Here is a 54,775-nt window from a genome sequence, read left to right as displayed (position 1 = left end):
TCTAGACTTGCTTTAGCTTATCAGGCTGAAGAACTTTCGAACTCTAAACGTTAGGGGGGAATTGCAGCTCACCTGGATTCGAATTTAATCGACCTTCGATAATCACCAGGAGATCAGTGATCACTCAAGCTGCATCGTGAAGTTGCGGGGACAATAACTAATCGAATTCAATTCGGCAAGTGCTTATTGCCCACTAATTCTCCTAATTTTTCAATATTAGTTTCCGAAAGTTCGGATCACCTAGGGTTTAAATATCACCAGGAACACAATTGCAACCATTAATAGTGTCGGTATTTCATTAATAATTCTAAAGTAGCGTTCACTATTCTTATTTTGATCCTGCGCAAACTTGGTGACATGACGCGAAAGCATCACGTGATATATCGTCATCAGTATTACGAGCGAAAACTTCAGCATAAACCAAAGATCAAAATACGCATCGAGCAGATAAACCAGCCACAATCCGAAAATCCATGTGGCCATCATGGAAGGAGCCATGATCGCTTTAAGCAACCGGCGCTCCATGATTTTGAAGGTCTCGCTCTTATCAGAACCGATCTCAGCGGTCGTGTGATAAACAAAAAGGCGCGGCAGGTAGAACAAACCCGCCATCCAGGCGATCACAGAAATAATGTGTAGGGACTTCGCCCAGGAATATGCATCTTCCATAATCCGCGCCTCTAATTCTTCAGTGCTGCTTACAGGCCTTTAACCCGCTTAACCATCTCAGCAACATGTTCTGGCGGAGTTTGCGGAACAACGCCATGACCAAGGTTAAAGATGTGCGGACCATTACCAAGAACTTCGAGAGCGTGATCTATTCCAGTTTCAAGCGCACGTCCACCGGCAACAAGACGCATTGGATCCATATTTCCCTGAACAGGCACAATTTTCTGGATCTCTTGAGCAACTTCAGCCGGAACAGTCCAGTCCAGACCAACAGCATCAACGCCAGTGCCTTCAACATAACGCTTCAAACGAGCAGCTGATGCTTTCGGGAAACCAATGATCTTTGCGTTCGGACGCTGAGCCTTCACGCCATCAACGATCTTGCGGGTCGGGCCAACAGACCACTGCTCAAATCCGATGTCATCCAGAACACCTGCCCAGGTGTCAAAGATCTGCAGCGCATCAGCACCGCCATCCAACTGAGCCACCAGATAAGTGATGGAAGCTTCAACGAGCTGATCAATGAAAGCAGTCAGCAGCGCAGGATCCTTATAGGAGCCGATACGAGCGGCAACCTGGTCCTGGGTGGTATGACCTGCCACTGAGTAGCAAGCAACCGTCCACGGGGCTCCGCAGAAGCCCAGAAGGGTGGTTTCAGTCGGTAGCTCTGCTCTCAGGCGCTCGACTGTGGCGATAACAGGAGCCAAATGCTCCATCGTCCTAGCTTGATCAAGCTTTTCAACCTGTCCGATAGAAAGTGGTTCAAGAACTGGTCCTCGACCCTCCTCAAAATTTACAGGGTAGCCAAGCGCATCTGGAACAACGAAGATGTCAGAAAATAGGATGGCAGCATCAAAGCCATACCGGCGAATTGGTTGGAGAGTAACCTCTGTTGCAAGATCGGTGTTGTAACAGAAGTCCAGAAAGTTCGGAGCCTTTGCGCGCTCGGCTCTGTACTCAGGCAAATAGCGGCCTGCTTGACGCATCATCCAGATTGGTGGGCGTTCAAGTTTCTCGCCTGCCAAAACGCGCATTACCGCTCTTTCATGAGATTCCATAAATCGCCTCTTTTTCCCAAGCCTGCTTAAAAAGAATCCTCTTTAGAGGAAGTTTCTATTTCTATTAGTGAGTGAATAGCAGGGATCAATTTCGTTCCACAATTCCTAACTGAGAAAACCCAAATAGGAAAAGTCAAAGATCAAATTCAACCAAGACTCTCAACAGGAGTCGAAAACAAATTGTTTTTTCTAAAGATTCAATGGGTTACAATCTGGAAAATAACCACAGATCACAGTTTATCCCGTAAGCTGTGCTGTGAATCTTTTGCGTGGGCAATGTGCAATCCCGTTTATCCAAGTCGTTTCGAAATCAGTATTCTCAAAATATGGAATTGTTGACGGATTAGGGTCAACGGGCATTAATTTGGAAGCACAGTGAGATTTGGGTAGTTATCCCTGATCTCTCAGGAATGTTGAGGATGATACCTTGGGTAACCACTCTAACTATTTCCATTTACACATGGTTTCGGATTCAACGGGCGAAACTTTGATGACAATTGTGCGGGCTGCGACCGCGCAATATGAGAATATTCAGCCTATTGAGCACGTTTATCCGCTGATCCGTCATGACAAACAGTTGAGTAGAGTCCTCGAAGAGATTGAATCTGCTCCCGGAATCGTACTCTACACACTTGTGGAACAATCCTATGCCCGCCGCTTGGAGCGTAAATGTCAGGATCTTGGCCTGCCATGTGTGAATGTTCTCAAACCCGTCTATCAAGTCTTCCATAGCTATCTGAACGTCACAGAAACGTGGCGCGTTGGCGGACAGCACGTGATGGATGAGGAATACTTCCAGCGTATGGAAGCCATGAACTACACCATGTTGCACGATGACGGCCAAATCGCTGGGGTTTTGGAAGAAGCAGATGTCATTCTCGTCGGTATCAGCCGAACCTCAAAGACGCCAACGTCCATCTATCTGGCCAACAGGGGCATCAAAGCGGCCAATATTCCGCTTATTCCCAACATGCGCCCTCCCCGCCAGCTTCTGAAAGCCAGGAAACCCCTTGTGGTGGGCCTGATGGCCACCGCAGAACGAATTCGGGATATCCGCCAAAACCGTATTCTTTCGCTCGATGCCAAAACAGATAACGACACCTACGTTGATCGCAAATCAATCGCCAAGGAGATTGCTATGTCGAAACGGTTGTGCGCTGAAAATGGCTGGCCTCTGATCGATGTAACCCGCCGTTCTATTGAAGAAACGGCCGCAGAGATCATGGATTTGCTCCGAAAGCATAAAAATGAGCAAAAAGAGACAGAAGAATATTGAGAAGCATCGCGCTTTATCCCAATAAACAGCACAAGAAATCCTCAGATTGAGAAAGCAGAGTATGACTCGACTGGTATTAGCGAGCGGAAGTAAAATTCGCGCGACTCTCTTGGAAAATGCAGGCCTGATCTTTGATCGTATCCCGGCTAACGTTGATGAGCGTCAGATTGAAGAGCCATTGCTTTCCACTGGTGTGGATCCAGAAACCATTGCAGCCAAATTGTCCGTTGCGAAAGCGAAAGAAGTTTCTGCACGAAATCACGGTGCTTACGTAGTCGGAGCAGATCAGATCCTGGCTTTTGAAGGAAAACGCCTTGTTAAGCCGGAAGACCTGAAAGTGGCTCGCAAACAATTGGAAAGCTTTTCAGGCAAAAGCCACGCCCTCCACTCTGCAGCCTGTGTGGTGAAAGACGGCGAAGTTGTTTGGGAAGGCATTTCAACAGCGATCCTACATGTACGTGAGCTCTCCGCAGATTTTCTGGATTGGTACATCGAGCAGACCGGAACCGAAATCCTCTCCAGCGTTGGCGCTTATCAGCTGGAAGCAGAAGGCGTTCAGCTCTTTGAAAAGATTGAAGGTGACTACTTCACAGTGCTCGGCCTCCCTCTCCTCAGCCTCCTGTCCTTCCTTCGTGACATCGAGGTGCTGAAGAAATGAGGAACGCGGCAGTCACAGGTCACCCAATCGGCCACTCCAAATCTCCTTTGATCCACGGCTACTGGCTTAAACAGCATGGTATTGAAGGCAGCTACATCGCACAGGACGTTCCTCCTGAGACTGCCGAAGGCTTCTACGGCTCATTGGCTGAGCACGGCTTTGTCGGCTGCAACGTGACTATTCCCAACAAGGAACATGCCTACAACTCCGCTGAAAAACTTGATGATGCAGCCAAAATGATTGGTGCGGTCAACACACTTTGGCTGGATGAAGCGGGCGTTCTCAACGGTTCAAATACCGATGGGCTTGGGTTCCTGGGCAATCTCGATCAGATGTTGCCAAACTGGGATAACTATGGGAACAAGGCCATTGTTCTGGGGGCTGGCGGTGCCTCTCGGGCGATTATCTGGGCGCTGCTCTCCAGAGGATACACAGAAGTGTATATTGCCAATAGAACTTTGGAAAAAGCTCAGAAACTAGCCGATCATTTTGGTCCAAATACCATCGCAATCACGTGGGATACTCTGGGGGAAAAGCTTGGAGAAGCAGATCTTCTGGTGAACACGACCTCACTTGGTATGACTGGACAGCCAGAATTAAATGTTGATCTTGATAACCTGTCGAAATCAGCAGTTGTGACGGATATAGTTTACTCTCCGTTACAAACAAAACTGCTTCGGGACTCTGCGGAACGTGGAAACCCGACTGTCGATGGTCTGGGTATGTTGCTTCATCAGGCAGTACCGGGATTTGAAAAATGGTTCGGAGTTCGCCCGGAAGTCACCGATGAACTTCGTGAGATCATACTGAAAGAAATGGGACTTGCCTGAATGGTTATTCTCGGTCTGACCGGCTCAATTGGAATGGGGAAATCAACCACCTCAAAGCTCTTCGCAGAGGCAGGAGCAGCTGTTTACGATGCAGACGCCGCTGTCCATGCACTTTACGCCGGTAAAGCTGTAGAGCCTGTCGGCAAGGCTTTTCCAGGTACCGTGAAAGACGGTCGGATCGACCGGGAAGCCCTCGGCAAGATCGTTCTGAATGACAAAGCCAAAATGATGCTTCTCGAAAGCCTCATCCACCCGCTCGTTCAGGAAGTTGAAACCGCGTTTTTGGAGCAAGCGAAAAAAGATCGACGCAAGGTCGTCGTTCTCGATGTCCCTCTCCTCTTCGAAGTCGGCAAGCACAAGACTGTTGATGCCGTTGTCGTGGTTTCTGCACCACATGATGTGCAGCGCAAGCGTGTTCTTGAAAGAGCAGGCATGACAGAAGAGAAATTTGAGGCTATCAACGCGAAACAACTTAACGACGCAGAAAAACGCAAAAGAGCGCACTTTATTGTCGACACTGGCCGGGGTATCGAACCAGCCCGTCGCGCAGTGGGTGCCATCATGCGGGCTGTGTCCTCCATCGCTTCTAGAACGGTGTAATTATGCGCGAAATCTCCTTCGATACGGAAACCACAGGCCTGAATCCGCTTGATGGTGACAGGCTGGTTGAAATCGGTGGAGTGGAGCTCATCAACTTTATCCCGACAGGCCGCACCTGCCACCTCTACGTCAATCCGCAGCGCGATATGCCGGAAGAAGCCTTCCGCATTCACGGTCTTTCCGCTGAGTTCCTCTCAGACAAGCCTGTTTTTGCTGATGTTGCGGATGAATTTCTTGATTTTGTTGGTGATGCTCGCCTCGTCATTCACAACGCACCGTTCGATATGGGCTTCATCAACATGGAGCTCGCCCGCTGTAATAAGCCAAAGATTTCAAACACTCAGGTGTTGGATACGCTCAAACTGGCACGGCGCAAGTTCCCAACCGGTTCCGTATCCCTTGATGCGCTCTGTTCCCGATACGGCATAGATAACTCCAAGCGTGTCTACCACGGCGCGCTTCTCGATGCCGAACTGCTGGCTGAAGTTTATCTGGAGATGAACGGCGGTAAGCAGAAAAATCTCGGCCTGATGCCTGATGACGAGGCGATCGACCTCGACAACATCGGCGATGACCAGCCAAAACAGCGCATTGCCGCCAAACAGCGCCCGGTTCCCCTCTCCCCTGCCCTGTCAGAGGAAGAGATCGAAGCCCACGCCAAGTTCATCGCAGGCATGAAAACCGACCCTGCATGGAATAAGTATCTGAAGTAAGGCACAAACAAAAAGCGCTCCAGAAATCTGAAGCGCTTCAATCTCTTATCAGAGCATAGATGGCAGAACGCGATCTGGTGGACGGTGCCCGTCCATGAAGGCTTTGATATTGATGATAACCTTCTCACCCATATCAATACGCCCCTCAATGGTCGCAGATCCCATGTGAGGCAGTACGACGACCTTGTCGGAAGCAACCAGCTTCGGATTGATCGCAGGTTCATGCTCAAACACATCCAGCGCCGCCCCTGCAAGCTCACCCGCTTCGATCTGGCGGATCAACGCATTCTCATCAACAATCTCACCGCGAGCAGTGTTCACGATATACGCATCCGGCTTCATCAGCTTCAGACGACGTGCAGAAAGCAGGTGGTAAGTGCCCGGTGTGTGCGGACAATGGATGGAAACAACATCCATACGCGCAAGCATCTGGTCGAGGCTCTCCCAGAAAGTGGCCTCCAGCTGCTCTTCAAGCTCCAGTGGCTCGCGAATTCGGTTGTGGTAATGGATAGACATACCAAACGCTTTTGCGCGTCTGGCGACCGCCTGACCGATCCTGCCCATGCCGATAATTCCAAGGCGCTTACCCCAGATACGGCGGCCAAGCATCCAGGTCGGAGACCAACCATCCCATTCCTTGTTCTCAATCTTCTTCATGCCTTCAGAAAGGCGACGAGGAACAGCAAGAATAAGCGCCATGGTCATGTCTGCGGTGTCTTCAGTCATCACACCAGCAGTGTTGGTCACAGCAATGCCGCGGTTATTTGCGGAGATCACGTCGATATTGTCGACGCCATTGCCGAAGTTGGCGATCATTTTCAGATTAGGGCCAGCCTGAGCCAAAACCGAAGCGTCAATGCGATCTGTAACGGTGGGGACGAGTACATCAGCAATTTTGACGGCTTCTACGAGCTCAGCTTGGGTAAATGGCTTGTCATGCTCATTCAGGCGTGTGTCGAAAAGCTCGCGCATGCGGGTTTCAACAACATCCGGCAGCTTCCGCGTCACAACCACAATAGGCTTCTTTTTTGGCATCGTCCCCGCCTTCTGTCAAAAATTTGAAGTTTTTTAACCCTGCCTTATTCACCATATGAGTCAATGACTCAAAGGTCTTAGAGGCTGTCAAAGTTTCATTACCAAATGTTCCGGTGAAAACAAGACTTGTCAAACACGTCTACATCTAATAGCAGCCACTATCGGAAATCGCGAGATCTAAGGTATGATACTTGTGTCTCGATTTTAGTGAAAATTACGGATTAGCCTACGGGAAGTTTTGGTATCGCTATGAAAAATAAAAGTTTTCGTGCTCTTGGTGCCCTTGCAGCTGCTTTTCTATTATTCCTCTTTGTTTCCCCATCCGTAATTACTGCTCAGGCGCAGTCTGCGGGTTCTGGCGTGTCTGGTCTTCCAGTTCCACGTTTCGTGAGCCTCAAATCAGACCGTGTAAACGTCCGCAACGGCCCAAGCAGAAAACACGACATTGGTTGGACTTTTGTTCGCAGCAGGCTGCCGGTTGAAGTCGTTCAGGAATACGACGACTGGCGCCGCATTCGCGATTGGGAAGGCAAAGAAGGCTGGGTGTTCAAAACCCTCCTCACCGGCTACCGCTCTGCGCTGGTAACACCATGGCTGGTAAATACCGTGGAAACCACCCCTCTTCGCAAGCGCCCTGGCCCAAATGAAGAGATCGTTGCGTTCCTTGAACCACTTGTGCTGGCAGGTGTTGTTGAATGCACAGACGGCTACTGCCGCATCTCCGGTAAGGAATTTGAAGGCTGGGTTGATCAAAGCAGATTGTTCGGTGTCTACAAAAACGAAACGATCAATAATTGATCTCACCAGCTAAGCTAATCAAAGAAAAAGCCTCTGAGGAAACTCAGAGGCTTTTTTGATATCTATTTGACTAATCAGGAGATGCTTAGACCGTTTCTTTTTCCCGGTTCATCTTTTCAGCTGTTTTCAGCTCTTCCAGACGTGGCATGGAAACGATGTTGTAACCGGAATCCACAAAGTGAACTTCACCAGTCACCCCACCAGACATTTCTGAAAGCAGATAAAGCGCGGAACCACCAAGCTGCTTGCTCGTGACTGTTTGCTTCAGCGGAGAGTTATTCTGCTGGAAGTTAAACATCAAACGAGCATCCGAAACGCCGGCACCAGCAAGCGTACGAACCGGCCCTGCAGAAATCGCGTTCACGCGAATGCCCTGATCACCAAAGTCCATCGCCAGATAGCGTACAGAAGCTTCCAGAGCTGCCTTGGCAACGCCCATGACGTTGTAATTTGGCATAACACTGGTCGCGCCGCCATAGGTCAGCGTCAGCATGGAGCCACCGTTTGGCATCAACTCCGCTGCACGCTTTGCAATCTCCGTAAATGAGAAACAGGAGATCTGCATGGTGCGGGCAAAGTTATCGCGAGAAGTATCAGCATAACGTCCTCGCAGCTCAGATTTGTCTGAGAACGCGATTGCGTGCACAAGGAAATCAATGGTCCCCCATTTTTCCTTGAGCTGAGCGAAGACGTTATCCACGCTATCAATGTCTTCCACATCACATGGAACAAGCAGATCGCAGCCAATACTGTCGGCCAGCGGTTTTACGCGTCGGGCAAAGGCATCACCTTGATAGGTGAAAGCCATTTCAGCACCTTGTTCTGCAAGAGCTTTGGCAATGCTCCAGGCAATGCTGTGGTCATTGGCAACGCCCATAATCAGACCACGCTTGCCTTGCATAAGCTTGCTCATAGAAAACTCCTGTAATCGAAATCAAAGGAGCTGAGCAAGCCCAGCACCTCAAACTTAGTCTTTGTAGCGCTTAAACACGACAGTTGCGTTGGTACCGCCAAAGCCAAAGCCGTTAGACAGAACGCAGTTTAGCTCTGCATTATCTACGCGCTCTCTTACGATTGGCATATCCTCAAAATCCGGATCCAATTCTTCAATATGCGCAGAAGCAGCAATGAAATTGCCTTCCATCATAAGTAGAGAATAGATCGCTTCATGAACGCCAGCAGCACCCAGTGAGTGACCAGAAAGCGCTTTAGTCGCAGAAATTGGCGGAACCTTGTCACCGAATACGGCGCGGATTGCTTCGATTTCTTTGATGTCACCAACAGGTGTGGAAGTTGCGTGTGGGTTGATGTAGTCAACGTCACAATCAACGTCCTTCAACGCAATCTTCATGCAGCGCGCTGCGCCTTCACCGCTTGGTGCAACCATGTCGTGACCATCAGAGGTCTGGCCGTAACCTACGATTTCTGCATAGATTTTCGCGCCGCGAGCTTTTGCATGCTCAAGTTCTTCAAGAACCAGAACACCGCCGCCACCAGCAATAACAAAGCCATCACGGTTCTTGTCGTATGGACGAGAAGCCGTAGAAGGAGTGTCGTTGTACTTGGAAGACATTGCGCCCATCGCGTCGAACAGGTTGGAGAGTGTCCAATCCAGTTCTTCACCACCGCCAGCAAAAACCACGTCCTGTTTACCCCATTGGATCAGCTCGAAAGCATTACCAATACAGATATTGGTTGTCGCACAAGCTGCGGAAATGGAGTAGTTGACGCCGTGAATCTTGAACGGAGTTGCAAGTGTCGCGGAGTTCGTGGAGCTCATAGCTTTCGGAACTGCGGTTGGCCCGATACGACGTGGACCTTTTTCACGAGTGATATCCGCAGCTTCAACGATCGCTTTGGTAGAAGGACCACCAGAGCCCATGATCAGGCCAGTGCGTTCATTGGTGACCAGATCTTCGGAAAGACCCGCATCCTCAATCGCCTGCTCCATGGCCATGTAGTTCCATGCAGCGCCTGCGCCCATAAAACGAGCAGTACGGCGACCAAGTGCTTCTAAAGGATCCAGGTTAGGGGCACCGTGAACCTGACAGCGGAAGCCGAGCTTCTTATAGTCTTCAGCAGCAACAATGCCGGATTTACCTTCGTAAAGGCTTTGCTTGACCTCTTCAGCATTGTTGCCAAGAGGAGAAACAATACCCATACCAGTAACAACCACACGCCTCATCTAAGGTCTCCCGTGGGCTAAGCGGTCCAAACGGACCAAATTCCAAAAAAGGGTTCGTCATTCCGCATGACAAACCCTCGCATAATTTGATTACTTATTTTGCTTCGTCTTGAAACAGACCAACGCGCAGGTCTTTCGCAACAAAGATAGTCTCACCGTCAGCTTTCACCCAGCCATCAGCGATTGCTAGTTTCAGGCGGGAGCGCATAACGCGCTTCATATCAACGCCAAATTCCAGCATTTTTACGTCAGGAGTAACCTGACCTGTGAACTTTACTTCACCGGTAGAAAGCGCACGACCACGACCAGGCTCGCCCAACCAGCCAAGGTAGAAGCCAGTCATCTGCCACAGAGCATCCAAGCCGAGACAGCCAGGCATTACAGGATCACCCTGGAAGTGACATTCAAAGAACCAGAGGTCTGGATTAATGTCGAATTCTGAGCGGATTACACCCTTGCCGTGCTCTCCACCTTCCTCGGAAATTTCAGTGATGCGATCAAACATCAGCATAGGAGGAAGTGGCAGCTGTGCATTGCCTTGGCCAAACAGCTCACCGCGACCACAGGCCAGCAGAGCTTCTTTATCGTAGCTTGAACGCTTCTCGTGCATTCTATTCCCGCATAATTTGTCGTTTGTGTTAGGCCAGAAAACGTAGGGTTCACCTTACCTAAACGTAACGATGGTTCTAAGTATTAACTGTTCGGGCCTTCCTAACACACGAACCCGAAGATCGAAAGAGCGATGTATGTGAGTTTGCGTGTGCTCAATGTACGCAGTTGTGTTAAACTTATACTATTCTTATTATTGTTATAAGCAGTCCGGTTATTCCTGCTTGTTTTTAGCTTGATGTATCAAGGGTTATGTTCCCTTATATTGAGAGTGCTTGGGTGCAGGTCAATAGGTTGCTTTTAATCTAATGCTGGTAGAATTGGTGCGTAGGTGTTAAAACATCAGCACCCTAAAGAACTAAAGTAGGAAAAAATGAGCTCGCAGATTGCTAACGATCATCAAGATGTAACAGGGATGCTAAGAGACGCAGGTCTGCGCCCTACACGTCAGCGCGTTGCTCTGGCTGAGCTTCTTTATTCTCAGGGTAATCGCCACATTTCGGCGGAAGTCCTTCACGAAGAAGCTATCCTCGCAAACGTGCCTGTTTCCCTGGCAACAGTTTACAACACGCTTCATCAGTTCACCGAAGTTGGTCTGCTGCGCGAAGTTGCTGTTGAAGGAACAAAGACTTACTTCGACACCAACACTTCTGAGCATCATCACTTCTTCCTGGAAGATGAAAACCGTGTGATTGATATTCCGGACAGTGGCCTGACATTGGACAACTTGCCAGTACCACCAGAAGGAATGGAAATTTCCCGCGTGGAAGTTGTTGTTCGCCTCCGTAAAAAGCAGACGCACTAAGCGCTTCTGCTTTTAATCAGGCAGCATTTTTCAAAATTTTCTCTTTGCTCTTGCAAAGATCATAGATGATGCAGCGGTCACAAGCCGGTTTGCGCGCCTTACAGATGTAGCGGCCGTGCAAAATGAGCCAGTGATGCGCATGCTGCATGAAGTCCTGTGGTATCACCTTCTCGAGTTTTTTCTCGACATCCAGCGGCGTCTTGCCGGGGGCAAGGCCGAGCCTGTTCGCAATTCTGAAAAGATGTGTATCAACCGCGATTGTTGGCTGCCCAAAAGCAATGTTCAGCACAACATTTGCGGTTTTCCGGCCAACGCCCGGTAATGCTTCCAGCTCTTCACGTGTCTGAGGAACCTGCCCACCATGCTGCTCAATCAGCATTTGTGAGAGCAGGAACGTGTTCTTCGCCTTGTTCTTGTAAAGCCCGATAGTCCGGATTTCTTCGCGGATCTTGTCCTCACCAAGCGCAACCATCTTCTCAGGCGTATCTGCAATCTGGAACAGATGCTTCGTCGCCTTGTTCACACCAGCATCAGTCGCCTGAGCCGACAATACGACGGCCACCAACAGTGTGAACTCATTGGAATGGTTGAGCTCTCCTTCCGGTTCCGGGTTGTCTTTTTCGAATGTCGCAAAGATCTCGTAAATCTCGGCTTTAGAATACCTTGATCGGGAAACCGGCTTTTTGCGTGTACTGGAAGAAGATGCAACCTTCTTTGTTTTGGTGGCGTCAACCATAGGACTCTCGAAGGAAATAAGTGACTTTGCGTAGGCTCTGAAAGCTCTATACTCTGAAGAGATAAAGAGTAGCAATGAAACAGAGTGCGAAATAGCACCAATGCCCCATGATCTTCAAAAGCGGGAGCCTTATCCCCCTTTCTTTCAGGCTGTTCTAACCCCGCACCGCTCACTATCCCGCCGAGGCGTGAACATCGTTCTCTGGTGCGCAGGCCTGATTGTGGCCTTTTACTCGATTGTTCTGGTCCTCATGGGCCTCTGGCCCGCACCAATTCTGCTTTCTCTACCCATTCTGTTCCTCTGGTTGGCCTTCCGGCACAACTTCACAACCGCTGAAACTTATGAAGAAATCAGCGTTTCTCCGCTGGAGGTCAGGCTTAAGCACGTCACCTACAAAGGCGAAGTGCAAGAGTACGTGCTCAACCCGTTTCACATGAAACTCCATATCGAGCGGGACGATGATGTTGGAGTGACACGCATTTTAGTTCGCTCCGACCAGCTGTTCCTCATCGTTGGCTCATTCCTGAATCCAGATGACAGAACCAGTTTCGCCGCAGCCTTCTCACAGGCTCTCCATTCCGCACGACACCGGGGCTTCGATAACGCTTAAAGCAAAGGCATACTCGCGTTTCGGGTGGCTCTTCCGCTAAGGATCATCTAGATTTCACGCAATCAGAATGAAATCTTTTGCGTATTGCCGAAAAGCGGACACCGGTTTTCGGATAAGATGCGCGAAGAAAGCTTAAGAGCCGAGACCTAAGATGTTTAAAGCAGCAAATCTCGCAGATGGTGCGTTTGTAGAAGACAGTTCTGCTCTTGAGGACTACCGCGTCGTTCAAAAAACCCTTCAAGGCATCTCGGAAAACTGGAGAGAGCAGCCATCTTTGGAAGAACTCGCGCATAGTGTTGGTCTGCAACCAATCCAGCTTCAACGTGTGTTCTCAAGATGGGCCGGCATCACTCCAAAACAGTTTCTGCAGGCAATCACCATCGATCACGCCCGCGGTCTCCTGCAAGATTCAGCAAGCATTCTCGAAGCCTCTCTTGAAGTTGGCCTTTCTGGTCCAGCACGCCTCCACGATCTATTCGTGACCCATGAAGCCATGACACCCGGCGATTATAAACGCCGTGGAGCCGGGGTGAAGATCAATTGGGGCTTCCACCCCTGCCCGTTTGGCCTCGTACTCCTGATGGTCACTGAGCGTGGTCTGGCAGGCCTTGCTTTCGCGGATGCTGGTGAAGAGGCAAAAGCTCTCTCTGATATGTGTGAGCGTTGGCCTGCAGCTGAGTTTGAGGAAAACCAGCAGCTCACCGCACCCTATGTCTCTCGTATCTTCGAGCCGAACAAATGGAAGGAAGATCAACCACTTCGCGTTGTCTTCATCGGAACGGACTTTGAAATCCGCGTCTGGCAAACACTCCTGAAGATCCCGATGGGTAAAGCCACCACCTACTCGGAGATCGCCAGCAACCTCGGCAACCCAAAGGCCTCTCGTGCAGTGGGGACCGCAGTTGGTAAGAACCCACTGTCCTTCGTTGTCCCATGCCACCGTGTGCTGGGCGCAAAGGGGAATATGTGCGGCTACCACTGGGGCATCACCCGCAAGCGCGCCATTCTTGGCTGGGAAGCCGGTGTCTCCGGCGTTCTTGATGGACTAGCCGCAACAGGCTGATCGTTTCACATCCGATTTAAACGGTGTAAATGAAAAAGGCGAGCACTTGGCTCGCCTTTTCTTATGATATCATAAGAGCTTACAGGTCAAAGCCGAGGAGCTTACCGACGGTGAAGACGTCCTTATCACCGCGACCACAAAGGTTCATAACGATGATCTGGTCTTTGTCCATCTGCGGCGCCATCTTGATAACCTGAGCCAGCGCATGGCTTGGCTCCAGAGCCGGAATGATACCTTCAACACGGGTCAGCATCTGGAATGCATCCAGAGCTTCTGTATCAGTCGCTGGAACATAGTTCACGCGACCAGTATCTTTCAGCCAGGAGTGCTCAGGGCCAATGCCTGGGTAGTCCAAACCAGCAGAAACAGAGTGCCCTTCAAGGATCTGACCGTCATCATCTTGCAGCAGGTAAGTACGATTGCCATGCAGAACGCCCGGCTTACCCGCATTCAAAGAAGCGCAGTGCTCCTCACCTTCCAGACCTTTACCGCCAGCTTCAACGCCGTAAATCTCAACGGAAGGGTCATCAAGGAATGGATGGAACAGGCCAATCGCGTTGGAACCACCACCAACAGCAGCGACAAGCGCATCAGGAAGTCTGCCTTCTACTTCCATAAGCTGCTTTTTGGTCTCTTCACCAATCACTGACTGGAAGTCACGAACCATTTCTGGATAAGGATGCGGACCAGCAGCTGTACCGATCAGGTAATACGTGTCTTCCACGTTGGTCACCCAATCACGCAGCGCTTCGTTCATCGCATCTTTCAGTGTACCTGCACCAGCAGTAACGGGAACAATTTCAGCGCCCAGAAGCTTCATGCGGAATACGTTTGGCTTCTGACGCTCAACGTCAGTTGCGCCCATGTAAACCACGCAAGGCAAACCAAAACGTGCGCAAACTGTTGCAGTTGCCACACCATGCTGACCGGCACCGGTCTCAGCAATAATGCGGGTTTTGCCCATGCGCTTAGCCAGCAGGATCTGACCGATACAGTTGTTGATCTTGTGCGACCCGGTGTGGTTCAGTTCATCGCGCTTAAAGTAGATCTTCGCGCCGCCCAGCTCTTCAGTCAGGCGTTCAGCAAAATACAGCGCAGATGGGCGACCGGTATAATGGGTGTTCAGGTTCTTCAGCTCTGCCGCATATGCCGGATCAGCCTTAGCGTCGTTGTAAGCCTTCTCCAGATCCAGGATCAAAGGCATGAGCGTTTCAGCGACGAAACGACCCCCAAAATCACCAAAGTGGCCGCGATCATCCGGACCGGAACGCAATGTGTTGGCTTGCTGGTTCATTAACTCTTCCCAAATTCACTCGGCAACGCTGCGCACTTCACGCACAAAAGCCTCAATCAACTCGATGTCTTTAACGCCCTTCTCGCGTTCTACGCCGGAAGACACATCGACATCACTCACACCAGAGATAGCCAAGGCTTCACGGACGTTTTCAGGGCTTAGGCCACCAGAAAGCATGATAGGCTTTCCAAGTTCTAGGCCTTGTAGCAGTTTCCAATCAAAGCTGACACCATTTCCTCCCGGAATTTCGGAATTTTTTGGTGGCTTCGCATCAAGCAGAAATCTGTCTACCTGCGGAATATAGGGCTTAAGTGCCTCAACGTCTTCTGCGGTGGAGATGCCGAAGGCCTTCATGACGGGAACACCAAAGGTTTCACGCACTTCCGCGCAGCGCTCAGGGCTCTCACTGCCATGCAGTTGCAGAACATCCGGCGCTATGTTGTCGACGATTTCCTTCAGTCCCGCATTATCCATATTCACGGTAAGCGCGACAATCTTCGTTTTGCCACGCACATGGTCTGCCAGCTCTTTCGCCTGCGCGATGGAAACATAACGCGGACTTTTCGGAAAAAAGACAAATCCGATCATATCGACTTGTTCTTTCGTAACCGCGTCCGCAGTTTCCTTTGTAGAGATGCCGCAGATTTTTATCGTAGCGGAAGAGACCATATTTGCACCGTGTTCAAGCAATACCAGAATGACCGTTAGACCAAAATAATCAGGGTTTGTCACCCTGTTCTGGTCATTATATGGAACCTGAAACGGACAGGGCCAATGAGAAAATCTGGAGTTTATCGCGGTAGTCTAATGACTCTTGGTATATGTGGCGCGCTCGTTGCCTTTGCAAGCAGCCCCTCCGCGCAAACAGTTTACCAGCACCAACCGCAAGTGCCCATTGGATTTAATCAGGGATGTGCAGGTACCTATGCAGTTAAGCCTCTGAAATCAGGCGTGCTTAACCTTCGTACCGGTCCCGGAACCAACTACAATGTCGTTGGCCGCCTCATTTCCAACCAGGCAATCAACATCGTCGACTGCAAAGGCAACTGGCTTGGCATCCGTGACCCACAAACCTCCGAACAAATAGGCTGGGTCTACAAAGGCTACATGCGCCGCGTTTAAATGATAGAGTGAACAGTAGAATGCAATTCATTGAACTGTTCACTCTTTAAGAATCCCGAGTTATAGCGCTACCTGTTTCTCAAAATGGATAACTGGCAAGCGTGTTCCCGAAGACTTTATATGGTTGAGGCAGTATTCAACCGGGTCCATCTTCGTTGCTGCAGAACTGGTGCTGTTCACTAAATACCAGTCCCCCTCTTCCACTTGACGGAAAGCTACATAATGGCCGCCGATATTAATCACGAACCGGTCTTCACCAGAGTTGACAACATGACTGAGTAACTCACGGGCAATATCTTCTTCTGCGGGTGTTTTTGTGTGTTCAATGTAAGTAATTTGCGGGTCTGGCAGGCCAAGTTTTTGCTGCTGTGCCTTCAATAACTCTAGCCCCACATCTGCGATGCTGCCTTTGTTGCTGATATCCTGAAGAGGGTCAGTCTTGTAGAGTTTCTTATATTCTTCTGTCGCAACCTCGCGAGCGAGCTTTTTGGGGTCCTTCTGATGCTCTTGTCGCAGAGTTTTTACTTTGCGTTTAAGAACACCTGATGCGTACCGCAAGAACTCTTCATCGGTCTTGCTTTCATAAGCTTTCAGGTGATTGACGAGGCTTGCATCCAGCAAATCATTTTTGTCCGTTGCTTGGAAGCCGAGGCAGGCATTAATGGCGTGTTTCAAGCAAAACTGCCCTTCCTGCACCTCACAGAAAAACTGCGGATTTTCACCACTCGGCTTTTTGCGTGCATCTACATTATTGCGGATGCCCGGTGCACGATTGGAATATTTGACCTGAATCTGGCGGTTTTCATCCGCAAGCATTTGCAGCTCTGCCTTTGCTCGGCCCAGAGCTTTGAGGATCTCATCAATCTGGCTAGTCTGGCCCGTTTTTGCCATTTCTTTTAACTGTGCAATCGACAACCTGACAAAGTTTGCTTGCTCATCGAAGATTTTCAACTTAGCTGAGTCTTTCACGTATTTGCGCATTGCTGAAAGCTTCGAGGCGAGCTTCTCTGCATCCTTAAAGGAAACAGCGGGGGCAGCATCAAGTCGGGCCTGCTTAGCTGCTTCTTGCTCCTGTTTGCGTTTCGCAAGTGCTTCTGCGTTTTGTACTCGCGCACGATTGAGAATGGTATTTAACTGATCTCTGTGTTCTTCAAGAGATGCCATTACAATTGATAGCCCATCCAACTGGTCTGCATTGATGCATCTTTTTGCTTCTGGCATTGCGAATTCAAACAGAACTTTAATAGTTTGAAACTCAGCCAGCAGTTCTGGGTCTTTAATCAATAATTCTTGTCGCAAGAACACGCTCTTGCTAGCGTCCAAAGACTCATACTGCTTCAGATAGTCTTCACGCGTTTTGCTGACTTGGGCAATCTCAGGAGGTTGGCTTTGCTCATTTGGCTGTGCTCCCTGTTTCGCAAAATCCTCGATGTTTGCGACTACACTTTCGAGCTCAGATAGCCTGTTTTCAGCATCTTTAAGACGATTTTCTTGTATCAAATGCTCTGCTTGGCTACTGAGCTGCTCCCACACCATTTGGTAAGTCAAAAATGTATTTTGAAGAGACTGATCAGGTAATTGAGGGTTTCCTACCATGGCTTTGTTGTAGCGCCCGATCAACTTTTGCAGTTGGGCCTGGCAAGTATTCAACGAAGCTTCCAGAACCGGATCAAGTTCGGGTTGTCTGCCTTGTTTTCCTTCGGGCTGAGTAGCAGATGAGAAGGCATTCTGAGCACTGTCTTCCAAACTTTGGACGACATTCTCAAAGTCTTGTAATCTTGATTTCGCATCCGCTGCATTACCGCTGGCAATCAGTGCATCAATCTGACTCTCAAACTCCTCGGAAATGACTTTGAATGTCAGAAATTCATCGTGTTGAAATTCCTGCTGAAATTGAGGATTTTTTGCGACAGCACTGGCTCGACGGGCTGCGAGTTGATCCAGTAGCCTTTTACAATCTGCCAAGGCAGCTTTCTGTTCATCGTCACCAGCCTGAAAAGTGTCTGGCTCAATTTCAGAGACCTTGGATTCTTGCTGATGATCAGTAGAAACTTCATCTTGGTTTTCAGATGTCGAGTGCGCAGATTCCAAGAATGCAATCATCGAGTTGATTGCATCCTCACAGGTAGCAAGTTTGCCCCGTGCTTCTTGCAGCTTTCTATCCGCAACGTATTGCAACCCTTCGGTAATGTAGGCTTGAGCTGCGCTACTATACTGGGCAAAGCTGCTGGCAAGAGCTGGATCTTTAATCTCTGCTCCGGCCTTCAAAACTTCATTGAGGTTTGCTTGAGCCTCATCCAAAGATCCCATGCAGTTCGCAAGAGCTTTGTTCAAAGCATTCTGAGCTGCATTTTTTGTGGCTGAATCAGGCCTCGACCGCTTTCCTTGAGTTGGATTAGTTGCTTGTTTCTCTGCCGTTTCTTTTGCGTTGACCACGCAATCTATCAGCGTTTCGGTTAAGTTCTTGAGCGTAGCTAAGTTGGCTGTAATGGCCTCTTCAGAAGAACGTCCATGCCCTTCAATCAGATCCTCTGTTTCTGCAAGTAGGTTGATTGCAACTTGATAGTTCTTTTCAAAATCCCGTTTGAGGGCTTTGTCAGGAACTTCATTTACCTGCTGATAGCAAGACTGGATTTCGATCCGTGTCGTTTTCAGTTCCCTGCTAAGGCTCGGATCAACGGAAACAAATTTGACGTAACTTTCTGTTTTTTCAACTAGATTACCGAGGGTCTTTAACTCGTCCTTACAGGCTTCAAGTTCATGTCGTTTGAGCAAGCCCTCAATCTGCTTAACTTGCCCCTTTGCTTGCTTTGAAGAATCCGCGAATGCTTTTTGCTCTTGAGGGGATTTAATGGTCTTGCGAAGTCCATTGGCTTCTGAAAGACGGGTATTAGCTTCTTTAATCGCCGTTTTGATACTCTCAGTTTCGCGAACAGTCTGCTTCTGCATTTCAAGCACTTGCTGCACGCCTTGTAACTGTGCTTCTGCATCAAACAGCCGCTGGTCAGCACCTGCCGCATCGCCGTTTTTTACCAGACTGGTGACGTATGTCATTGTCGATGCAGCTTGCTTGAAGAGTTGATCAAACAGGGTCTTCTGGTCTTTTGAAACGAGTATCTTCCGCTCAGCCTTGTAACCTTTCAGCTTTGCAGAAAATTCCGTTGCTCGTTGTTGCAGAGCTTGAAGAGGATCAACATGCGGTACTGCGCTTTCAACGTTTTGCTGACCATCAACACCGTTTTTCTGCTGCTCTGTAGCTCTACTCTTTCCTACCAAAATTCCAACACCATCAACGAGTGCTGCGATGTCATCGAGAGTGCTGTCCGCATCAAGAAAGTTGCCTACCTGCAAAAGATCATCTGCGTTTTTCATGCGACTTTGAGTTTGATCACAAAGACTATCAAACGTCTGAATTTGAGCATCTGACTCTAGGGTATGTTTTAGTGCTTTATAGCTTGCAAGTTCCGCTTTGTATTGAGCAGAACGATTTTTGCAGTGAGCCTCAATCGAAGCAGGTGTCGGGTCGCCGTCATACTCATCAAATGGCCATGAGTTGTGTTTGTAAAACTTCTGTGCCCATTGGTATTCAGCAACTTCGAGCGTACCCTTAGCCATAGATCGACTCCCAACTTCAGCCTTTTCCTGAGGCTATTCTTGTTGGGCCAACAATATCCATAAATATGGAGCCAGCTCGCATGCATTTGGGGGCACGGTGAAGAGAGATTTGAAGTCTTCTGGCTAATTTTTAAAGAGATGTAACTTCTAAAATTGTGATCTACAGGAAGTGTAGAGCATTCAGTTGCTTAGGGAATAAAAAAGCGCCGCAGGAGCGACGCTTTTCTTGATCTCACAATTCCGTCAGACCTAGGTGATATTGTAGGCTGCAATAGCTGCCATGTTGAAGATCTCACTGTCCTTTGCACCCATAGGCACAATTTGAACCGGCTTATCCATACCCACCAGCAGCGGTCCAATAAGCGTTGAGCCTCCAAGCTCTTCCAACAGCTTTGTTGCGATGGAAGCAGAGTGGAACGCTGGCATGATCAACACGTTGGCAGGCCCATTCAGACGGCAGAACGGATAAGCCGCCATCTTCTCCATGTTGAGCGCGATATCTGCGCCCATTTCACCGTCATACTCAAAGTCTACCCGGCGACGGTCAAGGATCTTCACCGCTTCCTGAAGGCGCTCAGTCCGCTCCCCCTTAGGGTGGCCGAATGTGGAGTACGCCAGCATAGCCACACGTGGTTCAGAACCCAGACGGCGAGCAACGTGCGCTGCCTCTTCCGCTATATCCGCAAGTTCCTCAGAAGTCGGCATATCATGAACAGCGGTATCAGCCACTAGAACCGTTTTACCCGGTGTCACAACAAGCGAAACACCAATCACGCGGTGCCCAGGCTTGGTGTCGATACAGCGGCTGATGGTTTCCAGCGCAACGGAATAGTTTCGCGTCGTACCCGTTACGACACCATCTGCATCCCCTCGTGCAACCATAATGGCTGCCCAATAGTTACGGTCATTGTTGACGAGGCGCTGGCAGTCGCGCTGCAGATAGCCTTTACGCTGCAGACGAGAGTACAGGTACTCGGCATAATCTGCGTTGCGGGTGGAGGAACGTGCACTGTCCAGACGAATACCCGGACGGTTCACATCAATACCGGCAGATGTCGCGTTTGCACGGATCTCATCTTCACGGCCAACAAGGATTGCTTCACCCAACCCTTGAGCAACAAAGGCAGAGGCCGCACGAATAACCGCTGGCTCTTCACCTTCCGCGAAAACAATCCGTTTCGGGTTCTGGCGAACCTTGGAGATAATTCGCTGCAACGTACCAGCGATCGGATCACGACGACCCTGAAGCTGCGCACCATAAGCATCCATGTCCACGATCGGACGACGAGCCACACCGCTATCCATTGCTGCTTGCGCAACAGCCTGCGGAATGCGGGAGATCAGACGCGGATCAAACGGCACCGGAATGATGTATTCGGGACCGAAACGAGGGCGACTGCCGCGGTAAGCTGCTGCAACTTCATCAGGAACATCTTCACGAGCCAGCTCTGCAAGCGCCTGCGCACATGCGATCTTCATTTCATCATTGATCGTTGTCGCATGAACGTCCAACGCACCACGGAAGATGTAAGGGAAGCCGAGAACGTTGTTTACCTGGTTCGGATAATCAGAGCGCCCGGTCGCAACAATCGCATCAGGACGCACTTCCTTAGCTTCTTCCGGAGTGATCTCCGGATCAGGGTTCGCCATCGCAAAGATGATTGGGTTCGGTGCCATGGACTTGACCATGTCAGGCGTCAGGGCACCCTTAACGGACACTCCAAAGAACACATCTGCTCCATCCAATGCGTCTTCAAGCGTGCGCTTTTCGGTCTTAACGGCATGAGCGCTCTTCCACTGGTTCATACCAGCTTCACGGCCCTGATAAATCACGCCTTTTGTATCGCAAAGCAGCACGTTCTCATGTGGAACGCCCATCGCCTTCACTAGCTCAATACACGCAATACCCGCCGCGCCCGCGCCATTACAGACCACTTTAACGTCTTTAATGTCGCGATCCGTCATATGAACCGCGTTGATCAGGCCAGCTGCCGCAATAATAGCGGTGCCGTGCTGATCATCGTGGAACACTGGAATATCCATGATCTCACGAAGACGCTGCTCGATGATAAAACAGTCCGGTGCCTTGATGTCTTCAAGGTTGATGCCGCCGAAGGAAGGGCCGAGGTGCTTTACGGAGTCGATGAACTCCTCAACGTCGGAAGTGTCCACTTCAAGGTCGATGGAATCCACATCTGCAAAGCGCTTGAAGAGGACAGACTTACCTTCCATCACGGGCTTGGAGGCCAATGCGCCAAGGTTACCAAGGCCAAGAATTGCGGTACCGTTGGAGATAACGGCAACCATGTTGCCTTTGGTGGTGTAATCGTAAGCCCGGCTTGCGTCTTCTGCGATTGCCAGCACAGGAACAGCAACGCCGGGGGAGTAGGCCAGGCTCAGGTCGCGCTGAGTAGCCATTGGCTTGGTTGGCGAAATTTCAAGCTTGCCCGGTTTTCCTTCGTTATGGAAGGCTAACGCGTCTTGGTCAGTAAAGCTGACCTGCGAGCTTGCTGTTTTATCAGTGGTTGGCATGCGAAAAATTCCTCACCCTCAAGCGCAGTGTTCTTTTCAAATATCACTGGACGACATTATCCCCGTAAATTCGCGTTCTCAAGCTGTGAACTAAACGGACACGGGTGAAACACATAGAACCATTTGCTAGTGTCTGCGCCATGACTACAGCAGATATTGAAAAGCCTTCCCCAGCAAAAGGCCGCGTCACACCCATGATGGCGCAATATATTGAGATCAAGACAGCCAATCCGGACAGCCTCCTGTTCTACAGAATGGGCGACTTTTACGAGCTGTTCTTTGAGGATGCAGAGATAGCATCCCAGTCTCTCGGAATTACGCTCACCAAGCGCGGTAAGCACAATGGTGACGATATTCCGATGTGTGGCGTTCCTGTGCATGCTGCTGACGACTATCTGCAAAAGCTGATTGGCCTAGGCCACCGTGTTTCTGTCTGCGAACAGACGGAAGACCCGGCAGAAGCCAAGAAACGTGGTTCCAAATCTGTTGTTCGCCGCGATGTGGTGCGTCTTGTAACCCCGGGTACGATCACCGAAGATCGCCTGCTGGATGCAAAGCGCAACAACTTCCTCGCTTCCCTTGCCCGCGTCAAAGGAGGCAGTGCGGCAGACGGCAATCTTTACGGCCTTGCCTGGATCGACATGTCCACCGGCATGTTCCGCGTGGCCGAGAGTGATGATGTGCGCCTTGCTGCTGATCTGGCGCGTATTGATCCTTCCGAACTGGTGCTGGCAGATGCGCTGCTGCAGGAAACTGAGTTGCGAGCAACAGTCGAAGGACTTGGCGCTGCCCTTTCTCCTGTTCCGCGCACCTTCTTTGATGGCGCAAACGCTCAGGATCGTCTCTCCACCTACTTCTCCGTGGGTACGCTGGACGGTTTCGCCAACTACACTCGTGCAGAGCTAATCGCCGCCAGTGGTATTCTGGCCTACATCGACAAGACACAGCTGGGAGAGCGCCCTCCTCTGGATCCGCCAGTGAAGGAAGCTGCGGCTGGCCAGTTGCTGATCGATCCGGCAACCCGTGCTAATCTGGAGCTGACCCGTACCCTTTCCGGCGAGCGTCGTGGCAGCCTGCTGTCCGCTATCGACAAAACCGTGACTGGTGCTGGCTCTCGTCTGTTGGCAAGTCGTCTGGCAGGTCCCCTTACGGATCCGGAACAAATCCGTCATCGTCAGGATACCATTGCGTTTTTCGCATCGGACACCATGCAGCGTGAAGATATCCGTGGTCTGCTGAAGTCCGCGCCGGATATGTCCCGCGCCCTGTCCCGTCTTGCTGTGGACCGTGGTGGCCCGCGGGATCTGCAGTCCATCGCGTTTGCGATGAAGTCAGCACGTGAAATCGCAGGATTGCTCGCATCCGGTGGTGCTTATCCGCAGGAAGTCGGCTTTGCCGTGCAAAAGCTGGAACAGGCGCCGCATGCACTCGGCGAAAAGCTTGGTATAGCTATCGCTGAAGAGCCGCCGCTCCTCAAGCGGGATGGTGGCTTCGTCGCGCCGGGTTACAATCCGGACCTTGATGAGCTCAAAGCTCTGCGTGATCAAAGCCGTAAGGTCATCGCTCAGATGCAGGCTGATTTGGCGGAAGAGTTGGGCATTCGTTCCCTGAAGATCAAACACAACAACGTGCTTGGCTGGTTTATGGAAGCGCCAACAGCGCAGTGTGATCCGATGAAGGATGACCCTGCCCGCTTCATCCATCGTCAGACTATGGCCGGCGCTATGCGTTTCACCACCACCGAGCTGGCGGATCTGGAAAGCAAGATCGCCAGTGCTGGTGAGCGCGCTCTGGCAATCGAGCTGGAAATCTTCAATGAACTGACCAAAGCCGTCGTTGCTGCAGGTGGTCTCATCAAAGCCGCCGCAGAAGCGCTGGCTATTCTCGATGTGTCCACCTCGCTTGCCGTTCTGGCAGAGGCGGAAAACTACTCCCGCCCAGCTGTTGATGGCTCACTCGCCTTCACCATCGAAGGTGGTCGCCACCCTGTTGTTGAGCAAGCTCTACGCAAATCTGGCGAACCGTTTGTGGCAAACAATGCCAATCTCGGCCCGCAGGAAAGCTATGAAAACGGCCAGATCTGGCTGATTACCGGTCCTAACATGGCCGGTAAATCCACCTTCCTGCGCCAGAACGCTCTGATTGCTGTACTGGCGCAGATGGGTAGTTTCGTTCCTGCAACGAATGCCCACATTGGCGTCGTGGACCGCCTGTTCTCCCGTGTTGGTGCTGCAGATGACCTTGCAAGAGGCCGCTCAACCTTCATGGTCGAGATGGTAGAAACCGCTGCGATCCTCAATCAGGCAACCGACCGTTCGCTTGTTATTCTTGATGAAATTGGCCGCGGAACGGCAACGTTTGATGGCCTCTCCATCGCTTGGGCGGCCATTGAGCATCTGCACGAAACCAACCGGTCCCGCTCACTCTTCGCGACCCACTATCATGAAATCACAGCGCTTTCGCAGCGCTTGGAGCGTCTCAACAACGCAACTGTTCGTGTAAAAGAGTGGAAGGGTGACGTTGTCTTCCTTCATGAGATCGTCGAGGGTGCTGCAGACCGGTCCTACGGTATTCAGGTTGCAAAGCTTGCTGGCCTGCCGAAAACCGTTGTCAGCCGTGCGCAAAAGATCCTGAAACAGCTGGAAGAGCAAGACACCAACAAGCCTTCTGAGAAGCTGCTAGATGACCTGCCGCTCTTTGCCTCTTTCTCCCAGCCGCTGGAAACCATTCCGGAGCCGGAAGAAGAAGAGAGCTTTGTGTCCAATGAGCTGGTGGAACTGCTGGATAGCTTTGATCCGGATGATATGACACCACGTCAGGCGCAGGAGGCGCTCTACGCGCTTAAGCAAAAGCAGAAAGAGCTGAGCGCAAGCTAAGCCCTTTTGAGGTGAAACTGCCTGCTATCGTCATCCCGGCCACCGAGTCGGGATCCATAAATGTTAGCACAAAGAGCACCGCTGGAAATTTCCGGCGGTGTTTTCATGTGAAACCCGATAATCGGGATGAGCAAGGCGGCAGGCAATACCTGCGCTGTTTGTTAAGTTAGTTTCTTCGGCATTGGCTACACGCCTTGCCCGGGCTTTCTTGGGATGAACAACGTCGCCTCTTTTGCCTATAAGGCATGAATGACGGGTCTCCCGTCAGCCGGTTTCCCGGAAAGACAGTGGCTTATCCAGTCAGGTTTCCCTGCCCAAACAGTTCCTCTGTCTCTGACAGACTCCTCAGTAAAAGCAGGTTGCCCTGCCGGTACATCCGCGTCCACCACCGCGTGATACCCTATATTCCTGGGCCCTTCCCCTCAAACCATGCGGCCACGTTTGAAGTTCGGTTCACCGGACCACCGAAAGCTGCGTTACCTCTCCCGATAGCCCCGCCCAGCCTACGACACACTGACGGTCGCTCCGCCAGCAGCCCGTTACGTAGGCATGGGTTTAGTATGGGCATGGTTTCAAACGGGGGGGATAAGTTTTTGAGGCAAGGAGCCATCCACTCGGTGTCATCCCGGCCCCCGAGCCGGGATCCATACCCCCCCCAACCTTGCTGATTAACTCAGGCCTCAGCAAATCACTGATACTAGGGTTATGGGTCCCGGGTCTTCGCTGTGCTTCGCCCGGGATGACGGCGGGAGGCTCCTCCTCCGCAACCTCTGCGCAACTACCTGTTACGAAACCGAAATGCACTCATGCTGATGGAGCGGTAGGTGAAACTCTCATGCAGCTTTTCACCATAGGCATGCTCACCCGCAGCTCCATAGGCCACCAGAAGCGGAAGGAAGTGCTCATCGGTTGGCAAGGCCTTCTGATAGTACTTGTGAATGCCGGAGGAAAGCAGAGCGCAGGTCTCCCCTTGTTCGACAAGCTCTGTGATCCAGTGGTCAAATTCCAGAGCCCAGTTCGGCGCGTCACCGCTGCCGCTAACCTCAGAGAAGTTATGCGTCAGCGCACCACTACCGATGACAAGGATGCCCTCTTCCGCCAACGGAGCCAAAGCCCGCCCCAGATTGAAACTTTCTTCACTGCCATAGGAATACGGCAAGGATACCTGAACTACGGGCACATCCACGTCAGGAAACGCCAGAGACAGAGGTACCCAGGCGCCGTGATCCAGTCCCCACGTGTCATCCTCCCGCACATTCAGGCCATAGCGCGTGATGGCCTCATACACGCGGGAAACAAGCCAACTTTCGGCGGTTGCTTCGTACTGCATTTCATAGAGTTGGCGTGAGAAACCTCGGAAATCGTGAATGGTCTTCAATGGTCCGGCAGCATTGATGCTCAGCCGTTCTGTTTGCCAATGAGGTGAAATGACCAGCAAAGCCCTTGGCTTACCCTCTGATTTCGCGAGGTTTTTGAGAAACTGATGAGCTTCCAGCTCAGGTCTTATAGCGAGATCTGGTGCTCCATGAGGTAAAAAGAGAGGCGATTGTTTCATGTGAAACGCTTTTTTGTTTCGGTTTGTTGATGAATTTCCTATCTCTTGCAGTGTATTACATCAACTAAACCTAACCAATCTCAGTAAAGCTGATAGGACTGTTCACTAAAACAAGTATTATCCATTCACTCAGCCCAACGGAATTTCACGCGACCTCTGGAAGAAGCGTGAAACACCTGCTAGATAGAGGAGCTTTTTATCAATGGGCCTCTTCATGACACGAACACTGAAAATTACGCGCCTTCCCCATAGCGAAGGATTGGAGCTTCCTGCTTACCAAAGCGCAGAAGCTGCCGGGCTGGATCTGCAGGCTGCCAATGAAGAGGCAATCACGCTGCAACCGGGCCAGCGCGCCATGGTGCCAACAGGCCTTTCCATCGCGCTGCCATCTGGCCACGAAGGTCAGGTCCGCCCTCGTTCCGGCCTTGCTGCCAAGCATGGCGTGACCGTTCTGAACACGCCAGGCACCGTTGATGCAGACTATCGGGGCGAAGTGAAGGTCATTCTCATCAATCTGGGTGAGAAAGCTTTTGTGATTGAGCGCGGCATGCGTATCGCGCAGATGGTTGTTGCGCCAGTGACTCAGGTGCAGATCGAAGAAGTGAAAGAGCTGGAAACAACCGAGCGTGGTGCTGGCGGATTTGGCTCCTCAGGTCTCTAAAGGAATACAGGGAAGTAATATGAAGCCGGAATTGGTGATTTTCGATTGTGATGGCGTTCTCGTCGACACCGAAACCATAGCGAATGAGGTCCTCTCCGGCTTCATGAAGGAAATCGGTCTCGATTTCTCGCCTTTGGACTGTCACCACCGCTTCACCGGCACCGCGATGGACACCATCAAGGAAGAAGCTGAGCGTTTGAGCGGTAAAAAACTTCCCGATGATTGGGCCGCACAGGTGCGCAAAGCCGATCTGGTTGCGTTCGAAGCTGGTATTGAGCCAATTCCGGGTATTCTGGATGTGGTCGCATACCTGAAGGCAGAAGGTATTCCGTTTTGTGTCGGCTCCTCCGGTCGCTATGAGAAAATGCAGATGACTCTTGGCTCCTCCGGTCTTTGGGAAACCTTTAAGGATGTCCTCTACTCCGCGCAGGACTGTAAGATGGGCAAGCCAGCGCCAGATATCTTCCTCTATGCCGCCAAAGGCATGGGCTACAAGCCGGAGCAGTGCGTGGTGATTGAAGACAGTATTGCGGGCATCAAGGCCGCAAAAGCCGCAGGAATGCGCGTCTTCAACTACACCGGCGATGCAAATGCAGACATCGAACAAGCCAAAGCGCTTGGCGCGATCACCTTCGGCCACATGTCTGAACTGCCAGCTCTTCTCGGCCTCAAGTCTCTGGATGAAACCGCAGTTTAAAGGCTGCGTGTTTCAAGCCACGTTCGATCCCTGCAAAAGACGATACTAATTCCGCAATCAAGTAGAAACGAATTCTAAGAAATGCGGAATATTTATCTCTTGTTTCTACATCTGGCAGTTTTCAGGGTTTTTGAAACCTCGAAAACCCTCGATACACTTCCTACATTTCAGTGAGGATTTTGATGAGCCCGCCTTCGGGATTCTGACGTGGGGACAGGGCTCAATCTCACTGGATAATTGTATAAAGGGGATTTCGATGAGCACTTCCAAGCCGGGTCGTGGAAAAATTTACTCTTCCATCACTGAGACTATCGGAAACACACCAATCGTACGTCTGGATCGCTTGGCGAAAGCTCACGGCGTAAAAGGCAACCTGCTGGCCAAACTTGAGTTCTTCAACCCAATCTCCAGCGTGAAAGACCGCATCGGCGTTGCAATGGTTGAGGCGATGGAAGCGGCAGGTAAGATCATTCCTGGCAAAACCACTCTGATCGAGCCAACATCAGGCAACACCGGCATTGCGCTGGCATTCGTCGCAGCTGCGAAAGGCTACCGCCTGATCCTCGTGATGCCAGAGACCATGTCCATCGAACGCCGCAAGATGCTGAAGCTTCTCGGCGCTGAGATTGATCTGACTGAAGGTCCAAAGGGTATGAAGGGTGCTGTTGCACGTGCTGAAGAGCTCCGGCAGGAGATCCCGGATGCTGTGATCCCGCAGCAGTTTGAAAACCCGGCCAACCCTGAGATCCACCGCAGCACCACTGCGGAAGAAATCTGGAATGACACCGACGGCAACGTTGATGTGTTCGTATCCGGCATCGGTACTGGTGGTACCATCACAGGCACCTCTCAGGTCCTGAAAGAGCGTAACCCAGCGCTTCACGTGGTTGCTGTTGAGCCTGCTGACAGCCCGCTCTTGTCTGGTGGTCAGCCAGGACCGCACAAAATTCAGGGCATCGGCGCTGGCTTTGTACCAGGCGTACTCGACACGGCTGTTTATGATGAAGTGGTCACCGTTTCCAACGAAGACTCCTTCGCGCTCTCCCGTGAAGTTGCAAAGACGGAAGGTGTTCCAGTCGGCATCTCTTCCGGTGCAGCGCTGAAAGCAGCAATCGAAGTTGGCAAGCGTGATGAGATGGCTGGCAAAAACATCGTCATCATCATCCCAAGCTTCGCAGAACGCTACCTCTCCACGGCCCTGTTCGAAGGTCTGGAAGCATAAGTTCTGGCAACAGCCCGAAACAAATGAAGGGAGGCATTGGCCTCCCTTTTTCATGCGTAATACCATTTCGAATGCGAATCCAAACTCATTTCGAGTCTGAATCGAATAAGCGTTACTCTGGCGGCGTGCCGTTTTTATCCAGCACTTCACCTGCAAGATACAGCGAGCCACCAAACAGAATGCGTGGTGCCTCTTCCTCATCCAATGACCGCCCGACAACCTCAGAGATAGCATCTTCCAGCGTCTCATGAGACGAGGCAGACAGGCCCGCTGCCTGTGCAATTTCGGCAAGCTCCTCTGGAAAACGTCCTGCAGCCGTGGTCGTCAGCGGCACGCACATCACGTGCTTTGCCAGCCCCTCAAACTGCTGGAAGAAACCTTCTGGATCCTTCGTGTTCATCATGCCCATCACCAGAAAGGTCGGACGCGAGGCCTTGTCAGTCAGGTCCGCAAGGAAAGCTGAGATCACCTTCGCTGCACCGGGGTTGTGTCCCCCATCCACCCAGATCTCTGTGTTCTCTGGCAGTCTCTCAAACAGCTTGCCTTCATAAAGCGGCTGCATCCGCGCTGGCCAGTTGATCGACCGCAGCGCCTTATCACAGGCCGCTCGCGCCTCTTCGCTCTCCAGCAGGCCCGCAGCGCGTAGTGCAGCTAAAGCCAGGCCTGAGTTGGAAAGCTGATGGAAACCGGCAAGCTTTGGTGGAGAAAGGTCCATAAGGCCGAATTCATCCTGATAAACAAGCCGTCCGCCCTCTTCCCAGGCAGAAAACTCCTGTCCCTGGAACCAGATCGGCGCCCGTACCCTGCCCGCCTTGTTCTCAATCACATCCCGAATAGTATCCGCCTGAGGCCCAACCACAACAGGACAGCCCGACTTGATAATACCAGCCTTCTCCATCGCAATGCCTTCAAGGCTGTCACCCAGGAAGTTCTCGTGATCCTTGGACACCGGTGTGATGATGCTCACCAGCGGCTTTTCAATAACGTTGGTGGCATCCAGAACACCGCCAAGACCAACCTCCAGCACCAGATAATCAGCTGGATTGTCAGCAAACAGGCAGAACGCAACGGCGGTCGTTGCTTCAAAGAATGTCAGCTCATGGCCATCATTGGCCTTCTCAACGCGCTTGATTGCCTCCAGCAACGGTTCATCATCAACAAACCGCCCTGTCGCTCCCAGCCGAACCCGCTCGTTAAAGCGAACCAGATGCGGGGAAGAGTAAACATGAACCGTCTTGCCCTGCGCTTCTAAAAGCGCACGAATGGACGCACCAGTAGAGCCTTTGCCGTTGGTGCCTGCTACATGGAAAGTCGGCGGAATGCGCTTCTCTGGGTTTCCCAGCGCCTTGAGAACCCGATGCATGCGATCAAGGGATAAATCAATCTCGTCCGGATGAAGTTTCATCAAGCGATTAAGGGCAATATCGATCTTGTTCATAGGCTCTGCACCTGCTGGGAATTCAATAAAGAAAAAGCCCGGCACAGTATGCCGGACTTTTAAAAACAAGTCGTAAGTCCATAACCCGTGAGGATTTAGGAAGTCGCTGCAACCTCAGTGCCTGCTTCTGGTTCCGCCGGCTTTTCTTCAAGCACTGGCAGTTGAGCGTCACGCTTCATCAGCAGGTTACACAGGTTTGAAATGGTTTCTTTCAGGTCATGACGGTGCACAACCATGTCGACCATGCCGTGATCACGCAGATACTCAGAGCGCTGGAAGCCTTCAGGAAGCTTCTCGCGAATGGTCTGTTCAATCACACGCTGGCCAGCAAAGCCGATCAGAGCATTTGGCTCAGCAATGTGCACGTCACCCAGCATCGCGTAGGAAGCTGTCACACCACCGGTCGTCGGGTTGGTCAGCACCACGATGTAAGGCAGGCCTGCTTCACGAAGCATCTGCACGGTCACAGTTGTGCGTGGCAGCTGCATCAGGGAGAGGATGCCTTCCTGCATGCGTGCACCACCAGATGCAGCAAACATGACGAAAGGTGTTTTGTGCTCAACAGCATATTCCATGCCGCGGATGATAGCTTCACCAGCTGCCATACCCAGAGAACCACCCATGAAGGCGAAGTCCTGAACAGCAGTGGTCATGTCGTAGCCGTTCACCTTACCATTTGCGACCACAACAGAGTCGGTCATGTCGGTCTTGGCTTTAGCGTCCTTCAGGCGGTCAACATACTTGCGCTGATCGCGGAACTTGAGAGGATCGACAGTAACTTCCGGAGTTTCGATCTTGGTGTACTCACCTTTATCGAAGAAATACTCTAGGCGCTTCTTGCTGGAGATGCGCATGTGGAAGTTGGAGTTCGGCACGACCCACTGGTTTGCCTCAAGGTCGCGATGGAACACCATCTCGCCTGTTTCAGGGCACTTGATCCAAAGGTTTTCCGGTACTTCGCGCTTTTCGAGAAAGCTGCGGATTTTCGGCCGTACGACGTTGTTAATCCAGTTCACGGGCAGCCGCCTGTCTTTAATTTCGTTTTCGATTTTTAATGGCCATTAAACGGGCCATACGTAAAGCAATACTTATTTCCGAGCTTTTTCTACACCCACACGTAGTGAGCTCACAAGGTCGGTAACAGCAGCTTGTGTCTGATTTGTGGCTTTACCATTCTCATCAAGGCTCTTGCGAATTGCCTCAACAAGGATGGAGCCAACCACCACACCATCAGCGTGTTTGCCAATTTCCTCAGCCTGCTCAGCAGTTTTAATGCCAAAGCCAACAGCAACAGGAAGGTCTGTGTGGGATTTAATTCGTGTAACCGCCTGTGCAACGGCGGTTGTGTCTGCAGCAGCAGATCCGGTAACACCGGTAACGGACACGTAATAAACGAATCCAGAGGTGTTCGCCAGAACGGTTGGCAGGCGTTTATCGTCAGTTGTTGGTGTGGTCAGGCGAATGAAGTTTACACCGCCCTCAATTGCCGGAATGCAGAGTTCATCATCTGCCTCAGCAGGCACATCAACAACAATCAGGCCATCAACGCCAGCTTCGCGCGCTTCTTTCACAAACGCTGCGCTGCCGCGTACATAGATTGGGTTGTAATAACCCATCAGAACGATTGGGGTGTCATTGTCCTTTTTACGGAACTCACGCACCATCTGAAGGGTCTTGTCCATGGTGTGGCCATGCGCCAAAGAGCGCTGAGTCGCCAGCTGGATTGGAACACCTTCAGCCATCGGATCGGAAAACGGCATGCCAAGCTCAATAACATCACTGCCAGCTTCCGGAAGAGCATCCAGAATAGCTTGTGAGGTGGCGAGGTCCGGGTCTCCAGCCGTAATAAAAGTTACGAGTGCAGGACGTCCTTCAGCCTTGAGCTTTGCGAAGCGTCGATCAATACGAGTTTCAATCATTCATCCGACCATCTGATGTATTGGGGCAAGCCCCACCAATCAATCAGCAAGGATGTAGGGGTGCAACTAGCCCCATGTCAATAAACACAGCGCAAATAGAATGCGTTTCTGGCGAATTTTATAAGAAATAGACAACAGCTCCAGAGAATATCCAGCGATATAGACTCACAAGGTCTCAGATTGACCATTACGTCAAATATAATATTGCCTGCTCTGATCGTGAGCGAATGGAGAATTCGACCCGCCAAACGTCAATAAGCACTGAATTTTTAGAGCTGTGGTAGAACCAGTTTTAAGCATCGAAACGCGGTAAACAGCCATATCAATAATCAACTCAGTCCCCCTTAGACCATAGTTGTGTGGCTCATATGACAACCCTCTGCTTTGGTTCTGGCGTATTTTTTTATGAGATTAGTTTTGGGGTAAGAGATGCCGGGATGGAAAGCGATAGTTTTTATGTGTTTGGCAGTGGTTCTTTCCGCCTGCGTAGATGTTGAATTACACTATGATTTTGCTGAGGATGGTTCTGTCACACAGCGCATGACCTACAAGATGACAGAGGCTACCTATGCCCGTATGCAGGAAAAAAAGAAGCAAAACTCAGGTCCGGTTCCTGTGGTGGCCTTCTGTGATAACGGCGAGGTAAAGCGGGAAAACGGGTTTGTGTTCTGCAGCAATACCGTTGAACAGAGTTTATCTGATTTGCTCTTACCAGAGCAGGAAACCCCTTCGCCCCCTACATCCATGGGGCCCTCTGTTCTCCAGTTAACTCGGGTGGATGACACGAGCTTACAAGTGGCTTTGAAGGTCTCGGATTTCAATAATGCCGACTCTGGAGCGACAGTTCTGACCACAGCCACCTTTCTTGAGAAAGCTGTGATGGCCCAAGCTCTTGCTGAGCGCAACCTGACCGTAATCCTTAGCGGCCCTGCGCTTATCAATGCTTCTAGAAACACGATTGCAGACGCAACGCAATCAGTAACATCGATTCCACTCACTGATCTCATCACCGGCCAACTTGATGCAAAAGATCCCTCCGCCACTTTCCGATTTGCTCAGCCTTTGCCTCCTGATAGAGAGAAGCAGACACAAATGATGTCTGAACTTTTCGAAGGCTATCAGTTCGACAATTGGGAAGATATGCACGGTCCAATATCGGATTACCTTCAACAGCAACCGCGTATGATGACTTGTGGAGCCCGCATGACAGAGCAGGCCTGTAAAGTTACGCGGGCAGAACTGGCTCAGCGCATCACGGCCGATTACGTTGGCTTCAAAGAGCAGTTTATAAAGGTTCTTCACGCGCGCTATAGTATTCAGGATCTTCAGGACATGCTGGGGTTGGCTCAACAGCGCCCCACTCTGTTCAGGGTACCTGTGTGCGATGACTTCCCACAAATGGACCGACGCTGTGTTGTCATGGCACACACGGTGGATGCTCTGTCATTCAAGCACATCATTGCGGCCAACGAGGCAGCGCAAACACGTGTATCGCCCTTCTTTAAGGATGAGTGAGCACACCAGAAGAGGCTGGCACAACACTTCGGAAAACAAAAAAGCCGCAGATGGTCTGCGGCTTTCTCAGTCTTGAAACTAAACGCAAATTAGTTGCGGCGGCTTTCCAGGAAGCCAACAATGCGGCGTACATCATGTAGCACTGGCTCAGCGATTTCCGCAGCGCGTTCAGCACCATCACGAAGAACAGCATCAACGCTTGCAGGATCGTCCATGATCCGGCGCATTTCATTGTTCATTGGCGCCAATTTCTCAACCGCCAGCTCAGAAAGAGCAGGCTTGAATGCTGAGAACTGCTGACCGCCGAATTCGCCCAGAACCTCTGCTTTGGACTTGCCAGCAAGAGCCGCGTAAATGCCAACGAGGTTGTCAGCTTCCGCACGACCTTCCAGACCATCCACTTCACTTGGAAGAGCCTCAGGGTCTGTCTTCGCTTTTCTGATCTTCTTCGCAATGGTGTCCTGATCATCGGTCAGGTTGATGCGGGAAAGATCGGAAGGATCAGACTTGGACATCTTCTTGTTGCCGTCACGCAGGCTCATGATACGGGTCGCAGGACCGGTGATCATCGGCTCGGTGATCGGGAAGTACAGCTCATCTGGTGCTTCATGAGAAGGCTCAGGGTTTGGAACACCCAGGCCCAGCTCTTTGATGCGCTCAGCAAAGTCGTTGTTGAACTTCTGCGCGATATCGCGGGTCAACTCAAGGTGCTGCTTCTGGTCATCGCCAACCGGAACGTGGGTTGCGCGGTAAGCCAGAATGTCTGCTGCCATCAGGTTCGGATAAGCAAACAGACCAACGGAAGCGTTTTCCGCGTTCTTCCCTGCTTTGTCCTTGAACTGAGTCATACGCTTCAGCCAGCCCATGCGAGCGATACAGTTGAAGATCCATGCCAGTTCAGCATGTTCTTTCACCTGGCTCTGGTTGAAGATGATCGACTTCTTCGGATCAACACCGGCTGCGAGGTAAGCAGCTGTCACTTCGCGGGTCTGCTGCGTCAGCTCGGCAGGATCCTGCCAGACTGTGATCGCGTGCATGTCAACGATGGAGAAGATAGTCGGCATCTGGTCCTGAAGCGGAACAAAGCGGACAATCGCACCAAGGTAGTTACCGAGGTGGAGGTTTCCGGTTGGTTGTACACCGGAGAAAACGCGAGGCTGAAACGCCGTCATAACAAATATCCCTAGGCTTGGGCCTGTTGGAAGGGCCAGTGGGTTGCGCGAGCATAGATTGAATGGGTGACAAACAAACTAGGACAGCCCGCGCAGAGTAAGCCCGGTGGTTATGACTGCGCTTTTGCGTATGCGCAAGTGCTTTACAAAGCCGGAAAGCCGTTATCGCCGCAATTTCTGCAGTTGTGCGCGAAAATCTACAGTGCCGGTCAGCTGCACCAGAATTCCAAAGGAAACCAGTCCAATAGCGACCAGAATGACAAGCTCACTGGCGCGTACCACAAACAGGTTGGAGGCTGAAAGCGGTTCAAGAACAAGCGTGCCGCCATAAACCACAACGCCCATCAGCGCGCTTGCAAAGCCCAATAGCGGAATTCTCTTCATCAATGCGCTGTCGATGACGAAATGACCACGTCGCCAAAGCACAAACGCCAGCAAACTGGTGTTGACCCACCCTGCAGCTGTTGTGCCGATTGCGATGCCAACGTGCTTGAAGGCTGGGAACAGCAGGATCGACAGAGCAACGTTCACCACCATACCCACGGCAGCAAAGTACATCGGTGTCTTGGTATCTTCCCGCGCAAAGAAGCCCGGAGACAGCACCTTGTTCAGCACAAATGCTGGCAAACCAACGGCAAATGCCATCAATGCCAACGCCGTTTGCTCAACCGCCGCATCAGTAAACTGACCACGCTGGAACAGCACCGCAATCACAGTGTCTGGAATAATCACGAGCGCAACAGCCGCCGGAAGCGTCAGCGCAAGCGCAAACTCCATGGACCGGTTCTGCGTATGATAAACCAGCTCTTCCTGACCAGAGCGCAATTGACGCGTCAGGCTTGGCAACAGCACCACACCAATCGCAATGCCCACTACGCCAAGAGGCAGCTGATAGATCCGGTCCGCGTAGTAAAGGTATGAATTTGCACTGCTTTCCAGCGATGCGATGATCGTTCCGACCGTGATGTTAATCTGGGTAATCCCCCCGGCAATCACACCGGGAACACCCAGTACCAACAGGCGTTTAACACCGGGCGTCCAGCGTGGCCGCATAATAGGAACGCTGAACCCAAGTCGCTTCATGCCAATGGCAACAACAGCCAGCTGAACAACGCCAGCAACAGCAACGCCAACCACCAGCAGCACACCAGTGGTCTGGTTCGGCTCCATGCCGTAAAACCCGATGCCAACCAGAACCGCCATCATCACCACATTGAGCATGACAGGCGCCATCGCAGCAGCCAGAAACCGCTGAAATGTATTGAGAATTCCGCTGATAAAAGCGAGCAGCGACATAAACAGCAAATACGGAAAAGCAATCCGCGACATCAAGACGGTGAGGTCAAACTTTGCCGGATCAGAATAGTAGCCCGGAGCCAGCAGATGCACGAGCAATGGCATAAACACCTCGGCCAGTGCGAGGATAACAACCAGCGTCCAGAACAGAGCTGCCGCGATCTCACCCGCAAACTGCCGTGCCCCATGCTCGCCATCCTCTTCAACAGAGCGGGCGAAAAGCGGGACGAAGGCTGAATTGAATGCACCCTCTGCGAACAATCGGCGGAACAGGTTCGGCAACCGAAAAGCCACTACAAAAGCATCCGCAACGGGGCCGGTGCCTACAAAAGCAGCCAACATCACGTCTCGCCCGAAGCCGCAAAGGCGGCTTAGCATCGTCGCGCCACCAACCGTGGCGAAGCTCTTGAAAAGGCTCATATAAAATTACTTACCTGTAAGTTTTTGAGGTCTACGGCGTGAGCTCATAGGTGCTTTTTGTGGCTTTTTACCGTCAAATGCATTTTTAAGTCTATCGCGAATGGATTCCTGTCGGCCCACATTGTGAACTTTCTGGCCGGTCAGATCCGTCACATAAAATACGTCCACCGCCTTCTCTCCAAACGTTCCAACATGCGCGCTGGCAATGTTCAGGTTCAACGCGGAAATCTCAGTGGTCAGATCAGAGAGCAAACCAGGTCGATCAAGGCCGGTCACTTCAAGAACCGTATAGTTTTCAGACCATGAATTGCTAACTAAAACAGTCGTTTGCAGCGAAAACGCCTTACTCCGCGCATTCGGTTTTTTCGCCAGTCCTTTCACTTCTGGCACCGGTGCAGTCCCACGCAATGCCTCTTTGATCAGACAACAAATCCGCTCACCACGACGATACTCATCATCATCTTCCGGCAGCTCACGACTGATATAGATCGTATCTAGCGCGAGGCCGTCCTTCGTGGTGTCGATGTGTGCATCCACGATGTTGGCACCAGCCGCGAAACAGGCCTGCGCGATCGTGGAAAGAAGCCGTGGGTGATCAGGTGCCAGAACGGTAATTTCTGTAACACCCTCAAAGGCATGCGGCTTTACAGCAGTCGCCAGATGCTCTTCTTCCGCATCTGTCATGCGGATCAGGTTGGCATGGTTGATCTTACTCTTCAGATCAACGCGCAGCCAATAAGCCGGATAGTGACGGTTGAGGTAGTTATCAAGCTCCTCATCGGACCAACCTTCCAGCTTCTCAGCCAGCTCTTGCTTTGCAAAATCAACACGTTGCTGCTGACTCATACGACCATGACCACCGCTGAGAATAGTCTCGCTCTCATAATAGAGCGTGCGCAGCAGCTGCCCTTTCCAGCCATTGAAAACATTGGGACCGACAGCCCGGATGTCCGCAACGGTCAAAATCAGCAGCAACTGTAAGCGTTCCAGACTTTGCACTTTACGGCAGAAGTCCTTGATGGTCTTCGGGTCACTCAAGTCGCGAGATTGCGCGACGGTGCTCATCTCCAGATGTTGCTCGATGAGCCAGGCGACCGTATCGGTCTCTGCGGGAGAAAGCCCAAGGCGTGGGCAAATCTTGCGTGCTATCTTTGCCCCAGCAATAGAATGATCCTCAGGCCGTCCCTTCGCCACATCATGCAAAAGCATTGCAACATAAAGAACTTTTCGGCTGTGAACCGACTTGATGAGGTCCGTCGCCAACGGATGGCTATCCCCACCCATCCCGCGCTCGATTTCAGAAAGCACACCGATGGACCGGATGAGATGCTCATCAACGGTGTAGTGGTGATACATGTTGAACTGCATCATCGCCACGACCTTTCGGAACTCCGGTAGGAACTGCCCGAGAATGGAAGACTCGTTCATCGCGCGCAGAACGGTTTCCGGATCGCTGCGACTGGTCAGGATCTTCAGGAATAACCTGTTCGCCTGTTCATTCTTGCGGAAGTCAGCATTGATCAAGCGGCGGGATCGACGAACCAATTTCAGCAATTCAGGATGCATATCCAGATTGGTTTTGTCGATCAGATAGAAAACACGGATCAGATTGACCGGGTCTTTTTCAAAGATATCCTCTTTCGCCGCAACTATACGTCCATTCTCAACGAGGAAGTCTCTGGTACCCTTGATAGATCGACGCTTATGCTTGCTGCCCGGAACAAAACTCCCCAAAAATCGCGAGATACTCGGAGCAGACTTCACATGCTGCTCTTCCAGCGCTGCTGCAAAAATACGGGTCAGATCACCAACGTCCTTTGCCACAAGGAAGTAGTGCTTCATAAACCGCTCAACAGCGCGCATGCCGGGGTGGTCCATGTAGCCAAGCCGGTCAGCGATTTCTCGTTGCACATCAAAGCTTAAGCGCTCTTCTGGGCGGTTCGTCAGAAAATGCAGATGGCAGCGCACAGCCCAGAGAAAGTCCTGACTCTTTCGGAACCGATTCAATACCCGACGGGAGAAGACACCTTTTTCAACTAACCCTAAGCCATTGGGAACACGATAGAAATACTTGGCGATCCAGAACAGTGTGTTCAGATCTCGCATCCCGCCCTTGCCTTCTTTGACATTCGGCTCCACCAGATAGCGCGAGGCACCGTGCCGCTCATGCCGATCATCCCTTTCAGCAAGCTTGGCCGCGATGAACTCCGGCCCGGAACCTGAAACGATCTCCTTGTCAAAGCGCTTGGTAAGCTCTTGAAACAACTCAAGATCGCCCCACACATACCGCGCTTCCAGAATAGCAGTCCGCACGGTCATATCTTCCCGGCACTGCTTGATGGTCTCATCGAGGTTACGGGTAGAGTGTCCGACTTTCAGGCCCATGTCCCAGAGCATGTAAAGGATGAACTCAACGACCTGATCACCCCAGGGCGTTTGCTTGTATGGCCAGAGGAAAAGCAGATCTACATCTGAGTGCGGCGCCAGCGTTCCGCGACCATAACCACCAACGGCAATCACACTGATGCGTTCGGACTTCGTTGGATTTTCAACGGGATAGACGTGTGTAACCGCAAAATCATAGATCACCTGAATAATCATATCCTGCACGCAGGACAGGCGCTCAGAACAACGGCGTCCCTGCCCGTCATCCATCAGGAGTTTTTCGATTTCCCTGCGGGCTTCTTTGTGAGTGGATTTCAGCTTGGTCAGAACTTCACTGCGCAGCTTAAAGCTGCTGCCATCGCCATCATACTTCTCAACCAGCTTATTCAGTTCGTTGAGAAGCGATTTGGGATCAACCAGTTGATCCACTTTAAGTTCTTCAGGCGTCATATCAGCAGTCCACTTCAAAAGTCAGCACACTGACTTTACAGAGCTTTGTTGCCTTAGACTAGATATTGTCGCGAGAGCTAACCACTCTTAATTGGTGAATGAGGTGCTCAAGGGATTCCTCGGAAAGACCGTTGATCTTGGAAGCCAGCATGTTGGTCAGCTCGGTCGCCCGCGGTGTCAGACCGCCTGTATCGATGGTGATCTTCGGGTTGGAAAGTTCCGCAAGTCTTTGAAGTTCCTCAGCTTCATCCCAGATCACGTTGAAGTAAGTGATGATGCGCTGAACCATGTACCAGGTTGGAGTACCACGCTTGCCGTGTTCAAGCGCGCTCAGGTAGGCTGAGGAAACCGAAAGGGCCTCCGCCATCTCCTTCAGGGTAATGTTCTGCTTTGCCCGCAGCTCCCTAACCTTGGCTCCAAAAGGTGTCATCCTACTGAAATTCCTAAGCTATTTCTTGCGCTTGCGGATGCGAACGTAAAGCGCACCGCTGCCCCCATGCGAAACGTGAGCTTGGTCGAAGCCTACCACACAGCTGCGCATATCAGGAAGAGAAAGCCACTGCGGCACCATTCTGCGCAGAACACCACGATCATCACCGTATGGGCTATGTGAGTTATCCAGCCCCTTACCGGTGATCACTAGCACTAGCGAATAGCCCATTGCCTGCGATTGATAGATGAATGAAGTTAAGCGTTGGTGCGCCTGATACTGCGTCAGACCATGAAGGTCGATCCGTGCATCAATATAGCCCTTCCCTCCGCGAACAACTTTCTTGCGCTCTTTCTTGTTCAGCGGCGAAAGTGGCGGAATTGGTGGCACAACCGGCGTCGGCGGAGTGTAGTCTGGAGCCGTCTTCCCTTTGTAACCACGCGACTTTTTCGCTTGTGGCTTCGGCGGAGAAACAAGTTGCGGCTTCAGCTCCGGCTGAGGTGCTTCAGTGGTCTGTGCGTTGATAAGTGGTTGATCTGGTTCGGAAAGCTGCGTTGTTTCTTCCAGCAGGTCGGAAAGGCGCTCTTGATGCCATGGTGTCAGAGTGGCTTTCACCCTGTTCCACAAGCGCTTATCTGCTTCCGTCAGCTGCTTTGTCTTGGCTCGCTTTGTGCGATCACCATTCGTCATCTATCCGATCCGTCCACGATCATTTATTCTTTTGGAACAAGGAGATAGAATTCCGCACGGTGACGGATATTCCCGGCAATTGCACCTGCCTCTGCACCACTTCCAACATAGATATCGCCACGCGCCGGGCCTTTGATGGCTGACCCAGTATCCTGGGCAACCATAAGCTTGGCGAAGCGATCACCTGATTTGTCGTAGGTCCTTAACTCACTAGAGACAAAAATTAAACTGCCATATGTGTGCAGATCATCATCAATTGCCAGTGATCTCAGGTCCGTAAGCGCTGTTCCTGCACCTCCAATGGCGGCAACCTCAGCGTTTTCCGGAGATTGTAACTCAAAGAAGATGTAGGATTTATTGTGCCGGAACACGTCTTTTTGCTGAGATGGATTCGCGGATAACCATGCCCGAAGCGCATCCATGCCCATGTTTTCGCGGGTGATTTCGCCCCGCTCAATGAGGACACGGCCAATCGCGGTGTAATCATGGCCGGACTTGCCGGCAAACGCCAAGCGGCGCAGCTCGCCATTGGTCAGGCGAACCCGCGCAGAACCCTGAACAGCTGTAAAAAATGCATCTATCGGGTCTTTCACCCAAAGCACTTCAAGGCCCATTCCATCCAGCGCGCCGTCCATAACATCCCCGCGGGTCGGCATCACTTTCAGGTTTTTCGGATAACCGTGAAGGGGGACAACATATTCGCCAGTGCGAACAAGCGAGCCTTCCAGCTCCGGCATGTAATAGCCGGTCACAAACCCGTCCTCTTCAACGCGGCGAAACGTAAAGTGCTGTTCCAGAAAGGCTTTTGCTTCCCGCCCGTCGTTTGCGTTGATTTTGCGCGATTTTGCGCAGATAGCGCGTAATTTTGCGTCGCTAATGCCAAACGCTTTGGTCGGCAGCGTTCGGCCCTCGCTTCCCTCACAGTGCGCTACAAATGCGGAAAGGGCCGCAGAGTGATCATCTGCAGCCCATCCGTCGATTTCGTTGGGATCAAGTGGCCCGGAGAGCTTCGCGCTTCGCATGGTCCTATGGTCATTTCCTAGGGTAGCTGTAGCAGCAGAACTTATCCCCGCCGCGACGGTGAGAGTCATAATGAACCTCACTACGCCGCGAGAGAAAGAAAACGTCATGCAGATTCAGTTGCAACCAGTTTCCAGTTTGGATCGTTCACGCCAGTCACACGAGCGAAGGTCCAGATGTCGGTCAACTCGCTCACCGCGGTTGGGTCACCATCCACGATACGGTTTTCAGAATCCCGTGTCGCGGTGATCAGCTGGCTCTTGAAGCGAACGGTCACTTCAGCAAGGCTGTCTTTCTGGTTGAACACGGCTTCCACTATGTCGGCCTTGTCGATGCCCACGAAGGTGGACTCAACGCGTTCATTGCGGCTTTCACGGTCATCAATCGCTGCGGAGAAACCGGTGAATACCTCTGGAGAAAGCAGGTCTTTGAGCGTACGGCGATCACCCTGAGCAAACGACATCAGAATGATCTCGTAAGCGCCACGGGCACCTTCTACGAACTCTTTAGGATTGAAAGACGGCTCAGCTTTCCAGATTTCGCGCAGGCCATGGTTCAGATCAGTGCCCTTCTTGGCAACTTTGTCGATCTCGGCCTCAATCTGTTCGCGAGCTTCACGCTCAGCGCGCTCAGGATCGTGGTGAACATGTTCACTGCCTGGAAGAGGAATAACATTGTCCTCATTCTCAGGTGCCTGAGTCTTTTGAGAGTCTTGTTTTTGCTGGGCAGAATACGGGTCAAAAGGTTGACGCTCGTTACCGGTGCGATTGCCCAAAACGGAGCGTAACCGCAGGAAAATAACAACTGCCGCAATAAGGAAGATGATGTTGTAGACGTCGAATATTTCGTTCATTCCGAGTACCGACCGGTCCTTTACTCGTTGGCTGCCAGGCGCCGATGATCAAATGCTTTAGATATCTAGATAAGGTGCTCTAACTCATTTTTACAGGCTCTGTCACTAATTTAAGGTTTCTATCAGCAACATCCAGCTATTTCGTGTTCATCCCAACGCCTTTTTAAGGTCTTAACACGCAAGTATAAGCTTAAATCAGTCATTGCAATTCTGCAGAAACAACCCACTATATGAAAGATCACTTCAAATTGAGGTGATCAACAAACATAATAGACCTGAACTAACGCGGACGCTATGCCACTCGGACTTATCATTCTTGCCTGTTTCATTCTGCTGCCAACTATTGAGATCTATCTCTTTATTGAAGTCGGAAGTGTCATCGGCGCAATCCCAACAATCCTGCTGACTGTAGCTTCCGCAGCTGCCGGCACGTATATGCTGCGCCAGCAAGGCCTGTCATTGCTCATGCGCATGCGCGCTGAAATGGATGCTGGCCGGGTTCCAAGTCACGAGATGATGCATGGCGCCATGATCGTCTTTGCAGGCCTCATGTTGTTGATCCCTGGCTTCTTTACGGATGCGATCGGTCTTCTGCTGTTTATCCCGCCGTTGCGCGAAGTAATCGGCAACTATCTGGCCCGTCACGTGAAGGTGCAGAACATTCATGTAAATCCGGGTTACCGTCGTCAGGATGGAACCGTGGATCTGGATGAAGATGAGTGGAGCTCCTCCCGCCACGGCGAGCAGGACAGCCCTTCCCGTCCACGCTCCAATAATCCGGACCAGATCAGCCCATGGTCTGACGACGACGACAAGCGTCGCTAATCAGCAAAGCTTACTGGAGAGCCGCCTGAACAGAGGCCGGGCTCTCCAACAGTGTCGCGACCAATGCCAGCAGATAAGTAATGTTCAGCTCCTGCTCATCATTCCATGTGGTTGAAAAACACCAGCTGTTGCCATCGTCATCTTCCAGCGCATACGTCATGTTGAGCACGCCGATCTCGCTTCCACCCTTATAAGCGTAGGCCACCCAGTTATCCGGCTCCGCCACACCTGGGTTCACGAAAATCCCTTTAATATCCTTCACTTTCCTCACGATCTTGCACAACTCGCGATTGGAAATGTACCACTCGATACCTTCCGTCAAAGGCACGGATACCTTGTCGATTGGGGGCAACTGAGCAGGCAATGCCGCAAGAATGCGCGCCCGTTCCTCAGGACCCGCCTGACGATAAGCCTCTGCTGTTTTCTCATCGGCTTTTAAGTGAAACAGCTGCTGTGTGGTCAGTGCTGGCGAGGTTTCTCCCGGCAACATCACATTTTCCTGTCCCACCAGATCCATCAGCAAATCTGTGGCGGTGTTGTCGGAGATCTCGATCATATTGCGGGCCACATCCAGCAAAACGAACTTCTTGCCGACCGGCTCGTTCTGCATCGTTCCGCCCGGATACGAAATATGCCGTTGTTCCAGCGTGATTTTCTCCTGCCAGCTCAGGTCTCCATCTCTCACCCGCTGTGCCAGTTGATCCAGCACATAAAGCTTGAAGGCAGATCCGACGGCAAGCCGGTCATCACTGTTATGCTCCGCATGCACCTCGTCGTTCTGCATCAGCAAAAAGCTCTGTTTAGGCGCTTGCTGCTTCATGTGGTCCAGCAAGTCTTCATGCTTCACGTCCTTCACCAGCGCAAAACGAAACAGCAGACCCGTCAGCTGGCCATCCTTGTTCTGCTTCAAAAGCGTTGGGATTGTGTAGGATTTCGTCTCAACGAGAAACTTATGCGGATCCTGTGTTGGCACCACATCAACCGCCGGACCATAAATCGAGCGCTGTTCTGAAAGGATGGAAACCAGCAGCTCTTTTGGGATCTTCTTGTAGACCTCTGGCGCAAAATCATCAGCGTCAAACTCAGGCCCATTCCAGACTTTTTTGAGCACTTCCACCGGGCTCTTCGCCTCTTGCGCACCAGCAGAACCCGAGGCCACTACGAACACTAGTAGAACGCATAACGCCTTAAAATAACTAAGCAATTGCATCTCCAGAATATCTACTCGAAGTATATGCATCCTAGGCACATAAAAACTAACATTACCTTAGGTGAAGGAGTGGCCAACCATGCCAAAGCAGCTCGTCGTACCCCCTCAGAGCCCCTGCCGGTAACCAACAAATAAAGTTGAAGAGAACCACGCTAGTATTCACGACCCTTAAAACTTATAATTGCACGAATTAATTAGTGTATTTGTGGGCGGGATTACATGGCGGCGCATCAAACCTCCAGTCGAGTGGATTGGGTCGACTACGCGAAAGGCTTCTGCATCTTTCTCGTGGTTATGATGCATTCAACCCTTGGGGTTGGCAGCGCCATCGGCGAAATGGGCTTCATGGGCGACATCGTTGCCTTCGCTAAACCCTTCCGTATGCCGGACTTTTTCATGATCTCCGGTCTCTTCCTCGCCCTGACGCTAGACCGGGACTGGCGCCTGTATCTGGACCGCAAAGTGGTTCACTTCTTCTACTTCTACATTCTCTGGCTCACCATCCAGTTTGGAATGAAGGCGCCCTCCTTCGCCGCCGAGTTCGGTTGGGATGGCGTGTTGATGCATTACGCACTCGCTTTTGTGCAGCCCTTTGGAACTCTCTGGTTCATCTACGCTCTGCCGGTCTTCTTCGTCATCACCAAGCTGCTGCACTCGCTGAAAGTGCCATGGCAGGTGACCATGCTGGTCGCTGCAGGTCTTCAGATAAGCCAGGTGCACACCGGTTCCGTGCTGATTGACGAAACCGCCTCCCGCTTCGTGTTCTTCTTCGCAGGCTATGTGTTTGCACAAAAGATCTTCGTGATTGCCGATTGGGTGCGTGAGAACACCATGAAAGGCTTGGCCTTTGTCTTCGTCTGGGCCGTGGTCAATGGCCTCTTCGTCGGCTACGGCTACGCAGACCTGCCCTTCGCCTCACTGGCACTTGGTGGACTGGGGGCACTGGCGGTGATCACTGTCTCTGCGCTGCTGTCCAAGGTCAAAGCGTTGGATCTGCTCCGCTACATGGGCAAGAACTCTATCGTGATCTATCTTTCCTTCTTCTTCCCGATGGCCGTGTCGCGCACCATCCTGCTGAAACTGGGCATCATTGAAGATGCTGGCCTGATCTCGCTGATCGTCACTTGCACAGCGACCATTGCACCTATGATCCTGTTTTGGCTGATCAATAAACTCGGTTACGGCCAGTTCCTGTTCAAACGACCAGCATGGGCCTACATCGCAGAAATGCCACGCGCCAAAAGCCCTGCACCCTCACCAACCTGAGCGCAGTGCTAAATGTTGATTTTGTGAGCCCTCGAAGCATCCGCTGTCGGGGGCTTTTTCTATCAAGCCACAGCACGGCCAATTTTAGTGGTTGGGTTCAGAAGGTCTTTCCGGTCTTTGCTTAGTGTTTCCCGTGAAACAGCTATTCGCGTGACAAGATCAGGGAAGACATACCCATGAAACTCGGGGCTCTCAGGGTTCTGCCGCTACTTCTCATTTTGATCGCCATCGGCTGGCTGGAGCTGCGCCCGTTCCCGGCTGTTGCGCAAAAAGAGGACAAAGCCCGGCAAATCCTCCACGAGACCATCGAAAAGTTCCAGGACATCAAGCAGATGACGTTCACGGTCTATGCCAGTGAAGAACGCATCTTCAAAGACATGGTGCCACTCAACTTCGTCTTTGAGTACACGGTCAACATCCTCGGTCAGGGTGATCTTAAGATCGATCTCCCGCGCCCGAACGGCGTCAGCGAAATCTATCTCGACGACGGCATCATCACATACTTCGACAAAACGCGGAATATCTATACGCAGGGTGATTTCAACGGCACCGCCTCAGAGTTGATCGAAGTCCTGCGCAATGATTTCCAGCTCACCCTGCCCGGTATCGATCTGGTCAACCCGGAGCTGGACAAGATGGTCGATGAGCTGACAACTCGCTCCGTCTATGTAGGCCGCGAAGTCCTGCCCGAAGGCGTCGCCCATCATCTCGCCTTCTTTAACGACGAAGTAGATTGGCAGTTATGGGTCTACGAAGACACCGGCCTGCCCGGCTATCTCATTATCACCTATAAGGAAATCGGCGGGCTGCCTCAAACGCACCTGTCATATCGGGGATGGAATCTTGATCCCCAGTTGCAGCCAGAAGACTTCAGGTTCCAGGCACCAGAAGGTGCAGAACGCTTCAGCCTGCCCGCCCTTTCAGCAGTAGAAAACGGAGGGAACTCAAGATGAGTTGCTCCACCACCCACCTCCTCGGCCACACCGTCAGAACGCTGGCAACACTGGCCCTCCTCTCCGGCTTCAGCTTCTCTGCAGCTCAGGCACAGGAAACCCCACCACCACCCAAACAGGCCACTCCTGCTGAGGTCGTTGAGTGTGAGGAAGATTTCATGAAACGCGAGGGCAAGACGGATCTGGGGACCTCTCAATACCGCGAAAAGATCCGCGATCTTTGCAACAAATCCGTCCTAGGCGCGCAAAAATCTGAGAACGGAAAAGAACCGGCGACCAACGACTACTACTTCAGCGGCGATAACAGCGGCTTCGTCTATGACCTCAGCGACGAATGCCAGCAAGTGCGCATTCAGGATGAACTCATCTTCATCTGCCCGGAAGGCAAATACAAACCCACTATCCGCAACAACCGCACCGGCTTCATGCCCTACACCGAGCCCACAGATCCCATCCGCCCCGGTGAAAAGCCGTAAGAGGGCCACCGGAAACACATGGTGTACTCTGTGATTGTCAATCTGACTCATTACCCAACTGCGGGGCCACCCTATCCTCTGTTTTAGACTTCTACGCCTGACAGAATGCTTTTCGCGTAGCCTTCAACATCATTCGTCGGGGCAAAATTGCTGATAAAATCAAAAGCATACGTTCTGTTGGAGTCGTAATTGTAAGGCGGTGTGGAGGCTTGTTTGACATGCAAGCACGAGCGACTAAATTTGCAAATCGCTCCGGGTCATTTCCGCTTTCTTCGCTTTTCGCCATGCTGTTAATTGCACGTGTTGTGGAGGGTTCATACGGGTCGTTGTCGGATGGGCTTCGCCTTCTCGCTGCACCAAAGTCAGTTCGATGATCTCCCGGTTCCACCAGCATAACGTGGAGCCCGAAGGGGGCGACCTCCATTGATAAAGCCGCCGCATAGTTCGCAATCGCGGCTTTTGATGCGCTGTAAAGTGCTTGAAAGGGGATTGGGAGCCGTGATGCAATAGAGCCAATAATCACAATCGTTCCTGCTCGTCTTTTTCGCATGTCAGGAAGAAAGGCGCGTACCATTCTATCAACGCCAAGTAGGTTGGTGTCGATCTGTCGAACGGCTTCGGAAGCAGCTGTCACTTCGATAGGGCCAGCGATGCCAGAACCCGCATTCAATATCAAACAGTCGGGGACAAGGTTGATGCGGTCGCGAAGTGCAATCACAGAATCTTCGTCGCACACATCAAGTTCTTCTAAAGTGCCTCCATGGCGAGATGTACCAATCGCTTGCCATCCGTTTACTGTAAAAGCTTTTAACATTGCAGCACCCAGCCCTTTGGAGGCACCAGAAATTAAAACAGAATTCATGAGCAATTCTCCAGATTTCAAATATGTTATCGATGGTAACATTGGTTGAGGCTATCTGGTCAAGTGGAAAGTTATCAATGGTAACATCGAGGCAAGAAAAACAAACTCCGGGCGCATCTGAATATCATCACGGACGATTGCGTGAGGCGCTTCTTGATGCTGTCGAAGCTCAGTTGCCTGAGAAGGGGCCTGAGGGAGTGAGCTTACGGGCTGCAGCCAAGCATGCAGGTGTCTCCTCTGCTGCAGCTTTCAGGCACTTCAAGGACAAGCGAGCTGTGATGACGGCAGTTGCTGTCCGCGCCCATCGGGGAATGGCAGAACATATGGAAACGGCAGCCACTGAAGCGCGTAGCGCGGGGCTCTCAGTATTTTCCGCTAAGGGGCGGGCCTATCTGGACTTTGCTCTTTCTGAGCCTGCCAAATTCAAAACAATGTTCCGCACGGCATTGCTGGATGAGACCGATGTCGATTTAGTCGAAGCAGAAGCACGCATGACGCGCCTATTGCTGAACGATGCTGGTGAAGATGAAAAACATGCTGAAATCCCGGCTAAATCCCTGCTAGCGTGGGGAGCCGTGCACGGCCTGGCAATGCTCTCTATTGAGGATGGGCTACCAAACTCAGCCACAAAAGATAATCGCTCAGCAATTCTGGAAGCATTAGCTTTGTTAGAACCACAGGATGAGTAAGAGTAACTTCATTTTTGTGAGGTGGAAGTTGAGAGCCAGGTAGCCAGAGGCCGATCCAACCCTACCCTCCGCTAAAACATCATTGAAAAAGGGTTAATAGCCCTTTCTTTGTGCGCAATTGACGGGCATGATCCAGCCCATGTCGACACAATCCATTGCCCCAGCTCTCACAGAGAACGATCACCTCATCCTGATCGATGGCTCTACCTTCATTTTCCGCGCCTATCACGCGCTGCCGCCGCTTACTCGCAAGCCCGACGGACTGCCCGTTGGCGCGGTTTCCGGCTTCTGCAACATGCTCTGGAAAATGATGCAGGAAGGCCCGACCAAGGAAGAAGGCGACGAGCCAACACACTTCGCCGTGATTTTCGATAAGTCCGGCAAAACCTTCCGAAACGATTTCTACCCGGAATACAAAGCCCACCGCCCGCCGCCGCCGGAAGATCTGCGCCCGCAGTTTGGCCTGATCCGTCAGGCAACGCGCGCATTCGGCGTGCCTGCCATTGAGCAGCAGGGATATGAGGCGGATGACCTGATCGCCACCTACGCCCGTCAGGCAGAGGCCCAAGGCGCCCGCGTCACCATCGTTTCCGGCGATAAAGACCTGATGCAGCTTGTCACCGATAAGATCGGCATGGTCGATACCATGAAGAACAAGATCATCGGCAAGCCTGAGGTCTTCGAGAAGTTCGGAGTTGGCCCGGAAAAGGTCGTCGAAGTGCAGTCGCTGGCAGGCGATAGCGTCGATAACGTGCCGGGCGTTCCAGGCATCGGCCTGAAAACCGCAGCTCTGCTCATCAACGAGTTTGGTGATCTGGATACCCTTCTGGAACAAGCCGAAACCATCAAGCAGAAGAAGCGCCGCGAGAACCTCATCGAGTTCGCCGAGCAGGCCCGCATCTCCAAGCGCCTTGTGCAGCTGGAAGAAGCCGTGCCGGTGGAAACTCCGGTTGAAGACTTCTCCGTTTGTGACGTTGATGGCGCGCAGGCAGTCGGCTTCCTCAAAGCCATGGGCTTCACCAGCCTCACCAAGAAAGTGGCAGATAAAACCGGCGCCGTGCTGGAAAACATTGAAGCTGCTGATGTTGTGATCGAAGGCTGGGAAAGCACTGCAAAACCGGCAGAACAAGCTGAGGATTCTGCGGGAGAACTTGAGGGTAAAGCATGGACAGCGGCCCCTCTGGCAGAGAACGTTGCAGCTGAAATATCTGCGCTTCCTATAGATAATTCCGCCTACGAAACAGTTTCCACAGTTGAGCGCCTCAAAGAGTGGATAGCGGAAGCCTATGAAGTAGGCTACGTGGCTGTGGACACTGAGACAGATGCCCTCAACGCTATGGAATCCGGCCTCGTCGGCGTCTCCCTCTCCTGCACGCCGGGCAAAGCCTGCTACATCCCGCTGGCCCATGTGGACGGCGAAGGTGATCTCCTTGGCGGCGGTGCGCTGCTGGAAGGTCAGATACCGCTAGCAGAGGCAATCACCCTGCTCAAGCCAATGCTGGAAGACCCGGCGGTCCTCAAAATTGCGCAGAACATGAAGTACGACTGGCTCGTGCTCAAGCGCTACGGCGTGGAAATGGCGCCGTTTGATGACACCATGTTGCTCTCTTACGCGCTCGACGCGGGCATGGGCGGCAACGGCATGGACGAGCTCTCCCAGCGCTGGCTCAACCACACGCCAATCCCGTTCAAGGAAGTGTGCGGCTCCGGCAAATCCCAGATCTCCTTCGATAAGGTGCCGCTGGACAAAGCCACCGCCTATGCGGCGGAAGATGCAGACGTCACCCTGCGCCTCTGGAAAATCCTCAAACCACGCCTCGCTGCTGAGGAAATGACCGTGGTTTATGAGCGTCTGGAGCGCCCAATGGTGGCAACACTGGCCAAAATGGAGCGCCGCGGCATCTCCATCGACCGTCAGATGCTCTCCCTGCTCTCCGGTGAGTTCGCCCAGGGTGCAGCACGTCTGGAAAGCGAAATCCACGACGTCGCGGGTGAAATCTTCAACGTCGGTTCGCCAAAGCAGCTGGGTGAAATCCTGTTCGGCAAAATGGGCTTGCCAGGCGGCAAAAAAACCAAGACAGGTGCTTGGTCCACCTCTGCCTCCGTGCTGGATGATCTGGCCGCTCAAGGCCATGAGCTGCCAAGTAAAATCGTAGAGTGGCGCCAGCTGAGCAAGCTGAAATCCACCTACACCGACGCCCTGCCGAGCTTCATCAATCAGGAGACAGGCCGCGTCCACACCTCGTTCTCGCTGGCGTCCACCTCCACGGGTCGTTTGTCCTCTTCTGAGCCAAACATCCAGAACATCCCGATCAGAACCTCAGAGGGCCGCAAAATCCGTCAGGCGTTTATCGCGGAAAAGGGCAAAAAGCTCATCTCTGCCGATTACAGCCAGATCGAACTGCGCGTGCTCGCTCACATGGCCGATATTCCGCAGCTCAAACAGGCATTTGCGGATGGGCTCGATATTCACGCCATGACAGCCTCCGAGATGTTTGGTGTGCCGATTGAAGGCATGGACCCAATGGTCCGCCGCCGCGCCAAGGCGATCAACTTCGGCATCATCTACGGCATTTCCGCTTTCGGCCTCGCCAACCAGCTGGGCATCGCACGCGGCGAAGCAGGCGACTACATCAAAACGTATTTTGAGCGCTTCCCAGGCATCAAAGACTACATGGAAGAAACCAAAAAGTTCGTCCATGCAAATGGTTACGTTGAAACCATCTTTGGCCGTCGCGCCCACTATCCGGATGTAAACACCAAGAACCCGAACATGCGCCAGTTCTACGAGCGCGCAGCCATCAACGCCCCAATTCAGGGCTCTGCGGCAGATATCATCCGCCGTGCGATGGTGCGTATGGACGAGGTTCTGGAAACGGCAAATCTGGACGCTCAAATGCTGCTGCAGGTGCACGACGAATTGATCTTTGAACTGCCTGAGGATCAGGTGGACGAGACCAAAAAACTCGTCATCGCCACCATGGAAAAAGCAACAGAACCAGCCCTCCAGCTCTCCGTCCCCCTCAAGGTGGAAGCAGAAGCCGCAGACAACTGGGAAGAGGCGCACTAGCGCCTCTTTTTCCTTCAAGGCAAAGCAGTTAGCTCCTACGATTAGTGAGCCCCGGGTCAACAAACCACCACCCCGGGCCTCCCTAAACCGCCCTCACAAAGCCCCCACCAGCACTCTCAACCGACCACGGCGTCTAAACCGCCAAGCCACACCCCTCGGCGTCATCCCGGCCCCCGAGCCGGGATCCATGGACCGTTCCCTCAAACTCAACCGCTTTTACGTCGGTATTCCTTCGCAGCCACCTCATCAGCCCTGTCATCAAAGCTACTCCGTGCTGCTCTAGATCCCGGATCACCGCTCCGCTCCTCCAGGATGACGTCAGAGGGTGGCGGCAACCCAAACCCTACCACCGTCATCCCACACTCAATGCGGGACCCAGCAAACATCACACATTCTCCAGAAAACTCACTCGCAACCAAGAACCTCCCCACGCCCTAGCGCCTCACCCTCGGTGTCATCCCGGCCCCCGAGCCGGGATCCATGGGCCATGCCCTTAAACTCAGCCGCTTTTGCGTCGGTATTCCTTCGAAACCACTTCATTGGCCCGGCCATCAAGGCTGTTCCGTACTGCTCTGGGTCCCGGATCACCGCTCCGCTCGTCCGGGATGACGTCAGAGAGTGACAGCGGTTCTCAGATCTCCGCCGTCATCGCGCGCTTGAAAAGGATCTTTAAGATAAGAAGTCCAGTTTGCAGCGGCGTCTGCGGTAAAGCACTAATGCACTGGAGATATGGTTGGGCTATTTTACCTTAAGAAGGGCCATGCAGAAGGTAGCTGAAATTACTACTAAAAATTGCTGAAATTAAAAATGCAATTGATCGGGGTGGGTTTGTAGTTAGTATCTGCGAAATGTATTTCACACAACGTTTGTCGGAAATAGAATATGCCTGTCGTAGATATTCCAATTACTGATTTGATCATCAATAGCGCAAATGACCGACACGGCGAGTTAGCTGATGAGTCCGCGGCAATAACTTGGCTTTTTGACCAAAAGGAAAGCCATATGAAGAACCTTGCAAAGGATATTACTGACCAAAGGCAAGTTTTTGAGCTTCCGTTAGTTTGTCCGGAAGGCGATAGGTTTATCGTTTTTGACGGGAACCGGCGTGTTACTTGCTTAAAGTTGATTGCTTTTCCGAATTTAGCTCCAACTCTTAAACTACAAAAGTTTTTCAGCAGCTTGTATCAAGAGTGGAATGGAGCTCCGCTGGACAGAGTAACTTGTCAGGTCGAAAAAGAGCGAGATCGGATTGATGACATACTGTTTCGACGACATACAGGTTCTCAAAATGGAGTTGGGCAGTCAACTTGGGATGATCGTATGCAACGAAACTTTATCGTGCGTACAGGAAAGCAAGCCAAATATGATGTCGCTGAACAAGTTGAAGAATATCTAAGTAAAAACAATCTTCTTCCTAATGATAGGCAGATTCCTCGATCAACGATGAACAGGCTATTCTCATCTGAGCAATATAGGAATCTAGCTGGTATAAGTATAGTTGATGGAAAATTGCATTTTACGCATGATCAAGAAACATCAACAAAAGCATTAACTAAAATATCTCAAGATTTAACAAGTCGGAAGATTGTTTTAAGCGATCTTTGGGATGCTCCAAAAAAGAAAGCTTACTTAAATCAATTGGCTGTCGAAGGTGTGTTGCCAAATGCACATGACGCGCTTGAGCAGCCATTAATAGCAAAAAAGCTTGAGGAGCCCATTGAGAAAAAGAGAACAGAATCGAAACCAAAGGAAAACAAGCCTGCAGCCGTAAAGCAACAGAGTAGAACAACACTAATTCCTCAAGTTGAGTATGGTATCTTATGGCAAGCAGCGACACAAAAGCATAAGAGCATATGGGATGAACTGCAGTTTTCACTCCTGTTAAGTAAGCATTCTAATGCCATTTCAGTCGTTTTTCGAGTTCTTCTCGAAATCAGTATTGATCATGCGATTTCAGTTACTAATATTGATACACATCCAAATGATAAATTGGCTAATAAAATCAAGAAAGTGACAGATTACTTCCAAGCGGATGGCACTCTTACCAAGAAGGAAGGCCTTGAGATTAAGAAGTTCCAAAATGGTGAAGCTTTAATGTCGGCAGATACTCTACACCGTTACGTTCATTCGAGTCGTTTTGTTGCTTCTCCAGAGCATCTAATTTCAATGTGGGATTGCCTAGCTAAATTTCTCGTTTCTTGCATCAATGTAGGATCCCTCCCCCCACCTGCAGCATCTCCCCATTGACACCGCATGCATCTGCGGCCATCCTGTTTTTCGAGGCTTCACAACCTCTCTAAGACAGCGGTTACCGCTCCCGTCACTGGCGGATTTTTTGTGCCTGCTTTATAGGTAGCGCGCAAACCCTTTGCTATGAGCGGGAGGGCGGTGAATACAACACCTCCTTCGGGGGGGAATAAACTCGCCTGTCTGTCTTACAGGTTGTGAACCTCCCGCTCGCCAGCGGGCCATCACAAGCCTGTTGTCGTCGCGGTCCTTCAACACCCTAAAGACAGAGGGATTGAGAATGGACGACACCGCATGCGCATGTAGCGCCAAAAACACTCTTCAAAATGAAATTGATCAGGTCATCATAGCCGTCTCAGATTTGGAAAAT

At 51.6% G+C, this 54,775-nt stretch carries 47 protein-coding genes (1 of these 47 only partly in view); 23 read left to right on the top strand and 24 right to left on the bottom strand.

What is annotated here, in order from left to right; all coding sequences use genetic code 11:
* Positions 1 to 240: 240 nt before the first annotated feature.
* A complete protein-coding gene (gene hemJ / locus PJE062_RS15455) occupies positions 241 to 669 on the bottom strand; it encodes a protoporphyrinogen oxidase HemJ (protein ID WP_008550558.1) in 429 nt (142 codons plus the stop codon).
* A gap of 29 nt (positions 670 to 698) precedes the next feature.
* The gene (gene hemE, locus PJE062_RS15450; protein ID WP_008550342.1) at positions 699 to 1,727 is read right to left on the bottom strand and encodes a uroporphyrinogen decarboxylase; all 1,029 of its coding nucleotides are present in this window, start codon (positions 1,725 to 1,727) and stop codon (positions 699 to 701) included.
* A gap of 427 nt (positions 1,728 to 2,154) precedes the next feature.
* On the opposite strand from hemE, the gene PJE062_RS15445 reads away from it, so the two are divergent.
* From PJE062_RS15445 to dnaQ, 5 genes are all read left to right on the top strand, one after another.
* The gene (locus PJE062_RS15445; RefSeq protein WP_075698400.1) at positions 2,155 to 3,003 is read left to right on the top strand and encodes a pyruvate, water dikinase regulatory protein; all 849 of its coding nucleotides are present in this window, start codon (positions 2,155 to 2,157) and stop codon (positions 3,001 to 3,003) included.
* A 61-nt stretch (positions 3,004 to 3,064) separates the two neighbouring features.
* Positions 3,065 to 3,661, top strand: coding sequence for a Maf family protein (locus tag PJE062_RS15440; protein WP_037037219.1), 597 nt, complete (start codon positions 3,065 to 3,067; stop codon positions 3,659 to 3,661).
* A complete protein-coding gene (locus tag PJE062_RS15435) occupies positions 3,658 to 4,491 on the top strand; it encodes a shikimate dehydrogenase (RefSeq protein ID WP_008550460.1) in 834 nt (277 codons plus the stop codon). The genes PJE062_RS15440 and PJE062_RS15435 overlap by 4 nt, the downstream gene beginning before the upstream one ends.
* Complete coding sequence (coaE, locus tag PJE062_RS15430; protein ID WP_014283261.1) at positions 4,492 to 5,091, top strand: dephospho-CoA kinase; 600 nt, start codon at positions 4,492 to 4,494, stop codon at positions 5,089 to 5,091.
* A 2-nt stretch (positions 5,092 to 5,093) separates the two neighbouring features.
* Positions 5,094 to 5,804: a DNA polymerase III subunit epsilon gene (gene dnaQ, locus PJE062_RS15425; protein ID WP_008550235.1), complete on the top strand. Its 711-nt coding sequence runs from the start codon at positions 5,094 to 5,096 to the stop codon at positions 5,802 to 5,804.
* 48 nt (positions 5,805 to 5,852) lie between these two features.
* Here the strand turns inward: dnaQ and PJE062_RS15420 are convergent, their stop codons facing one another.
* On the bottom strand, positions 5,853 to 6,839 hold the full coding sequence (locus PJE062_RS15420; protein ID WP_008550212.1) for a D-glycerate dehydrogenase: 987 nt from the start codon (positions 6,837 to 6,839) through the stop codon (positions 5,853 to 5,855).
* Between the two features lie 249 nt (positions 6,840 to 7,088).
* Between PJE062_RS15420 and PJE062_RS15415 the strand changes: the two genes are divergently transcribed.
* A complete protein-coding gene (locus PJE062_RS15415) occupies positions 7,089 to 7,637 on the top strand; it encodes an SH3 domain-containing protein (protein ID WP_008550430.1) in 549 nt (182 codons plus the stop codon).
* An 85-nt stretch (positions 7,638 to 7,722) separates the two neighbouring features.
* On the opposite strand, the gene fabI is transcribed toward PJE062_RS15415, so the two are convergent.
* The 3 genes from fabI to fabA form a co-directional block, all read right to left on the bottom strand.
* Positions 7,723 to 8,550 carry an enoyl-ACP reductase FabI gene (gene fabI, locus PJE062_RS15410; RefSeq protein WP_008550674.1) on the bottom strand — a complete coding sequence of 276 codons (828 nt, stop codon included), beginning with the start codon at positions 8,548 to 8,550 and terminating at the stop codon, positions 7,723 to 7,725.
* A 54-nt stretch (positions 8,551 to 8,604) separates the two neighbouring features.
* A complete protein-coding gene (gene fabB / locus PJE062_RS15405; protein ID WP_008550472.1) occupies positions 8,605 to 9,822 on the bottom strand; it encodes a beta-ketoacyl-ACP synthase I in 1,218 nt (405 codons plus the stop codon).
* Between the two features lie 94 nt (positions 9,823 to 9,916).
* Positions 9,917 to 10,432: a 3-hydroxyacyl-[acyl-carrier-protein] dehydratase FabA gene (fabA, locus tag PJE062_RS15400; RefSeq protein ID WP_008550291.1), complete on the bottom strand. Its 516-nt coding sequence runs from the start codon at positions 10,430 to 10,432 to the stop codon at positions 9,917 to 9,919.
* 372 nt (positions 10,433 to 10,804) lie between these two features.
* Here fabA and irrA point away from each other — a divergent pair, with 372 nt between their 5' ends.
* Positions 10,805 to 11,236, top strand: a complete 432-nt coding sequence (irrA, locus tag PJE062_RS15395; RefSeq protein ID WP_008550507.1) for an iron response transcriptional regulator IrrA — start codon at positions 10,805 to 10,807, stop codon at positions 11,234 to 11,236.
* Between the two features lie 16 nt (positions 11,237 to 11,252).
* Here irrA and nth read toward each other — a convergent pair whose 3' ends face one another.
* Complete coding sequence (gene nth, locus PJE062_RS15390) at positions 11,253 to 11,972, bottom strand: endonuclease III (RefSeq protein WP_008550121.1); 720 nt, start codon at positions 11,970 to 11,972, stop codon at positions 11,253 to 11,255.
* Between the two features lie 100 nt (positions 11,973 to 12,072).
* Here nth and PJE062_RS15385 point away from each other — a divergent pair, with 100 nt between their 5' ends.
* Positions 12,073 to 12,582 carry a DUF2244 domain-containing protein gene (locus tag PJE062_RS15385; RefSeq protein ID WP_208982342.1) on the top strand — a complete coding sequence of 170 codons (510 nt, stop codon included), beginning with the start codon at positions 12,073 to 12,075 and terminating at the stop codon, positions 12,580 to 12,582.
* 151 nt (positions 12,583 to 12,733) lie between these two features.
* Positions 12,734 to 13,645 (top strand): bifunctional helix-turn-helix domain-containing protein/methylated-DNA--[protein]-cysteine S-methyltransferase, encoded by a 912-nt coding sequence (locus PJE062_RS15380; protein WP_008550384.1) that lies wholly within the window; start codon positions 12,734 to 12,736, stop codon positions 13,643 to 13,645.
* 79 nt (positions 13,646 to 13,724) lie between these two features.
* Here the strand turns inward: PJE062_RS15380 and trpB are convergent, their stop codons facing one another.
* Together trpB and PJE062_RS15370 are read right to left on the bottom strand one after the other, a co-directional pair.
* Positions 13,725 to 14,939 (bottom strand): tryptophan synthase subunit beta, encoded by a 1,215-nt coding sequence (gene trpB, locus PJE062_RS15375; protein WP_008550723.1) that lies wholly within the window; start codon positions 14,937 to 14,939, stop codon positions 13,725 to 13,727.
* 15 nt (positions 14,940 to 14,954) lie between these two features.
* A complete protein-coding gene (locus PJE062_RS15370; RefSeq protein WP_008550692.1) occupies positions 14,955 to 15,671 on the bottom strand; it encodes a phosphoribosylanthranilate isomerase in 717 nt (238 codons plus the stop codon).
* Between the two features lie 219 nt (positions 15,672 to 15,890).
* Here PJE062_RS15370 and PJE062_RS26560 point away from each other — a divergent pair, with 219 nt between their 5' ends.
* Complete coding sequence (locus PJE062_RS26560; RefSeq protein WP_008550568.1) at positions 15,891 to 16,061, top strand: SH3 domain-containing protein; 171 nt, start codon at positions 15,891 to 15,893, stop codon at positions 16,059 to 16,061.
* Positions 16,062 to 16,121: 60 nt separating this feature from the next.
* Here the strand turns inward: PJE062_RS26560 and PJE062_RS15360 are convergent, their stop codons facing one another.
* Positions 16,122 to 19,676, bottom strand: coding sequence for a hypothetical protein (locus PJE062_RS15360; RefSeq protein WP_008550551.1), 3,555 nt, complete (start codon positions 19,674 to 19,676; stop codon positions 16,122 to 16,124).
* A gap of 249 nt (positions 19,677 to 19,925) precedes the next feature.
* The gene (locus tag PJE062_RS15355) at positions 19,926 to 22,208 is read right to left on the bottom strand and encodes an NADP-dependent malic enzyme (RefSeq protein ID WP_008550490.1); all 2,283 of its coding nucleotides are present in this window, start codon (positions 22,206 to 22,208) and stop codon (positions 19,926 to 19,928) included.
* Between the two features lie 140 nt (positions 22,209 to 22,348).
* Here PJE062_RS15355 and mutS point away from each other — a divergent pair, with 140 nt between their 5' ends.
* The gene (gene mutS, locus PJE062_RS15350) at positions 22,349 to 25,084 is read left to right on the top strand and encodes a DNA mismatch repair protein MutS (RefSeq protein WP_008550738.1); all 2,736 of its coding nucleotides are present in this window, start codon (positions 22,349 to 22,351) and stop codon (positions 25,082 to 25,084) included.
* Between the two features lie 778 nt (positions 25,085 to 25,862).
* On the opposite strand, the gene PJE062_RS15345 is transcribed toward mutS, so the two are convergent.
* Positions 25,863 to 26,639, bottom strand: coding sequence for a class III extradiol ring-cleavage dioxygenase (locus PJE062_RS15345; protein ID WP_008550294.1), 777 nt, complete (start codon positions 26,637 to 26,639; stop codon positions 25,863 to 25,865).
* Between the two features lie 202 nt (positions 26,640 to 26,841).
* Here PJE062_RS15345 and dut point away from each other — a divergent pair, with 202 nt between their 5' ends.
* The 3 genes from dut to cysK all read left to right on the top strand — a co-directional run bounded on the left by dut (position 26,842) and on the right by cysK (position 29,219).
* A complete protein-coding gene (dut, locus tag PJE062_RS15340; protein ID WP_008550447.1) occupies positions 26,842 to 27,300 on the top strand; it encodes a dUTP diphosphatase in 459 nt (152 codons plus the stop codon).
* 19 nt (positions 27,301 to 27,319) lie between these two features.
* Positions 27,320 to 27,997, top strand: coding sequence for an HAD family phosphatase (locus PJE062_RS15335; RefSeq protein ID WP_008550387.1), 678 nt, complete (start codon positions 27,320 to 27,322; stop codon positions 27,995 to 27,997).
* A 256-nt stretch (positions 27,998 to 28,253) separates the two neighbouring features.
* The gene (gene cysK, locus PJE062_RS15330; RefSeq protein WP_008550522.1) at positions 28,254 to 29,219 is read left to right on the top strand and encodes a cysteine synthase A; all 966 of its coding nucleotides are present in this window, start codon (positions 28,254 to 28,256) and stop codon (positions 29,217 to 29,219) included.
* 112 nt (positions 29,220 to 29,331) lie between these two features.
* Here cysK and PJE062_RS15325 read toward each other — a convergent pair whose 3' ends face one another.
* The 3 genes from PJE062_RS15325 to trpA all read right to left on the bottom strand — a co-directional run bounded on the left by PJE062_RS15325 (position 29,332) and on the right by trpA (position 32,576).
* Positions 29,332 to 30,657: a folylpolyglutamate synthase/dihydrofolate synthase family protein gene (locus PJE062_RS15325; RefSeq protein WP_208982340.1), complete on the bottom strand. Its 1,326-nt coding sequence runs from the start codon at positions 30,655 to 30,657 to the stop codon at positions 29,332 to 29,334.
* A 95-nt stretch (positions 30,658 to 30,752) separates the two neighbouring features.
* On the bottom strand, positions 30,753 to 31,673 hold the full coding sequence (gene accD, locus PJE062_RS15320; protein WP_008550714.1) for an acetyl-CoA carboxylase, carboxyltransferase subunit beta: 921 nt from the start codon (positions 31,671 to 31,673) through the stop codon (positions 30,753 to 30,755).
* A gap of 72 nt (positions 31,674 to 31,745) precedes the next feature.
* The gene (gene trpA, locus PJE062_RS15315; RefSeq protein WP_008550722.1) at positions 31,746 to 32,576 is read right to left on the bottom strand and encodes a tryptophan synthase subunit alpha; all 831 of its coding nucleotides are present in this window, start codon (positions 32,574 to 32,576) and stop codon (positions 31,746 to 31,748) included.
* 429 nt (positions 32,577 to 33,005) lie between these two features.
* On the opposite strand from trpA, the gene PJE062_RS15310 reads away from it, so the two are divergent.
* Positions 33,006 to 34,091 (top strand): hypothetical protein, encoded by a 1,086-nt coding sequence (locus PJE062_RS15310; protein ID WP_037037216.1) that lies wholly within the window; start codon positions 33,006 to 33,008, stop codon positions 34,089 to 34,091.
* Positions 34,092 to 34,180: 89 nt separating this feature from the next.
* Here PJE062_RS15310 and trpS read toward each other — a convergent pair whose 3' ends face one another.
* From trpS to PJE062_RS15275, 7 genes are all read right to left on the bottom strand, one after another.
* A complete protein-coding gene (gene trpS / locus PJE062_RS15305; protein WP_008550640.1) occupies positions 34,181 to 35,263 on the bottom strand; it encodes a tryptophan--tRNA ligase in 1,083 nt (360 codons plus the stop codon).
* Between the two features lie 162 nt (positions 35,264 to 35,425).
* Positions 35,426 to 36,979 carry a murein biosynthesis integral membrane protein MurJ gene (gene murJ / locus PJE062_RS15300; RefSeq protein ID WP_008550698.1) on the bottom strand — a complete coding sequence of 518 codons (1,554 nt, stop codon included), beginning with the start codon at positions 36,977 to 36,979 and terminating at the stop codon, positions 35,426 to 35,428.
* A 6-nt stretch (positions 36,980 to 36,985) separates the two neighbouring features.
* The gene (locus PJE062_RS15295; RefSeq protein ID WP_008550109.1) at positions 36,986 to 39,814 is read right to left on the bottom strand and encodes a [protein-PII] uridylyltransferase; all 2,829 of its coding nucleotides are present in this window, start codon (positions 39,812 to 39,814) and stop codon (positions 36,986 to 36,988) included.
* A 58-nt stretch (positions 39,815 to 39,872) separates the two neighbouring features.
* On the bottom strand, positions 39,873 to 40,244 hold the full coding sequence (locus tag PJE062_RS15290; protein WP_008550300.1) for a helix-turn-helix domain-containing protein: 372 nt from the start codon (positions 40,242 to 40,244) through the stop codon (positions 39,873 to 39,875).
* A gap of 18 nt (positions 40,245 to 40,262) precedes the next feature.
* Positions 40,263 to 40,934 (bottom strand): Smr/MutS family protein, encoded by a 672-nt coding sequence (locus PJE062_RS15285; RefSeq protein WP_008550700.1) that lies wholly within the window; start codon positions 40,932 to 40,934, stop codon positions 40,263 to 40,265.
* A 23-nt stretch (positions 40,935 to 40,957) separates the two neighbouring features.
* Positions 40,958 to 41,956 (bottom strand): murein transglycosylase A, encoded by a 999-nt coding sequence (locus tag PJE062_RS15280; RefSeq protein ID WP_008550715.1) that lies wholly within the window; start codon positions 41,954 to 41,956, stop codon positions 40,958 to 40,960.
* Positions 41,957 to 42,060: 104 nt separating this feature from the next.
* Positions 42,061 to 42,807, bottom strand: coding sequence for a Tim44/TimA family putative adaptor protein (locus PJE062_RS15275; protein ID WP_008550406.1), 747 nt, complete (start codon positions 42,805 to 42,807; stop codon positions 42,061 to 42,063).
* A gap of 294 nt (positions 42,808 to 43,101) precedes the next feature.
* Between PJE062_RS15275 and PJE062_RS15270 the strand changes: the two genes are divergently transcribed.
* Positions 43,102 to 43,632, top strand: coding sequence for an FxsA family protein (locus tag PJE062_RS15270; RefSeq protein WP_008550573.1), 531 nt, complete (start codon positions 43,102 to 43,104; stop codon positions 43,630 to 43,632).
* 10 nt (positions 43,633 to 43,642) lie between these two features.
* Here PJE062_RS15270 and PJE062_RS15265 read toward each other — a convergent pair whose 3' ends face one another.
* On the bottom strand, positions 43,643 to 44,791 hold the full coding sequence (locus PJE062_RS15265; RefSeq protein ID WP_208982339.1) for a serine hydrolase: 1,149 nt from the start codon (positions 44,789 to 44,791) through the stop codon (positions 43,643 to 43,645).
* A 270-nt stretch (positions 44,792 to 45,061) separates the two neighbouring features.
* Here PJE062_RS15265 and PJE062_RS15260 point away from each other — a divergent pair, with 270 nt between their 5' ends.
* From PJE062_RS15260 to PJE062_RS15250, 3 genes are all read left to right on the top strand, one after another.
* Positions 45,062 to 46,108: an acyltransferase family protein gene (locus PJE062_RS15260; protein ID WP_008550509.1), complete on the top strand. Its 1,047-nt coding sequence runs from the start codon at positions 45,062 to 45,064 to the stop codon at positions 46,106 to 46,108.
* A 176-nt stretch (positions 46,109 to 46,284) separates the two neighbouring features.
* On the top strand, positions 46,285 to 47,061 hold the full coding sequence (locus PJE062_RS15255; RefSeq protein ID WP_037037213.1) for a DUF2092 domain-containing protein: 777 nt from the start codon (positions 46,285 to 46,287) through the stop codon (positions 47,059 to 47,061).
* The gene (locus tag PJE062_RS15250) at positions 47,058 to 47,537 is read left to right on the top strand and encodes a hypothetical protein (RefSeq protein ID WP_008550345.1); all 480 of its coding nucleotides are present in this window, start codon (positions 47,058 to 47,060) and stop codon (positions 47,535 to 47,537) included. Before PJE062_RS15255 ends, PJE062_RS15250 begins: the two co-directional genes overlap by 4 nt.
* A gap of 91 nt (positions 47,538 to 47,628) precedes the next feature.
* Here the strand turns inward: PJE062_RS15250 and PJE062_RS15245 are convergent, their stop codons facing one another.
* The gene (locus PJE062_RS15245; RefSeq protein ID WP_008550533.1) at positions 47,629 to 48,399 is read right to left on the bottom strand and encodes an SDR family NAD(P)-dependent oxidoreductase; all 771 of its coding nucleotides are present in this window, start codon (positions 48,397 to 48,399) and stop codon (positions 47,629 to 47,631) included.
* Between the two features lie 32 nt (positions 48,400 to 48,431).
* On the opposite strand from PJE062_RS15245, the gene PJE062_RS15240 reads away from it, so the two are divergent.
* The 4 genes from PJE062_RS15240 to PJE062_RS15225 all read left to right on the top strand — a co-directional run.
* Positions 48,432 to 49,088, top strand: a complete 657-nt coding sequence (locus PJE062_RS15240; protein ID WP_247643129.1) for a TetR/AcrR family transcriptional regulator — start codon at positions 48,432 to 48,434, stop codon at positions 49,086 to 49,088.
* A gap of 127 nt (positions 49,089 to 49,215) precedes the next feature.
* Positions 49,216 to 52,158, top strand: a complete 2,943-nt coding sequence (gene polA / locus PJE062_RS15235; protein ID WP_008550146.1) for a DNA polymerase I — start codon at positions 49,216 to 49,218, stop codon at positions 52,156 to 52,158.
* Positions 52,159 to 53,040: 882 nt separating this feature from the next.
* Positions 53,041 to 54,405, top strand: a complete 1,365-nt coding sequence (locus tag PJE062_RS15230) for a hypothetical protein (protein WP_008550362.1) — start codon at positions 53,041 to 53,043, stop codon at positions 54,403 to 54,405.
* Between the two features lie 280 nt (positions 54,406 to 54,685).
* On the top strand, positions 54,686 to 54,775 hold the 5' portion of the coding sequence (locus PJE062_RS15225; protein ID WP_008550263.1) for a hypothetical protein. 183 nt of this gene lie beyond the right edge of the window; only the first 90 of its 273 coding nucleotides appear in the window; its start codon is at positions 54,686 to 54,688; the stop codon falls past the right edge of the window.

Source organism: Pseudovibrio sp. JE062, from assembly GCF_000156235.1.
In the GTDB taxonomy this organism is placed as follows: domain Bacteria; phylum Pseudomonadota; class Alphaproteobacteria; order Rhizobiales; family Stappiaceae; genus Pseudovibrio.
This window is presented reverse-complemented; position numbering and strand designations above follow the sequence as displayed.

Coding starts and splice junctions, on each gene's coding strand:
- hemJ (WP_008550558.1), bottom strand. CDS start 669: ATGGAAGATGCATATTCCTGGGCGAAGTCCCTACACATTATTTCTGTG.
- hemE (WP_008550342.1), bottom strand. CDS start 1,727: ATGGAATCTCATGAAAGAGCGGTAATGCGCGTTTTGGCAGGCGAGAAA.
- PJE062_RS15440 (WP_037037219.1), top strand. CDS start 3,065: ATGACTCGACTGGTATTAGCGAGCGGAAGTAAAATTCGCGCGACTCTC.
- PJE062_RS15435 (WP_008550460.1), top strand. CDS start 3,658: ATGAGGAACGCGGCAGTCACAGGTCACCCAATCGGCCACTCCAAATCT.
- coaE (WP_014283261.1), top strand. CDS start 4,492: ATGGTTATTCTCGGTCTGACCGGCTCAATTGGAATGGGGAAATCAACC.
- dnaQ (WP_008550235.1), top strand. CDS start 5,094: ATGCGCGAAATCTCCTTCGATACGGAAACCACAGGCCTGAATCCGCTT.
- PJE062_RS15420 (WP_008550212.1), bottom strand. CDS start 6,839: ATGCCAAAAAAGAAGCCTATTGTGGTTGTGACGCGGAAGCTGCCGGAT.
- PJE062_RS15415 (WP_008550430.1), top strand. CDS start 7,089: ATGAAAAATAAAAGTTTTCGTGCTCTTGGTGCCCTTGCAGCTGCTTTT.
- fabI (WP_008550674.1), bottom strand. CDS start 8,550: ATGAGCAAGCTTATGCAAGGCAAGCGTGGTCTGATTATGGGCGTTGCC.
- fabB (WP_008550472.1), bottom strand. CDS start 9,822: ATGAGGCGTGTGGTTGTTACTGGTATGGGTATTGTTTCTCCTCTTGGC.
- fabA (WP_008550291.1), bottom strand. CDS start 10,432: ATGCACGAGAAGCGTTCAAGCTACGATAAAGAAGCTCTGCTGGCCTGT.
- irrA (WP_008550507.1), top strand. CDS start 10,805: ATGAGCTCGCAGATTGCTAACGATCATCAAGATGTAACAGGGATGCTA.
- nth (WP_008550121.1), bottom strand. CDS start 11,972: ATGGTTGACGCCACCAAAACAAAGAAGGTTGCATCTTCTTCCAGTACA.
- PJE062_RS15385 (WP_208982342.1), top strand. CDS start 12,073: ATGCCCCATGATCTTCAAAAGCGGGAGCCTTATCCCCCTTTCTTTCAG.
- PJE062_RS15380 (WP_008550384.1), top strand. CDS start 12,734: ATGTTTAAAGCAGCAAATCTCGCAGATGGTGCGTTTGTAGAAGACAGT.
- trpB (WP_008550723.1), bottom strand. CDS start 14,939: ATGAACCAGCAAGCCAACACATTGCGTTCCGGTCCGGATGATCGCGGC.
- PJE062_RS15360 (WP_008550551.1), bottom strand. CDS start 19,676: ATGGCTAAGGGTACGCTCGAAGTTGCTGAATACCAATGGGCACAGAAG.
- PJE062_RS15355 (WP_008550490.1), bottom strand. CDS start 22,208: ATGCCAACCACTGATAAAACAGCAAGCTCGCAGGTCAGCTTTACTGAC.
- mutS (WP_008550738.1), top strand. CDS start 22,349: ATGACTACAGCAGATATTGAAAAGCCTTCCCCAGCAAAAGGCCGCGTC.
- PJE062_RS15345 (WP_008550294.1), bottom strand. CDS start 26,639: ATGAAACAATCGCCTCTCTTTTTACCTCATGGAGCACCAGATCTCGCT.
- dut (WP_008550447.1), top strand. CDS start 26,842: ATGGGCCTCTTCATGACACGAACACTGAAAATTACGCGCCTTCCCCAT.
- PJE062_RS15335 (WP_008550387.1), top strand. CDS start 27,320: ATGAAGCCGGAATTGGTGATTTTCGATTGTGATGGCGTTCTCGTCGAC.
- cysK (WP_008550522.1), top strand. CDS start 28,254: ATGAGCACTTCCAAGCCGGGTCGTGGAAAAATTTACTCTTCCATCACT.
- PJE062_RS15325 (WP_208982340.1), bottom strand. CDS start 30,657: ATGAACAAGATCGATATTGCCCTTAATCGCTTGATGAAACTTCATCCG.
- trpA (WP_008550722.1), bottom strand. CDS start 32,576: ATGATTGAAACTCGTATTGATCGACGCTTCGCAAAGCTCAAGGCTGAA.
- PJE062_RS15310 (WP_037037216.1), top strand. CDS start 33,006: ATGCCGGGATGGAAAGCGATAGTTTTTATGTGTTTGGCAGTGGTTCTT.
- trpS (WP_008550640.1), bottom strand. CDS start 35,263: ATGACGGCGTTTCAGCCTCGCGTTTTCTCCGGTGTACAACCAACCGGA.
- murJ (WP_008550698.1), bottom strand. CDS start 36,979: ATGAGCCTTTTCAAGAGCTTCGCCACGGTTGGTGGCGCGACGATGCTA.
- PJE062_RS15295 (WP_008550109.1), bottom strand. CDS start 39,814: ATGACGCCTGAAGAACTTAAAGTGGATCAACTGGTTGATCCCAAATCG.
- PJE062_RS15290 (WP_008550300.1), bottom strand. CDS start 40,244: ATGACACCTTTTGGAGCCAAGGTTAGGGAGCTGCGGGCAAAGCAGAAC.
- PJE062_RS15285 (WP_008550700.1), bottom strand. CDS start 40,934: ATGACGAATGGTGATCGCACAAAGCGAGCCAAGACAAAGCAGCTGACG.
- PJE062_RS15280 (WP_008550715.1), bottom strand. CDS start 41,956: ATGCGAAGCGCGAAGCTCTCCGGGCCACTTGATCCCAACGAAATCGAC.
- PJE062_RS15275 (WP_008550406.1), bottom strand. CDS start 42,807: ATGAACGAAATATTCGACGTCTACAACATCATCTTCCTTATTGCGGCA.
- PJE062_RS15270 (WP_008550573.1), top strand. CDS start 43,102: ATGCCACTCGGACTTATCATTCTTGCCTGTTTCATTCTGCTGCCAACT.
- PJE062_RS15260 (WP_008550509.1), top strand. CDS start 45,062: ATGGCGGCGCATCAAACCTCCAGTCGAGTGGATTGGGTCGACTACGCG.
- PJE062_RS15255 (WP_037037213.1), top strand. CDS start 46,285: ATGAAACTCGGGGCTCTCAGGGTTCTGCCGCTACTTCTCATTTTGATC.
- PJE062_RS15250 (WP_008550345.1), top strand. CDS start 47,058: ATGAGTTGCTCCACCACCCACCTCCTCGGCCACACCGTCAGAACGCTG.
- PJE062_RS15245 (WP_008550533.1), bottom strand. CDS start 48,399: ATGAATTCTGTTTTAATTTCTGGTGCCTCCAAAGGGCTGGGTGCTGCA.
- PJE062_RS15240 (WP_247643129.1), top strand. CDS start 48,432: ATGGTAACATTGGTTGAGGCTATCTGGTCAAGTGGAAAGTTATCAATG.
- polA (WP_008550146.1), top strand. CDS start 49,216: ATGATCCAGCCCATGTCGACACAATCCATTGCCCCAGCTCTCACAGAG.
- PJE062_RS15230 (WP_008550362.1), top strand. CDS start 53,041: ATGCCTGTCGTAGATATTCCAATTACTGATTTGATCATCAATAGCGCA.